At 36.2% G+C, this 57,671-nt stretch carries 57 protein-coding genes; 25 read left to right on the forward strand and 32 right to left on the reverse strand.

Going from position 1 to position 57,671, the window contains the following annotated elements; translation table 11 throughout:
- The 5 genes from LB452_RS02710 to LB452_RS02730 form a co-directional block, all read left to right on the forward strand.
- On the forward strand, positions 1-185 hold a 185-nt coding region (locus LB452_RS02710), incomplete at its 5' end, for a hypothetical protein (protein WP_224460187.1).
- Between the two features lie 129 nt (positions 186-314).
- Positions 315-695 (forward strand): hypothetical protein, encoded by a 381-nt coding sequence (locus LB452_RS02715; protein WP_224460188.1) that lies wholly within the window; start codon positions 315-317, stop codon positions 693-695.
- Between the two features lie 164 nt (positions 696-859).
- The gene (locus LB452_RS02720; RefSeq protein WP_224460189.1) at positions 860-1,654 is read left to right on the forward strand and encodes a cation transporter; all 795 of its coding nucleotides are present in this window, start codon (positions 860-862) and stop codon (positions 1,652-1,654) included.
- A 311-nt stretch (positions 1,655-1,965) separates the two neighbouring features.
- Positions 1,966-2,658 (forward strand): TlpA family protein disulfide reductase, encoded by a 693-nt coding sequence (locus tag LB452_RS02725; RefSeq protein WP_224460190.1) that lies wholly within the window; start codon positions 1,966-1,968, stop codon positions 2,656-2,658.
- Between the two features lie 224 nt (positions 2,659-2,882).
- Positions 2,883-4,733, forward strand: coding sequence for a PLP-dependent aminotransferase family protein (locus tag LB452_RS02730; protein ID WP_224460191.1), 1,851 nt, complete (start codon positions 2,883-2,885; stop codon positions 4,731-4,733).
- A 49-nt stretch (positions 4,734-4,782) separates the two neighbouring features.
- On the opposite strand, the gene LB452_RS02735 is transcribed toward LB452_RS02730, so the two are convergent.
- Positions 4,783-5,535 carry a carboxypeptidase-like regulatory domain-containing protein gene (locus LB452_RS02735; RefSeq protein WP_224460192.1) on the reverse strand — a complete coding sequence of 251 codons (753 nt, stop codon included), beginning with the start codon at positions 5,533-5,535 and terminating at the stop codon, positions 4,783-4,785.
- A 208-nt stretch (positions 5,536-5,743) separates the two neighbouring features.
- Between LB452_RS02735 and LB452_RS02740 the strand changes: the two genes are divergently transcribed.
- Positions 5,744-6,931, forward strand: coding sequence for an endonuclease/exonuclease/phosphatase family protein (locus LB452_RS02740; protein ID WP_224460193.1), 1,188 nt, complete (start codon positions 5,744-5,746; stop codon positions 6,929-6,931).
- Positions 6,932-7,356: 425 nt separating this feature from the next.
- Positions 7,357-9,093: a T9SS type A sorting domain-containing protein gene (locus tag LB452_RS02745; protein ID WP_224460194.1), complete on the forward strand. Its 1,737-nt coding sequence runs from the start codon at positions 7,357-7,359 to the stop codon at positions 9,091-9,093.
- Positions 9,094-9,244: 151 nt separating this feature from the next.
- Here LB452_RS02745 and LB452_RS02750 read toward each other — a convergent pair whose 3' ends face one another.
- Complete coding sequence (locus LB452_RS02750) at positions 9,245-10,144, reverse strand: zinc-dependent metalloprotease (RefSeq protein ID WP_224460195.1); 900 nt, start codon at positions 10,142-10,144, stop codon at positions 9,245-9,247.
- 184 nt (positions 10,145-10,328) lie between these two features.
- On the opposite strand from LB452_RS02750, the gene LB452_RS02755 reads away from it, so the two are divergent.
- The 4 genes from LB452_RS02755 (at position 10,329) to LB452_RS02770 (ending at position 13,702) form a co-directional block, all read left to right on the forward strand.
- On the forward strand, positions 10,329-10,754 hold the full coding sequence (locus LB452_RS02755; RefSeq protein WP_224460196.1) for a hypothetical protein: 426 nt from the start codon (positions 10,329-10,331) through the stop codon (positions 10,752-10,754).
- A 61-nt stretch (positions 10,755-10,815) separates the two neighbouring features.
- Positions 10,816-11,217: a DUF2059 domain-containing protein gene (locus tag LB452_RS02760; protein WP_224460197.1), complete on the forward strand. Its 402-nt coding sequence runs from the start codon at positions 10,816-10,818 to the stop codon at positions 11,215-11,217.
- 191 nt (positions 11,218-11,408) lie between these two features.
- A complete protein-coding gene (locus LB452_RS02765; protein ID WP_224460198.1) occupies positions 11,409-11,621 on the forward strand; it encodes a hypothetical protein in 213 nt (70 codons plus the stop codon).
- Between the two features lie 251 nt (positions 11,622-11,872).
- Positions 11,873-13,702, forward strand: coding sequence for a DUF885 domain-containing protein (locus LB452_RS02770; protein ID WP_224460199.1), 1,830 nt, complete (start codon positions 11,873-11,875; stop codon positions 13,700-13,702).
- 56 nt (positions 13,703-13,758) lie between these two features.
- On the opposite strand, the gene LB452_RS02775 is transcribed toward LB452_RS02770, so the two are convergent.
- Positions 13,759-14,985, reverse strand: coding sequence for a metallophosphoesterase (locus LB452_RS02775; RefSeq protein WP_224460200.1), 1,227 nt, complete (start codon positions 14,983-14,985; stop codon positions 13,759-13,761).
- A 501-nt stretch (positions 14,986-15,486) separates the two neighbouring features.
- Between LB452_RS02775 and polA the strand changes: the two genes are divergently transcribed.
- A complete protein-coding gene (polA, locus tag LB452_RS02780; RefSeq protein ID WP_224460201.1) occupies positions 15,487-18,306 on the forward strand; it encodes a DNA polymerase I in 2,820 nt (939 codons plus the stop codon).
- Positions 18,307-18,460: 154 nt separating this feature from the next.
- On the opposite strand, the gene LB452_RS02785 is transcribed toward polA, so the two are convergent.
- Complete coding sequence (locus tag LB452_RS02785; protein ID WP_224460202.1) at positions 18,461-21,454, reverse strand: leucine--tRNA ligase; 2,994 nt, start codon at positions 21,452-21,454, stop codon at positions 18,461-18,463.
- A 338-nt stretch (positions 21,455-21,792) separates the two neighbouring features.
- Between LB452_RS02785 and LB452_RS02790 the strand changes: the two genes are divergently transcribed.
- The gene (locus tag LB452_RS02790) at positions 21,793-22,953 is read left to right on the forward strand and encodes a serine hydrolase domain-containing protein (protein WP_224460203.1); all 1,161 of its coding nucleotides are present in this window, start codon (positions 21,793-21,795) and stop codon (positions 22,951-22,953) included.
- Positions 22,954-22,981: 28 nt separating this feature from the next.
- Here LB452_RS02790 and LB452_RS02795 read toward each other — a convergent pair whose 3' ends face one another.
- Positions 22,982-23,551, reverse strand: a complete 570-nt coding sequence (locus LB452_RS02795; protein WP_224460204.1) for a hypothetical protein — start codon at positions 23,549-23,551, stop codon at positions 22,982-22,984.
- Positions 23,552-23,950: 399 nt separating this feature from the next.
- Here LB452_RS02795 and LB452_RS02800 point away from each other — a divergent pair, with 399 nt between their 5' ends.
- From LB452_RS02800 to truB, 4 genes are read left to right on the forward strand one after another with little or no spacing between them, the layout of a single operon-like run.
- Positions 23,951-24,829, forward strand: a complete 879-nt coding sequence (locus LB452_RS02800) for a cell division protein FtsX (protein ID WP_224460205.1) — start codon at positions 23,951-23,953, stop codon at positions 24,827-24,829.
- A 4-nt stretch (positions 24,830-24,833) separates the two neighbouring features.
- Positions 24,834-25,097 (forward strand): DUF3098 domain-containing protein, encoded by a 264-nt coding sequence (locus LB452_RS02805; protein WP_224460206.1) that lies wholly within the window; start codon positions 24,834-24,836, stop codon positions 25,095-25,097.
- On the forward strand, positions 25,097-25,894 hold the full coding sequence (locus LB452_RS02810) for an undecaprenyl-diphosphate phosphatase (protein WP_224460207.1): 798 nt from the start codon (positions 25,097-25,099) through the stop codon (positions 25,892-25,894). The genes LB452_RS02805 and LB452_RS02810 overlap by 1 nt, the downstream gene beginning before the upstream one ends.
- Positions 25,887-26,585: a tRNA pseudouridine(55) synthase TruB gene (gene truB / locus LB452_RS02815; protein ID WP_224460208.1), complete on the forward strand. Its 699-nt coding sequence runs from the start codon at positions 25,887-25,889 to the stop codon at positions 26,583-26,585. The genes LB452_RS02810 and truB overlap by 8 nt, the downstream gene beginning before the upstream one ends.
- On the opposite strand, the gene LB452_RS02820 is transcribed toward truB, so the two are convergent.
- A complete protein-coding gene (locus LB452_RS02820; protein WP_224460209.1) occupies positions 26,582-27,199 on the reverse strand; it encodes a thioredoxin family protein in 618 nt (205 codons plus the stop codon). The two genes, truB and LB452_RS02820, sit on opposite strands and share 4 nt — an antisense overlap.
- A gap of 43 nt (positions 27,200-27,242) precedes the next feature.
- Here LB452_RS02820 and LB452_RS02825 point away from each other — a divergent pair, with 43 nt between their 5' ends.
- The gene (locus LB452_RS02825) at positions 27,243-27,809 is read left to right on the forward strand and encodes a DNA-3-methyladenine glycosylase I (RefSeq protein ID WP_224460210.1); all 567 of its coding nucleotides are present in this window, start codon (positions 27,243-27,245) and stop codon (positions 27,807-27,809) included.
- Between the two features lie 38 nt (positions 27,810-27,847).
- Here LB452_RS02825 and LB452_RS02830 read toward each other — a convergent pair whose 3' ends face one another.
- The gene (locus LB452_RS02830; protein WP_224460211.1) at positions 27,848-28,207 is read right to left on the reverse strand and encodes a toxin-antitoxin system YwqK family antitoxin; all 360 of its coding nucleotides are present in this window, start codon (positions 28,205-28,207) and stop codon (positions 27,848-27,850) included.
- A gap of 221 nt (positions 28,208-28,428) precedes the next feature.
- Between LB452_RS02830 and aspS the strand changes: the two genes are divergently transcribed.
- From aspS to LB452_RS02850, 4 genes are all read left to right on the forward strand, one after another.
- Positions 28,429-30,177, forward strand: a complete 1,749-nt coding sequence (aspS, locus tag LB452_RS02835) for an aspartate--tRNA ligase (protein WP_224460212.1) — start codon at positions 28,429-28,431, stop codon at positions 30,175-30,177.
- A gap of 72 nt (positions 30,178-30,249) precedes the next feature.
- On the forward strand, positions 30,250-32,046 hold the full coding sequence (locus LB452_RS02840) for a chloride channel protein (protein WP_322965896.1): 1,797 nt from the start codon (positions 30,250-30,252) through the stop codon (positions 32,044-32,046).
- 9 nt (positions 32,047-32,055) lie between these two features.
- Complete coding sequence (locus tag LB452_RS02845; RefSeq protein ID WP_224460213.1) at positions 32,056-32,337, forward strand: cation diffusion facilitator family transporter; 282 nt, start codon at positions 32,056-32,058, stop codon at positions 32,335-32,337.
- Between the two features lie 113 nt (positions 32,338-32,450).
- Entirely contained in the window at positions 32,451-32,642 is a 192-nt protein-coding gene (locus LB452_RS02850) for a cold-shock protein (RefSeq protein ID WP_262901867.1), read from the forward strand.
- Positions 32,643-33,061: 419 nt separating this feature from the next.
- Here LB452_RS02850 and rpmF read toward each other — a convergent pair whose 3' ends face one another.
- The 3 genes from rpmF to pdxA all read right to left on the reverse strand — a co-directional run bounded on the left by rpmF (position 33,062) and on the right by pdxA (position 34,913).
- On the reverse strand, positions 33,062-33,265 hold the full coding sequence (gene rpmF, locus LB452_RS02855; protein WP_093365270.1) for a 50S ribosomal protein L32: 204 nt from the start codon (positions 33,263-33,265) through the stop codon (positions 33,062-33,064).
- A gap of 15 nt (positions 33,266-33,280) precedes the next feature.
- Positions 33,281-33,817, reverse strand: a complete 537-nt coding sequence (locus LB452_RS02860; protein WP_224460214.1) for a YceD family protein — start codon at positions 33,815-33,817, stop codon at positions 33,281-33,283.
- 70 nt (positions 33,818-33,887) lie between these two features.
- Positions 33,888-34,913 carry a 4-hydroxythreonine-4-phosphate dehydrogenase PdxA gene (pdxA, locus tag LB452_RS02865; RefSeq protein WP_224460215.1) on the reverse strand — a complete coding sequence of 342 codons (1,026 nt, stop codon included), beginning with the start codon at positions 34,911-34,913 and terminating at the stop codon, positions 33,888-33,890.
- A gap of 51 nt (positions 34,914-34,964) precedes the next feature.
- Between pdxA and LB452_RS02870 the strand changes: the two genes are divergently transcribed.
- Complete coding sequence (locus tag LB452_RS02870; protein ID WP_224460216.1) at positions 34,965-35,558, forward strand: riboflavin synthase; 594 nt, start codon at positions 34,965-34,967, stop codon at positions 35,556-35,558.
- Position 35,559: 1 nt separating this feature from the next.
- Here LB452_RS02870 and LB452_RS02875 read toward each other — a convergent pair whose 3' ends face one another.
- From LB452_RS02875 to LB452_RS02890, 4 genes are read right to left on the reverse strand one after another with little or no spacing between them, the layout of a single operon-like run.
- Positions 35,560-36,981: a TolC family protein gene (locus LB452_RS02875; protein ID WP_224460217.1), complete on the reverse strand. Its 1,422-nt coding sequence runs from the start codon at positions 36,979-36,981 to the stop codon at positions 35,560-35,562.
- Complete coding sequence (locus tag LB452_RS02880) at positions 36,978-38,348, reverse strand: HlyD family secretion protein (RefSeq protein ID WP_224460218.1); 1,371 nt, start codon at positions 38,346-38,348, stop codon at positions 36,978-36,980. Before LB452_RS02880 ends, LB452_RS02875 begins: the two co-directional genes overlap by 4 nt.
- Position 38,349: 1 nt before the next feature.
- Positions 38,350-40,011 carry a peptidase domain-containing ABC transporter gene (locus LB452_RS02885; RefSeq protein ID WP_224460219.1) on the reverse strand — a complete coding sequence of 554 codons (1,662 nt, stop codon included), beginning with the start codon at positions 40,009-40,011 and terminating at the stop codon, positions 38,350-38,352.
- Positions 40,012-40,014: 3 nt separating this feature from the next.
- A complete protein-coding gene (locus LB452_RS02890) occupies positions 40,015-40,689 on the reverse strand; it encodes a TetR/AcrR family transcriptional regulator (RefSeq protein ID WP_224460220.1) in 675 nt (224 codons plus the stop codon).
- A gap of 280 nt (positions 40,690-40,969) precedes the next feature.
- Here LB452_RS02890 and LB452_RS02895 point away from each other — a divergent pair, with 280 nt between their 5' ends.
- Positions 40,970-41,767, forward strand: a complete 798-nt coding sequence (locus LB452_RS02895) for a DUF3667 domain-containing protein (RefSeq protein ID WP_224460221.1) — start codon at positions 40,970-40,972, stop codon at positions 41,765-41,767.
- Between the two features lie 11 nt (positions 41,768-41,778).
- On the opposite strand, the gene LB452_RS02900 is transcribed toward LB452_RS02895, so the two are convergent.
- The 5 genes from LB452_RS02900 to LB452_RS02920 all read right to left on the reverse strand — a co-directional run bounded on the left by LB452_RS02900 (position 41,779) and on the right by LB452_RS02920 (position 44,988).
- Positions 41,779-42,399 (reverse strand): low molecular weight phosphatase family protein, encoded by a 621-nt coding sequence (locus tag LB452_RS02900; RefSeq protein WP_224460222.1) that lies wholly within the window; start codon positions 42,397-42,399, stop codon positions 41,779-41,781.
- Between the two features lie 35 nt (positions 42,400-42,434).
- Positions 42,435-43,445 carry an ACR3 family arsenite efflux transporter gene (gene arsB / locus LB452_RS02905; protein ID WP_224460223.1) on the reverse strand — a complete coding sequence of 337 codons (1,011 nt, stop codon included), beginning with the start codon at positions 43,443-43,445 and terminating at the stop codon, positions 42,435-42,437.
- Positions 43,446-43,475: 30 nt separating this feature from the next.
- The gene (locus LB452_RS02910) at positions 43,476-43,928 is read right to left on the reverse strand and encodes a DUF6428 family protein (protein WP_224460224.1); all 453 of its coding nucleotides are present in this window, start codon (positions 43,926-43,928) and stop codon (positions 43,476-43,478) included.
- A gap of 250 nt (positions 43,929-44,178) precedes the next feature.
- Positions 44,179-44,556, reverse strand: coding sequence for a GxxExxY protein (locus tag LB452_RS02915; RefSeq protein WP_224460225.1), 378 nt, complete (start codon positions 44,554-44,556; stop codon positions 44,179-44,181).
- Between the two features lie 102 nt (positions 44,557-44,658).
- Positions 44,659-44,988: an ArsR/SmtB family transcription factor gene (locus LB452_RS02920; RefSeq protein ID WP_224460226.1), complete on the reverse strand. Its 330-nt coding sequence runs from the start codon at positions 44,986-44,988 to the stop codon at positions 44,659-44,661.
- Between the two features lie 131 nt (positions 44,989-45,119).
- Between LB452_RS02920 and LB452_RS02925 the strand changes: the two genes are divergently transcribed.
- A complete protein-coding gene (locus tag LB452_RS02925) occupies positions 45,120-47,552 on the forward strand; it encodes a DUF5916 domain-containing protein (RefSeq protein ID WP_224460227.1) in 2,433 nt (810 codons plus the stop codon).
- Here LB452_RS02925 and LB452_RS02930 read toward each other — a convergent pair.
- The 13 genes from LB452_RS02930 to LB452_RS02990 all read right to left on the reverse strand — a co-directional run bounded on the left by LB452_RS02930 (position 47,549) and on the right by LB452_RS02990 (position 57,625).
- On the reverse strand, positions 47,549-48,607 hold the full coding sequence (locus LB452_RS02930; protein ID WP_224460228.1) for an ArsO family NAD(P)H-dependent flavin-containing monooxygenase: 1,059 nt from the start codon (positions 48,605-48,607) through the stop codon (positions 47,549-47,551). The two genes, LB452_RS02925 and LB452_RS02930, sit on opposite strands and share 4 nt — an antisense overlap.
- A 47-nt stretch (positions 48,608-48,654) precedes the next feature.
- Positions 48,655-49,104 carry a copper resistance protein NlpE gene (locus tag LB452_RS02935; protein ID WP_224460229.1) on the reverse strand — a complete coding sequence of 150 codons (450 nt, stop codon included), beginning with the start codon at positions 49,102-49,104 and terminating at the stop codon, positions 48,655-48,657.
- Positions 49,105-49,171: 67 nt separating this feature from the next.
- Entirely contained in the window at positions 49,172-50,074 is a 903-nt protein-coding gene (locus tag LB452_RS02940; RefSeq protein WP_224460230.1) for a DMT family transporter, read from the reverse strand.
- Positions 50,067-50,420 (reverse strand): arsenate reductase family protein, encoded by a 354-nt coding sequence (locus LB452_RS02945; protein ID WP_224460231.1) that lies wholly within the window; start codon positions 50,418-50,420, stop codon positions 50,067-50,069. The genes LB452_RS02940 and LB452_RS02945 overlap by 8 nt, the downstream gene beginning before the upstream one ends.
- On the reverse strand, positions 50,417-50,656 hold the full coding sequence (locus LB452_RS02950; protein WP_407692602.1) for a hypothetical protein: 240 nt from the start codon (positions 50,654-50,656) through the stop codon (positions 50,417-50,419). Before LB452_RS02950 ends, LB452_RS02945 begins: the two co-directional genes overlap by 4 nt.
- Before the next feature lie 12 nt (positions 50,657-50,668).
- Positions 50,669-51,208: a DUF420 domain-containing protein gene (locus tag LB452_RS02955; protein WP_224460233.1), complete on the reverse strand. Its 540-nt coding sequence runs from the start codon at positions 51,206-51,208 to the stop codon at positions 50,669-50,671.
- A complete protein-coding gene (locus tag LB452_RS02960; RefSeq protein ID WP_224460234.1) occupies positions 51,205-51,879 on the reverse strand; it encodes an SCO family protein in 675 nt (224 codons plus the stop codon). Before LB452_RS02960 ends, LB452_RS02955 begins: the two co-directional genes overlap by 4 nt.
- Entirely contained in the window at positions 51,879-52,517 is a 639-nt protein-coding gene (locus tag LB452_RS02965) for a hypothetical protein (protein WP_224460235.1), read from the reverse strand. The genes LB452_RS02960 and LB452_RS02965 overlap by 1 nt, the downstream gene beginning before the upstream one ends.
- A gap of 76 nt (positions 52,518-52,593) precedes the next feature.
- Positions 52,594-52,959 carry a cytochrome C oxidase subunit IV family protein gene (locus LB452_RS02970; RefSeq protein ID WP_224455325.1) on the reverse strand — a complete coding sequence of 122 codons (366 nt, stop codon included), beginning with the start codon at positions 52,957-52,959 and terminating at the stop codon, positions 52,594-52,596.
- Positions 52,960-52,984: 25 nt separating this feature from the next.
- The gene (locus LB452_RS02975) at positions 52,985-53,971 is read right to left on the reverse strand and encodes a cytochrome c oxidase subunit 3 (RefSeq protein ID WP_224460236.1); all 987 of its coding nucleotides are present in this window, start codon (positions 53,969-53,971) and stop codon (positions 52,985-52,987) included.
- A gap of 44 nt (positions 53,972-54,015) precedes the next feature.
- A complete protein-coding gene (locus LB452_RS02980) occupies positions 54,016-54,582 on the reverse strand; it encodes a cytochrome c oxidase subunit 3 (protein WP_224460237.1) in 567 nt (188 codons plus the stop codon).
- Positions 54,573-55,475: a heme o synthase gene (cyoE, locus tag LB452_RS02985; RefSeq protein ID WP_224460238.1), complete on the reverse strand. Its 903-nt coding sequence runs from the start codon at positions 55,473-55,475 to the stop codon at positions 54,573-54,575. The genes LB452_RS02980 and cyoE overlap by 10 nt, the downstream gene beginning before the upstream one ends.
- Before the next feature lie 80 nt (positions 55,476-55,555).
- Positions 55,556-57,625 (reverse strand): gliding motility protein RemB, encoded by a 2,070-nt coding sequence (locus tag LB452_RS02990; protein ID WP_224460239.1) that lies wholly within the window; start codon positions 57,623-57,625, stop codon positions 55,556-55,558.
- Positions 57,626-57,671 lie beyond the last annotated feature (46 nt).

Consider the following 57,671-nt stretch of genomic DNA (forward strand, 5'->3'; position numbering starts at 1 on the left):
TTTTACCCGTATCAAACTCTTTTAAAATCTTAGCAATCTGCTGTGGTGAAAATTTACTTCGTCTCATAATACTGTCTAATTTAATTAAAATAATTCTTATTTTAAACAGTTCGGTTTTGGGGGAAGCTTACAGGCACAACTATCGCAAAGTGGAAAGCGACAAAAAAGCAAATTCTTCTTTATGATTTAAAAGGTTATCCCGGAGACTCTGAATTAACCTATGAATATAAACTAAAAGTAATGACCGACTCGAGTTAAAAGTTTACGGAGACACAATAATTGAATTTAAAAATATCGTAAAAGCCCAAAATGCGATGGATTTTTTGCAAAAATCAATAAATTTAAAAATTGATTTGCCAAATGCAGACAAGGAGTTGATAGAGATTGGAAATAGTCCATTTATCTTTACAATTTATGCGGGGTATGATAACGGAAGATTAAAATTTTTGACTGATAATTATGACAATCTGAGCAATTTGGAAAAGGAGATTACTGACTTTAAAGAAGAGTTTGGTCCACGACCATTTTCAAAAGCAAATTTTATTTTAATTGCTGACAAAAATATTCCTAACAAAAAATTAGATTCTTTGAAACAAATTTTAAATCAAACTCTAATAAAAAGAATTTTTCGAGCATATAAAAATGATACGATCAAATACAAGAATAATTTGATTTGGTATGGTCTTGTAGATTAAAAACTATTGCCAACATCTTATAGCCAATAGCTTTTGTAGGTTAGACCAAAAGTTCTCGTAAATTTAGAGGATCAAAAGATAAACTGAAAATCAAGCTAGTATTTGGACGCTACTGGTCATACTAGAGAACCGTAATGCATTAAGTCGAAAACCAAAAAACCGGAGTGAATAAAACGATATTTGAGATAACTAAAATGGATTGTCCTTCGGAAGAAAATCTCATCCGAATGAAACTGGACGGAATTTCGAGTATTGCGAATTTGGATTTTGATATTCCAAACCGAAAATTGACCGTTTTTCATAGTGGACAGGTTGACCAGATCGAAAAGTCAATACTAGAACTGAATTTAGGCGGAAAGAAAATGTCGACCGAACAAACAGACCAAACGGAGTTTAAAGAAAATGCAAACCAGAAAAAGCTTCTTTGGACAGTACTCATTATAAATTTTGCCTTTTTCCTAATCGAAATGACTACTGGGCTAATATCAAAATCAATGGGATTGGCAGCCGACAGTTTGGATATGTTGGCTGACAGTTTCGTTTATGGAATTAGTTTGTTTGCAGTTGGCGAGACTTTAATAAGAAAAAAACAGATCGCCAAACTTGCAGGATATTTCCAAATTATACTTGCGATTATTGGATTTGTAGAAGTATTGAGAAGATTTTTCGGAGCAGAAGAAATGCCTGACTTTTTAACAATGATAATCGTTTCAATTTTCGCACTTATTGCTAACGGAATTTGTCTGTACTTACTTCAAAAGTCAAAGAGTAAAGAAGAAGCTCATATGAAGGCAAGTATGATTTTTACTTCAAATGACGTCGTAATAAATTTAGGAGTAATAACAGCAGGTATTCTAGTCAACTGGCTAAACTCAAATAAACCTGACTTGATCATCGGAACAATCGTCTTCGCGTTAGTAATTCAAGGAGCGATCAGGATTTTAAAACTAGGAAAATGAAAAAGCACTGGTTACAACACTAAATTCAATAGCGGGTGAAATGATACGTTTAAGTTCTGTGTATTTGATGAACTTTGATATTAGTTCATAGGTTTTCAACTTGAAATCTGCTCTTGATCATATATTGAACCGCTATACCAAATTCAAAAAATTAATATATTTCCAACCAAAAAATTGAAGTTTAGACTAATAGACGACAAAGCAAAAACGCTGAATCGAATTTGAAATGAAGATAAACCTAACGTTTACAAGCTAATTTACTTACTCGAGAACCGTTTGCTACATTATTGAAAAAAACTTAAAAAAATAAGATGAAAAAAATAATATTAATTGTAATTATCACCCTCATTTCTAATTTGATATCAGCACAAACTATTATTAAATACAAAATGCCTGATGGACAGGTTTTTAGTGAACAAGTTTATGAGACTCTTAAGCAAAATTTCGAGAAGCAAAATTTAGAAGTAAAAATTATTGATAGCATTTTAGCCGATAACACGTTAACCCGTATAATTGACATTAAAAGTAAAGGTTATTATGAAGCAAAATTAAAAGGTGAAAAGTTTGACCCCTTTGCTAAATTTAAGGAAAATATCGGGAAAGAATTTAAGATATCTGAATTCTATAATGAAAACGGCGTGAAATTTTCTGAAGCTAAACTAATAGGAAAACCAACAATAATTAATTTTTGGTTTACAGCTTGCAAACCTTGCATTGCCGAATTACCATATTTACAAAAATTAAAAAATACGTTTGGAGATAAACTGAATTATTTAGCGATTACATTCGATGACAGAAGCAAAGTAAACAGTTTTCTTAAAAATTACGATTTTGATTTTCTACACATTACGAATTCTCTCGAACAAATTGAAGATTTAAAAATTAGTGGATATCCGATGACTTTCATTTTGGATAAGAAGGGAAAAATATTTAATATATATGGTGGTCTTAGTGATTTTGAGTACAAGGAAATTAATGAAACTATCTTAAACCAATTGCTGTAGACAACATCCAACGTTGTAAAAACGATTGTCCTGATTTTCAAAAAGACTCAAAATGTATTTTCGTTTAGTTCTTGCTTAATTTTTGTTTTAACCTGATATTTCTAAAAGTAGAAACTCTACTTATTATAAAAATATCTCATCAAAAGCCTTACACAAAACATCTTGTTAAGACGTCTAGCTTTAGGCCATTAAATCTTTATTTTCGCCATCTTAAAGTAACAGAAATGAAAAATAATAAAGTGCTGAATTACGTTGAAGATGTATTGGAGAATACACCATTGGATTGGTTAAAATTAACAACCCACCGGCTGGACATTTATGATGAGAGTTTAGCTAAAACTCAATTTATTGAAAGATTTGCAGAGCTCTACAAAGCCAACAATTCTTCATTATCTGCACTTAGTGAATTACCCACCGCTTTTGATTATATAAGATTAGGACATCCACTTTCTTCTGTTTTGGAATGGGCTATTGCAAATTTGCATCACCTCCAACCCGAACAAGTCATCAGTTTTTCTTCTCAAACCATGCCGGTTTTAGCAGTTTTAAGAAAGAATTTATTTGATCAGAAGAATACTCAAATCGCTTACACTGGAGAACTTCCTGATCATTTTGATTTTGACGCGCTAAAACAGGTTTACGGATACAACTTCGAATTAAAACAAGTTAGTAGTGCGGATCAAATTCCGGACTTCGACGGAAGTACTATATTTATTTCAGAAGAAGATAAGATCGGTGAAACTATATTGAACTCATCTATTGACTTTTCTATCACTATGCATCCCGATTTAGGAAGCATCATTGTAGTCAACAGTGAGCATAGCGACAGCTATATTTCAGAAATTCTACATGTCCGTCGTAGAGAATCCATCGCGATGACCCCAGCAGATTCATTTTCTGCTTTGCAGCGATTGATTGGAAAATTACCATCCGTTCATGTCCATAGAGATGTAGAGAAAAATAAAGCAAGTGTGGTTGAATCTGTTCAAAAAATAACAGCAACCCAATCAAATGTTTTACTCGGTTCCTGTGGACTATCAGTACAATATGCTATAATGATGGGACTTATTGACAATGCTATGCAAAAGCATCCAGGAAAAGCGATAAAAATTATAGTTCCGCCAAATTGTTACGGAGGCACAAACGATCAGGCCAGACGTGTTGTTGCAGCGATTGATAATGTAGATATTTTAGATTTACCTGTAGATCGAGATAACGACATGGTGCAAAGTACAGATCAAGTCCTGGATGAAGTAGCTCGGGAAGATGCTGTTCCTCTTATTATTGCTGAAATCCCAACCAACCCAAGAGTAGAAGTTCCAAACCTTGAAAAACTAAGAGACGCTCTTAATAAAACTCGCAAAACACCAGCTGGTGAGTTAGCTATTGATCCGATTTTTATTTTAGATCAAACCTTTTGTCCAAACGTACAATTCTTAAGTAAAGAAGGAATTTTCTCATCGATCCGAACTATTTCCTATGTGAGTGGTTCCAAATTTCCAAGTGGTGGAAAATGTACCGCAGGATACTGCGTTGCAAACGAAAAAGCTAAAAATCTGATGCCGGCGATTGAGAAGCATTTTAAAGTTTGTGATAATGAAGCTACGGATTTGCAAGTGGAAATACTTGCAGAGCAATTGCCATCCATGAATCAACGAATTATCGATGCTTATAAAAATACTCGTGAATTTGTTGATTATATAGAAAAGACACTCCCTGAAGCAAAAATCAATTTTGTACCTGAAGACGTTGTTCAGCAAGGATTTACGCCTTCTGTTTTTTCACTGGACCTTCCAACCAAAGGAAATACGGCTGAAGAAAAAGAAACTTACAAAAGAGCTTTAAATCAGAAGTTAATCAATATGATGATAACTAGAATACCAGATGAAAGCAAACATTGTGTAAGTTACGGCCAGCTCAAGGGATGTTACTGGACCATACCCGCTACCTCTACACAAGGCACCACCAAAGAAAAAGACAAAGATTATATTGCCAGAGTTTCTGTATCTCCAAATCTAGATCTTGAGTTACATAAAAAGGTGTTTTCTGACTTTGTCGAGGAAATCAAGTCGTAATTTGATATAAGGCAATTAAATTCATGAGGTTACACTATGAGCTTAATGCTTACTTTTCAGCTTTTTGATTGTATTTAAATTGTAGAGCGAGGTCCTGAATAAAAAACTGAAGTTGGGGATTATTATGGGTTTGGATAGCTTTTTTAATCTCAGCATTTTCGACCAGAAAATAGATAAATCTGTTGAATTCTTCTTTTGAAATATTTAATTCAGTTTTAATAAAATCAGATTGATTATCAATGATAAAATCAAAGTAATCTTCATCCTGATCAAATTTCACCAGCTTTTTTAGCCTATCGGTTCTCTCCGATATCTTATTAAGAATCGGGTCCAGTGGTAAGGATCCACCCAAGATTGCCAAAAGGTGAATGGGCTTGAAATCTCCGGCTGTTTGAAGCCTTCTTTCATTGGGTGTAAGTTCCACCGCTTTATGATCTACGATCCGTAAACTTACTGCGTTGATGTTTGGAAATGCATTTACGGTCACCTCATCCAGAGTATTCACCTTATCTGAAACTTGAATGAGTAAAACTTCCAAATCAAGGATTTCATCAGTCAATTTTTCATTAAAACTACTGAAAGCTATATGATTGAAATTTAAGGTATCACCAGCGGATCCTTTAATTTTGAATGTGCCATCAGAATTGGTCTTTGAAAATTCTCCAGTTGATATATTTTTAATAACAGCGTCTTCAACAGGTAAATGTTCGTTTTGAATTATGCCTACCACTTGCAATTGCTTTTGGTTTTGTGAAATTAATACCACAGGAAACAAGAAAATAATTAAGCCTAAAAGCTTCATATGATTTCAAATATTCATTGAATTTAGACTTAGTGACTTTAAATAAAGTGAGGTTTAACTTTTTTATATTATCACTTCAAAAGCACTCAATTTTAAAATTTGAATTGATTTTATTTCTGATAACTATCATGATTTCGATAATAAAAGGTGATTCGGGAAAATTCATTTATTTAATTTATCGTAATCTTGGGTTTTCAAATTTAGATTTATGCGCCACAATTTCTTACTCTTTGTATTAATGTGTATTTCGCTTTTAAATATTCAATGTAAAAAAGCATCAACTGAAGATGAGACTCTTCAAATAAAGTTTGCAACCTTCAATGTCAGCATGGAGTCAGAGAATTATCTGGGAAGGGATGCTAAAAAGGTTTCTGCTCAAGTCTTGATAGACAGTCTCGCCACAGGTGAGTGCAAACACATCATGAATATTGCAAGCGTCATACAAGAAGTAAGGCCAGATGTCATTCTACTCAACGAATTTGATTATATCGAAAACCCAGAAGATGGGGTTGAACAATTTAGCGAGGCTTATTTAAAAGTGGATCAAAAAGGTACCAAAGCCATCGACTATCCTTACTATTACTACTCAACTTCCAATACTGGTATTGAAACTCCTTTTGACCTTAATGGCGATGGTAAATTTGAAGGCAACAGAAATGATGCTTTTGGGTACGGAAGATATCCTGGCCATTATGGTATGGTGTTGCTTTCGAAATATCCTATTGACACAGCAAATATCAGAACTTTTCAAAACTTCAAATGGAAAGACATGCCTGGTTTTCTGGAAACCAAAACCGAAAATGGTGAAGGTTTTTATAGCCAGGAGGCCTGGGAAGAATTTAGGTTATCCTCAAAGTCTCATTGGGATGTGCCTATTCAGTTAGGCGATAAAACCGTACACGTTTTAGCAAGTCATCCTACTCCTCCAGGCTTCGATGGAGAAGAAGACAGAAATGGGAAGCGAAATCATGATGAAATCAGATTTTGGAGAGATTATGTAGATGAACATGAAGGCTCATACATCTATGGCGATGAAGGTAAAAAAGGCAGTCTTGGTGATGTCTCTTTTGTAATCATGGGCGATTTGAATGCTTCCCCTGCTGAAGGAAGTGCCATCAATGGTGGCATAAAAAGTTTATTGAATCATCCAAGAGTGAACAACAAATTTACTCCCTCCAGCAACGGCGGAGAAGCCCATAGCCCCAATAATGAATTTGGCAAGTACCACACTGCCATTTGGAGGATGAGAGCAGATTATGTTCTGCCTTCATCAGATCTTGAAGTTTTAAATTATGGAATTTTTTGGCCTATTGAAGACGAACCCTTGTATAAATTAATGGAAGACCGAAAAGCCAGCTCAGACCATAGATTAGTTTGGGTTGAAATTGAAATCTAACATGAGGCTCTTTATGAATAACTCAAATTTAAAACTTACGGCATTTTGCTTCTAATATTATCTGCATATGAGGATGTCAAAATAACCGTGAAGTGATTCTTCATATCACTTCAAACAGTTAACAGATAAAAGTTAAATATGTTAAGCTTTGTCTAATTTAATTTTTCAACTCTCCTATTAAATTTTAAAGTCTTTAACCTGCTTCAAAGCTATAGAATTTTTGTATTCTCTTAGACGCATTTATAGTAAATTGATAACTATCTATTTATGAATTAAATGAAATAACTTATCCATCAAATTAAACAAGAAACTTGTGAAAGATTTCTTTGTGATAAATTCAATTTAATAATATCAAATTTACAAAAATTAAATGTTTCATAATTTATTGCTACATTTAAATGATATTAACTTATAAATTATGCGTCATGAAATTAAAACTACTTTTAATTAGCTTTTTATTATTTTCAGTAGTCGCTAATAGCCAGCTGCTACAAAAGAATTTAGAATTTTCACAAGCTCATCTGATCAATGCAAACCTAGCTCAGATTGAAGATGGAACCAATGATGTTGTAATTGCGAGCAATTTATTAAGTACAGCTTCACCAGAACCTGTGCTAAAACGCTTGCAGGATGACGGAACTGTTGTATGGGCAAAAACCTACGACGACCCAACCTTATTAAACGCTAGAATATTTGACATTACCAATTATTTTGACCTAATTTTTATGACTGGCTCTGTTGACGTAGGTGGAACAAAAAAGATTTTTGTCGCCAAAATAGAAGCTGCAACGGGTGATCTTTTGGATGACAGATATTATGATATCGTCAATGCTAATTTTAATTCTACAGGGTTAAAAGTTATTGTATCCGATTCTGATGCCACAGGAGATGGAAATACTAATCCAGGTCTTTTGATAACTGGTTTTTTTGGAAATTGCTTAAATGCTGACCCTAGTTGTAACCTTAATATTGGTTTTGCTTTAAGGACAAATTTAAATTTGGATCAGATATGGGTTACTGAAGTTGACTCCTCGGCTTCAGGTTCACTTGATTATGATTTTGTCAACGGAGCAGTTGAAACCAGTGACGGTTTTGTCCTCACTGGAAGTGCAACTGGACAAGGCAACACAAGTATACAAGCTGGAGTTTTAGCTCACAAAATAGATTTTGAAGGAACTCAAGTCTGGGACAGTAGTTACATTTTTGGCAATTCCAGAGATGTCAGTGTTGATGCGTATTACGACTCAAGTACAGATGAAATTTTTATGCTAAGCAATTACTCCAACCAACATAGTTTTGGAGTCACAGTTCTAGATAATGCAAACGGCGCTATCAATGCTTCAAAATCATGGTACGCAAATGAGGACAATTTCGAACTGGATTTCTATGGATTTTCACTGAGAGAGTCTTTAGCCTCAGCAAACAATTTGATTATCTACGGATATCGAAGAAGCTATTTCGATGGTACAAGTACAAATCAAACCAATATTATAGTACAAGAATTTGAAAAATCTAATGGAAATCAAGTAGGCACAAGTTATCAATATTTAACACCTTACCAGGAACCAACAGGAGACCCATATAATCTTTGGGACTCTCAATTGCCTTTAATTTATTATCCAGATATTGCTTTATATGATACTAGTGTTACAAGCCCCATTCATTATGCTGTAGGATACAGGAATGGAGATCCATCTACTGGCGGATTTTCAAATATCGAGTTTATGAATGTAGATGCTCTGAAGATAAATGCTTGTGATAATATGAGCTTAGATTTCACAACAAATGCCTTAGGAACAGTAAATACAATAACGAATGTTTCGTCTGCTGTAGTTTCTATTGTTGAAGGTGCAATGGCTATCAGCGGAACTGCTATTACTTTATTAGAAGATTCTTGCAGCAATCCTTTATCACTTGAAAGTCAAAAACAATTCAATATAAAACTCTATCCGAATCCAGCTTCAGACTACGTTTTCTTAAGTGAAGATGTTAATATCCGAAAGATTCGCATTATGGATATTACGGGTAAAAAGGTGTTTGAAACTAATTCTTATCTAAAAGATGAAGGAATCTTTGTAGGTAACTTAAATAAAGGTATTTATTTTATTAGTGTGGAAACACTTGATAATGTTTCAGGCAATTTGAAACTGATTAAAAACTAATAGTGCTTATCTAGTATTAGTATACGAAGCTGATTTTAAATTTTGCTTTAAAAGAATAAGAAAGTTGATGAATGATTTCAATGTTTCTGTTAGCAAAAAACACCTCCAAAATTTGGAGGTGTTTTGTAGCTAAAAAAAATAAACCCCATTTTTAATAGAGAAAGTTTAAGGCTGTGATGTCGTTGGAATTAAATTCACCATCTTCATTATTGCTAAAACAAGCCAGCATAATGGAAGTGGAATCGTAACCGCTGGGAGTTCCAGGGATATAATTAGCGCCAACACCAGCAGTTCCTTCATTGGTGTTTTGACCACAACTTTGTCTACTGAAATAATCTGTGTGTCTAAAACCAACGGAATGTCCAATTTCATGAGTAATCACATGCTCAATCACATTGGTATTGTAATTACTTAAACCGTAAATCTGAACAAATTTAAAAGGTCGTCCGTTACTAGGAAATCCAGCTGAACCTCCAGCACCACTAGGATTATTAACAGTATTATTGTAAACTACCATATCTTTATTTTGATAGCTAGTTCCAAATGTCAAATTGAAATTGATATTAAGATTTAACCGGTTATAATTATTGACAGCCCACTGTAATGCAGTTCTTTCCGAAGAGGTCAAAGCTTGACTTCCCCCTGTATAACCAATAACATTAATCGTTCTTGGACTTACCAGGGCGTTGGTACTGTATTGCTTTTGGTGTATACTCTCGTATCCATCGAAGTTCATTTTCTCCAAATCCTCTGGGAACATGACGATGTCTCCTTCTACACGGATCACTTCTCTTTTCTCCCCGCCAGGAAGCACCATTTCTTCAAGCTGTGCTCCCAAAGGACTTAAATGGTTCTTGGAAATTAAATCCAATGTTTTCTGATCAAGATTGGAAGGTATTTCAGAAGTATTGACTCCTAAAATGATACGGTCCGAAGTGTCTATTTCATTGGTATCCGCAACCTCTTCTGTCACAGTGTTCTCATTCTCACATGAAGTAATAAATAATAATCCCAAAAATGCTGGAACAATAAAATGTTTAGTAATTGTCATAAAATTTAGATTAAAGGTTAGTAATACTTGCGCAAGTATTATTTAATATTGCTCTAATTTCATTTTAAATGTTTAAACAGTAAGGTTAAGCTTAATAAATTTAGTTTTATTTAACAATAATTAAAACTTCTTCAAATTGTTCTTATTATTAAATTCCATTGAGATAAAACTTACCTAAACAATTATGAAAAAATCAGTCAAAATCTTATCAGTACTCCTGTTTTTAGTTTTAGCTACAGAAGCTTCATCACAAATCACAGCCTCATTCTACGCCAATAGCAACTCCTCAAAATTTGCGCTAGGCTACAATATCAATGAACGCTTCTGGACGGACCTTCGGGTGTATTCCGATACTAGTTTGGATAACGTCACACCAGAAATAGTCATCAATCACAACATCGTAAAAAAAAATAATTATGATATTTACTTTGGCGCAGGCGCTATTCTGAACAACATTAATGCGGTTATCATTCCAGTAGGTATTGGCATTAAACCCATCGAAAGTCTCAGGAATCTATCCTTTAATATTGAATTTAACCCGATCTATGAATTTGACCTTGAAGATGTGTTTATAAGAGGATTTATAGGCATTCGTTATATCTTAAATTAGGATCTGATAGTTCCATTTTGATATATTTACCGTTCAAAAACTAACTTAAAAACTATTAACTATGAAAAAAACACTTTTAGTACTACTGATCTGTCTTGGAAATTACAGTATCAGTTTAGCACAGGATGAGGCATTTATGGAAGATGCTTTGAAACTTACAAGATTGTCTAACGATGCTGTTGAAGCCTCTTTCGGGCAATTATACGCCATGATTCCAGCAGAAAAACTGGAAGACTTTAAAGAAGAATTAAAACCTGTTCTGGATAATTATTATACCAAAATGGCAAAAGTATCCATGGAATATTACAGCCATGAAGACGTAAAGCAACTCTTAGACTTTTACGAATCCGATCTTGGTCAAAAAATGCTTGACGCCCAGGCCAAACTGACAGTGAGAAGTATGGAAATGGCTCAACCACTTAGTATGGAGCTGATGCCAATCGTTCAAAAGTATAGCAACTAATTCAATTTAAAGTAAATTTATTAAACACCAGATTCTTAATCTGGTGTTTTTTATTTAAAAAAATGCCGATTGTTACTTAATCCAAGTTTATTGAAACTTTCCATCGTTAAAAGAACTTATTTAATCAATTTCAACTTCAGTTTACAGCCAGTTCAAAGAAAACGATATGAAGCTCAGTCTTTCGGGACTTCTTGATATGGTCTTCAGGTGCTTTTGAATCTGGTATCAATCGATTTGCCATCAAGCCTTCCGTCAGCTATTTTATTTCAGAACGCACTTCCATCGATATCAATTTTAGTTCTCCAAGGCTCAATGATTTAGACCTGAATGCTGTCAATTCTTATTACAATTCGTATGCTTTTATCCCTAAGTTGAGAACTAGCTTTTTCAACAAAAAAAGTTAGAGTATTTTTTAAATCGGTTATCGACTCGGAGCTATTAAATGTGATGCAGACTATAGCGTACAGAGAATTGCAAGTCATAGAGATTTTAGTGGAAGAATTTCCGTGATCAATTAGCTATAAAAATTCATGTATATAAATTCACTTCTATTCTAAATTTGACTTGAGGCCGTTTAAAGTAAAGATGCCTTTTTTTGACGCTATTTAAAACCTTAAAAATATTAACTTTAAGATCTAATTTTAAATCTAAACGCATGTCAACAAAACCACTTTTACCAATAGTACTGATGGCATTCCTGTTTTTAGGAATTTCCTGTCAGGAACCCGCCGAAAAAGAAGATGTCAATGAAAAATTGACCTCCTGGCTGGATGAAAAACACGAAGAATCCCTTCAGAAAAGCCCTTTAAGATTAACATCTCTAGGAAGAAAAGACCGCTATGACGAAATCGATGACATGAGTCTTCAAGCTTTGGAAGATGAAACTCAGTGGATGCAGGAAAGTGTAGAGGAGCTTAAGGCTGAATTCAACTACGACGAGTTGGATGAGCAAGGTCAATTATCTTACGATTTGTGGGTGTATCAAAATGAGATGAAGCAAAAAGAGGTGAAATATGCTCCAATGGAGTATGTATTTGACCAAATGACTTCTATCCACACTCGCCTTCCTAATATGCTGATTAACTTTCATAAGGTAGATAGTCTTCAGGATATGGAAGCTTATATCAGTCGTGTGGAGAAAATGGGAAGAGCTTCAGAACAACTACTGGACAGAGCCGAATCCCAGGCCGAGAATAATATCCTACCTCCACGATTTGCTTTAGAAATTGTTCAAAAACAATCCAGGTCTCTTCTAAAAGGACAACCCTTTGAGGATACCGAGGAAGCTTCAGCCATCTTTCAGGACGTGACCAAAAAAATAAATGCATTAGTTGAAGCTGAATTAATTTCAGAAGAAAAGGCTGAAGAACTCAAAGAGTCTTCAAGACAAACCTTACTTAAAGTCTTTAAACCTGCTTATGAAAATCTAATCGCCTGGACCGAAAAAGAACTTCCAAACACAGAGGAAACACCAACAGGTGTCAGTCGTCATGAAAACGGTGCAGAGTACTATGATTATAAATTGAGTGCTTCCACCACTACCAACCTCACGGCCGATGAAATTCATAATATTGGTCTCCAAGAAGTAAAACGCATCCAGGAAGAGATGAAAGCAATCAAGGAAGAAGTGGGTTTTGAGGGCGACCTGCAGGCGTTTTTCAAATTTATAAACGAAGATAAACAGTTTTACTTCCCCAATACAGATGAAGGCCGGCAAGCTTATCTCGATCTAGCAACCAAATACATCGACGAAATCACCGAAAAACTTCCAGACTATTTTGGGATTTTACCAAAAGCTGATTTAGAGGTAAAGCGTGTGGAAGCTTTTAGAGAACAAGATGGTGCCCCACAGCATTATATGGCAGGAACTCCGGATGGATCCAGGTCTGGGACCTATTATGTCCATCTTTCCGACATGACGTCCATGCCAAAATCAACTTTGGAAGGTGTAGCTTACCACGAGGGAAATCCAGGCCATCACATGCAGATTTCTATAGCTCAGGAGCTAGAAGATATTCCAAAATTCAGAACACAGGGCGGCTATAATGCTTATGTAGAAGGCTGGGCTCTATATTCTGAAAAGCTCGCCAAAGAAATGGGGCAATACGAAAATCCTTATTACGATTTCGGCCGCTTGGTCAACGAAATCTGGAGAGCGATTCGTCTGGTTGTTGATACAGGATTACACTCCAAAGGCTGGACCGAAGCAGATGCTATAAAATATTTTAGTGAAAATTCATCCGTTTCAGATGGTGCTATTCAGGCAGAGGTCAGACGCTACATGGTTATTCCAGGTCAGGCTACCGGTTACAAAATTGGTATGCTCAAGATTGGCGAGCTAAGACTAAAGGCAGAGCAGGAACTCGGTGATGATTTCAATGTCAAAGAATTCCACGATTTAATTCTTGGTAGCGGAGCTTTACCATTAAATTATCTGGAACAACAAGTGGATTCCTGGATAGAGCAAAATAAAGGAAACGCTTAAAATCTTATTTTGAAAATTGAAAAAGTAAAAGTGCAACTCAATGAGTTGCACTTTTTTTATACTTCAGAAGCAGATTTACGTTTTAGCTTGATCACGGTAATTTCTGGCCATATACCTACCCTACCGGGATACGCTAAATACCCAAATCCACGATTCACGTTGATAAACCGCTTGGCGTTTTCATAAAGACCAGCCCATTGGTCATAGCGATATTGCACCGGGCTCCATTTGAACCAGCCGGGAATTTCGATCCCAAACTGCATTCCGTGAGTGTGTCCGCTTAAAGTTAGTTGTACATCTTTTTCATGATTTTTGATTACCTCATCCCAATGCGAAGGATCGTGACTCATCAATATTTTAAAGTCTTTCGCATCCACACCTTCTGCAGCTTTATCAAAATCTCCAGCTTTTTTAAAACCTCCTTTACCCCAATTTTCGACACCGATTAATTTGAGTTTGCTTTGTCCACGCCTTATTTCTCGATTTTCGTTTCTTAGCAAATCCCAACCCATTTCAGCGTGAGTTTGAACTAGTGCTTCAAAATTCTTTTGCTTTTTATCTTGACTTTCAAAATTGTGATAATCCCCATAATCATGGTTCCCAAGAATGGAAAATACCCCGTCTTTAGACTTCAACTTCTTAAAAACCGAAGTCCAAGGCGTCATTTCATCAGCCAAATTATTTACCAGATCTCCTGTAAACAGGATCACATCCGACTCCTGCTCATTAACCAGATCAATAGCGTATTCTATTTTTTTAGCATTATCGAAACTCCCGCTATGAATATCGCTTAGTTGAGTAATTTGGTAACCTTCAAAGGCTTCGGGCAGGTTGTCAAACTCCAATTCGTAAGACAAAACTTTAAAATTGTATTTACCCTTATACATACCGTAGAGTAGAGATAGGAAAGGAATCGCCCCCAAACCAAGCGCGATGGTACTGATGAATTTCCGCCGTGAAGGTATATTTTCAACAGAAGAGGTAGAGAATTTTCTATAAACAAAAACAGAAAGCCTGACAATATCTTCGCCAAACATCCATAGAATCACACTAAGCTTTAAAGCAATAATACTCAGGAAAGCCCCTATCATATAGGCTCGAAAACCCGTCAACGATCCATGCGGAGTCGGTTGATAAAAGGAATAAAACAGCAATCCCAAAACAACTACCGTTATTCCCACATATACAGAAAGGCTCCACCAAAATTTAAAAAGCGTCCTGAACGCTTGGAAAGCATAGACTTCCAATGCCAATAAAATGGCAATTGTAATAATCCACCGCATCTTTTTTTGTGCAAATATATCCCTGACAAAAGCTTAAGCACCTGATTTGTGTAAAGTTTTAGAAGATTTTATTCTGATTTTAATCCTGCAAGATTACAGGTGTAGAAGACCACTAAAACTTAGTCTAAACTTAAGGCAGATGTCTGCCTCCGTGTCCCAATGAAGGAAACGATGAAGATTCGTGATTTGTATAAAAAACTAATTATTATGACCCAAACACAATCGAAATATTAATTCAAAAACAAGATGTCAGGGCTAACGCCCCTTTGTTAATTTTGATCATACGTGCTGATAAGATTAAAGGGCTCCGCCCCTAATTTTTAAAGACTCAGTACAATAAAATTGAGCTAATGAGCCACTGTGCAGAAGCAATAAATCTTTATGATTAAAAGCATCGCATAATCAAAGGGGTAGAGTCCCGAAATCTTTGCAAACAAACCTCAACTTCCATTTGGGCTAAGCCATAATTTCAGTTAAATTTACATTCAACAAAACAGAATTATGGCTTCCAAAAAACGACTTTTCCTAGTAGACGCATACGCAATGATATTCCGTGGGTATTACGCCCTAATCAAGAATCCAAGAATCAATTCTAAAGGTCAGGACACTTCAGCTATTATGGGATTTATGAATTCGCTTTTTGATGTCATCAAGCGAGAAAACCCAGATCATCTCGCCGTGTGTTTCGACAAAGACGGCAGTAAGGAGCGAAAAGAAATTTACGAGGACTACAAAGCCAACCGTGACGAAACGCCAACAGTCATCAAAGACTCTATACCCATTATACAAGATATTCTCCATGCCATGGAAATTCCTGTTATTGAGATTTCAGGAATGGAGGCTGATGATATCATTGGCACTTTAGCCAAACAAGCCGAAAAGGAAGGCTACGAAGTCCACATGGTCACGCCAGACAAAGATTTTGCTCAATTGGTCAGCGAAAATATCTTTATGCAACGCCCAGCCAGAATGGGTAATGGCGTTGAAAAATGGGGCATTCCCGAAGTTCAAAAGAAATTTGGTGTAGAACGTCCAGAACAAGTCATCGATTTTTTGGGCATGATGGGCGATGCATCTGATAATATTCCTGGACTTCCAGGGGTTGGTGAAAAAACAGCCAAGAAATTTCTTGCCCAATTTGGATCTATGGAAGCCTTACTGGACAATACTGATCAACTGAAAGGAAAGATGAAGGAGAAAGTGGAAGAAAATGCAGAGCTTGGCCGATTATCCAAAAAACTGGCGACCATTTTCACCGATTGTGATGTGACCTTCGATGAATCTAAATATGAAGTTTCCCCTCCAGATGTAGAAAAAGTATTGGAAATATTCAAAGATTTAGAGTTCAGACGTCTGACCGAGCAGTTTGTCAAAATGTACAACAAAGGTGAAGAAGCTACAGATGATAGTTCTACTTCAAGCACTTCCAAAACTGCGGGTGCTGGTCAGTTTTCCTTATTTGGAAACGACACCGATGCCTCCAATGTTGATCCATCGGATTTTGATGGTTACAAGACTTTAGAAAACACAGATCACCATTATCAATATGTAAAAGGAAACATGTCTGTGAAGTTGTTCATGGACAAACTCATGAAACAGACTTCGGTGTGTTTTGACACCGAAACCACAAGCCTGAAAACCCTGGATGCCGAATTGGTTGGCATTGCCTTTTCATGGGAAGCCCATAGAGGCTACTACGTCGCTTTTCCTGAAGATCAGGATGAAGCGCAGGAATTAATTGAGGTCCTTAGACCATTTTTTGAATCGGAAGAGATTGAAAAAATCGGTCAAAATTTAAAGTACGACATCAAGGTTTTAGCCAACTACAGCCTCAAAGTCAAAGGGCCTTTGTTTGATACCATGCTGGCACACTATATCATCAATCCAGATATGCGTCATAACATGAATGTCCTGGCGGAGACTTACCTCAACTATTCCCCTCAACCTATCGAAGACTTGATTGGTAAAGGGAAAAATCAAAAGTCGATGCGCATGGTGGATTTGGAAGACCAAACTCAATATGCGGTAGAAGATGCCGATATCACTTTTCAGCTGAAAACTTTTTTTGATAAAGAGTTGAAAGAAGCCTCTAACCAGCCCTTGTTCAAAGACATGGAAATTCCTTTACTTCGTGTATTGGCTGCCATGGAAATTGAAGGGATCAATCTGGATAAATCCGCTTTAGAAAACATTTCAGAAAAGCTGAATAAGGATATTGAACGCTTGGAAAAATCAGTCTATGAGGAAGCTGGAGAAGAATTCAACATCGGTTCGCCAAAACAACTGGGTGAGATTCTTTTTGGGAAATTAGAAATTGCCAAGAAACCGAAAAAAACTAAGTCAGGTCAATATTCAACGGCGGAAGATGTACTGTCTGAATATTCTAAAGATCATAAAATCGTGAGAGAAGTTTTGGAGTGGAGACAGCTTTCTAAACTGAAAAGCACTTACGTCGATGCTCTACCAAAACAAATTCACCCCAGAACCAAACGCGTACACACGGAGTTTATGCAAACGGTAGCGGCAACAGGAAGATTAAGCTCCAACAATCCCAACCTACAAAACATTCCTATCCGAACAGAACGCGGCCGTGAAGTGAGAAAAGCCTTTGTCCCAAGAGATGATAATCATGTCTTGCTCGCTGCCGATTATTCTCAGATAGAATTGCGAATCATTGCCGCGTTGAGTCAAGAAGAGAACATGATGGAAGCCTTTAAAAACGGTAAAGACATTCACGCTTCCACTGCTGCCAAAGTTTTCAATGTCAACATTGAAGACGTCACCCGCGAGCAACGAAGCAATGCGAAAACCGTTAACTTCGGAATCATCTACGGCGTATCTGCCTTTGGCTTGAGCAATCAAACGGATTTAACCCGAGGAGAGTCCAAAGAACTGATTGAAACTTACTACAAGACTTATCCAAAACTCAGAAGTTATATGGATGAGCAGGTGGAATTTGCCCGAGAACATGGCTATGTCAAAACCGTGATGGGCAGACGTCGTTATTTGAAAGATATCAATGCCAAAAATAATGTGGTGCGGAGTGCCGCAGAACGAAATGCTGTGAATGCGCCCATTCAGGGAAGTGCAGCTGATATCATCAAAGTCGCCATGATCAACATTTATGAAGCCATGGAAGAAAAGAACTTCAAGTCCAAAATGCTACTTCAGGTGCATGATGAATTGATCTTCGATGCGCATAAAGATGAACTCGAAGAGCTCAAGGCTTTGGTCAAAGATAAAATGGAAAACGCTTTTAAACTGGATGTTCCTCTGGATGTCGATATGGGAACCGGACAAAATTGGTTGGAAGCGCATTAAAAAATACCCCGAGGCAAAGTCATCGGGGTATCTGTATTCGATCTTATTGATCCTGCTTTGTCAACCTGAACTCGGTTCAGGTTCTAAGTCAAGTGATTGATTAATTAGATGCTGAAACAAGTTCAGCATGATAATTTTTTATAAACCAGGTTAACTATCCCACAATGTTTACAATCTTTCCTGGCACAATAATCACCTTTTTAGGGGTTCTTCCGTCCAGTTGTTTTTGGGTGCGTTCATCTTTCATAACGATATATTCGATCTCGTCTTTGCTCAAATCCAGAGATAAATCCATAGTAAACCGCATCTTTCCGTTGAAGGAAATCGGATAGGTTTTGGAATCTTCCTTTAGGTATTTTTCCTCAAATTTAGGATAAAGAACTTCTGAAATACTTCCTGAATGGCCTAAACCTTCCCATAGTTCTTCGGCAATATGTGGCGCATAAGGGGAAATTAAAACGGCAAGTGGCTCAAGAATTTCTCTCGAGTTACACTTCTGCTGAGTCAATTCGTTCACACAAATCATAAAGGTAGACACCGAAGTATTGAAACTAAAGTCTTCAATATCCTGAGTCACTTTTTTGATGGTTTTATGCAGCGTTTTCAACGATTCCGTTGAAGCGGGCTCATCTGAAATCTGAAAGTCAGACTCCCCTCCTTGGGAGGGGCTGGGGGAGGCTTGGGAATAAAGTTTCCAAAGCTTTTTCAAGAAGTTATGCACACCCGAAAGTCCAGCGGTATTCCAGGGCTTGGCCTGCTCCAGCGGACCTAAAAACATTTCGTAAAGCCGTAAACTATCCGCCCCATATTCTTCACAGACATCGTCTGGATTGACCACGTTGAATTTGGATTTAGACATTTTTTCAACTTCACGACCTACAATAAATTCCCCCTCTTCTTCAGTAATAAAGTGAGCCTCTTTAAATTCAGGTTTTATGTTTTTTAGACCTTCAATGTCTAATTGATTGGAAGTATTAACTACAGAAACATCAACATGCAGAGGTGAAAAATGTGAAATCTGAGTTTTAGATGAAATCAATTGATCCCCGTCCAATATTTTGTAAACTTGATCTGCTACTGTTTCATTATAATCGATTAGATTTATTCCAGCTTTAATACTGTTATCAATGATTGATTTTGAAACAAAAACTGTTTTAGGATTATCTTCTCCAGTATTTAAGTTCCATCTATAGACAAAAGCACTTTCTCCCAGAATCATCCCCTGGTTAATCAGCTTTTTAAAAGGTTCATCCACCGGTAAAACCCCTCTGTCGTTGAGAAATTTGGTCCAGAAGCGAGAATAAAGCAAGTGACCTGTGGCATGTTCACTTCCTCCTATGTATAGATCCACATTGTTCCAGTACTTCAAAGCTTCATTTGAAGCAATAAGTTGGTCACGGTTGTTTTGCTCTTCCATATAACGGAACAAATACCAAGAGCTTCCTGCCCAGCCTGGCATAGTATTTAATTCTAAAGGAAAAATAGTGTTGTGATCTATCTTTTCATTGGACACCACCTTGTTAGATTCTGTATCCCAGGCCCAATCCCTAGCTCTACCTAAAGGTGGCGCACCATCTTCAGTTGGCAGGTATTTTTCCACTTCAGGTAATTCTAAGGGCAGATGTTGTTCATCAATCATTTTAGGAAGTCCGTTCACATAATACACAGGAAAGGGTTCTCCCCAGTAACGTTGTCTGGAAAACACAGCATCTCTTAATCGGTAATTGACTTTTTTCTCGCCTTGTCCAAGTTTCTGCAAAGCTTCGATTGCTTTAGGAATAGCTTCCAAAACACCTAATCCGTTTAAAAAATCGGAGTTAGCGATTTTAGTCGCATTGGTTTTATCGGCGTAAGCTTCTTCAGAAATATCAACGTCTTCAAAGACATTAGGAATTGGAATGTTGAAGTGCTTCGCAAAATCATGATCCCGTTGATCTCCACATGGCACGGCCATCACAGCTCCTGTACCGTAGCCTGCCAACACATAGTCCCCAATCCAAATTGGTAGTGGCTCTTTAGTCAATGGATGCTCAGCATAAGCTCCTGTAAAAACCCCGGATATGCTTTTCACATCAGCCATTCGTTCGCGCTCGCTGCGCTTTGCTGAAGCTTTGATATAAGCTTCAACTTCTTCTTTTTGTTCTGAGGTTGTAATCTTAGAAACCAGATCATGCTCTGGTGCGAGGGTTACAAAGGAAACACCGTAAATGGTGTCGGGTCTTGTGGTAAACGCTTCAATTAAAAATTTTGAATTTTGAATTTTGAATTTTAATTGAGCTCCTACCGATTTTCCGATCCAGTTTTTCTGAGTTTCTTTGAGGCTTTCGCTCCAATCTAAATTATCGAGTCCTGAAAGCAAACGTTCAGCAAAGGCAGAAATACGCATGCTCCATTGCTTCATTTTTTTTCGGGACACAGGGTGACCTCCACGTTCTGAAACACCATTAACAATCTCGTCATTCGCTAGAACTGTTCCAAGCGCCGGACACCAATTGACTTCGGTTTCAGCGAGGTAAGTGAGTCGGTAGTTGAGTATAATTTTTTCTTTTTGATCTTCAGAAAAGCTTGACCATTCGCTGGCAGAAAATTCAGGGGTGTTTTGATCGCAAACCGCGTTGACTTTTGAATTGCCTTCTGTTTCAAAAAGGCTAATCAATTCTGAAATAGCTTTGGATTTCTGTACTTCAGCATCATACCAGCTTTCAAACAATTGAATAAAAATCCATTGCGTCCATTTGTAATACTTGGGGTCACTGGTGCGCACTTCACGGCTCCAATCGAAAGAAAATCCGATTTTGTCGAGTTGCTCACGGTAGCGTTTGATGTTGGTTTCGGTGGTTTTAGCCGGATGTTGACCGGTTTGGATTGCATATTGCTCGGCTGGCAAGCCGAAGGAATCATAGCCTTGCGGATGCAAGACATTGAAGCCTTTATGACGCTTGAATCTGGCGTAAATATCGCTGGCAATATAGCCAAGTGGATGCCCAACGTGTAGTCCAGCACCGGAAGGATAAGGAAACATGTCTAGTACATAAAATGGTGGCTTCGGCTCTCCTTCAAAATCTTGTGGTTGCTTAGCTCTAAAGGTCTGATGCTCTGCCCAATATTTTTGCCACTTCTGCTCTATTGCTTTAAAATCGTACGCCATAACTAATCTGCTTATTTACAAGTCGCAAAACTAATATATATGACATTAACTCCTAGCCGGGAAAGGAATTAAAATTGGTGATGTTGTGACTAGTGACTAGTGATTGGTGAAATTGAATTAGTCTTTGAGTTGTTGAGTTTATGAGACGTGAGTCTTAGGTCTTGGGTCAAATGTACTTCCCTAAATAACGTTGACCGTTATAATTCATGATTCGATATTGGATATTGAGTATTCAGTGTTTTAATGTGGTGAAATACAATTTCATTTTGATTAGAATTCAAGGTAGATGTAGCGGTATTTGATATTAATTTATATTTTTAGCATCAAATCTATGTGAAATGAAATTTATCCTCAATTTCTTTAAAGTCGTTGTTGTGTTTTTAGTTTTACTCGTTGCTGTCCTTTATATCACAGACACAGATTACCTGATTAAAGCGGTTCGCACCATCTACTTGCAAGGGCATACAACAGCCTTTCTGGAGGATTATAAGCGTTTTGATAATCAGGTGATTGAAACGGGAACAGCTCAAGCCTGGCCAAAACATAAAGAGTATAACTCGGTAACCGAAACCGAAACACTTCAAAAAGCCAATCAGGATTGGGGAACTGTAGCTTATGTCATCATTAAAAACGATAGCATTTACTTTGAAAACTATTATGATGGATACGACGCCAACTCAAAATCTAATTCGTTTTCCATGGCAAAAAGTTATGTATCTGGCTTATTAGGAAAAGCTATAATGGAAGGTCACATCAAAAGTTTAGATCAGCCTGTTTGCGATTTCTTACCTGAATTTTGTGAGGGTAAAGCTGCAAAAATGACGGTTGGTGATCTATTGAGTATGGCTTCGGGCACCAATTGGGACGAAGCTTATTATTCGCCTTTGTCCATCACCACACGTGCCTACTTTGATGATGATTTACGTAAAGTTATCAACGGATTAGAGGTAGTGAACACTCCGGGGCAAGCTTTCAAATACGCCAGTGGTGACACCCAAATGCTGGCCATGGTACTTGAAAAAGCTACAGGTAAAAAAATGTACGATTATCTTGCTGAAAGTTTTTGGAAACCTTTGGGATCTCAAAATTCAGCTTTATGGCAAGTGGATAGTGAAGAAGAAGATCTTGTGAAAGCGTATTGCTGTATAGCTAGTAATGCTAAAGATTTTGCGCGTCTTGGTAAGTTGTATAAAGACCACGGAAAATGGAATGGACAACAACTTCTGGATTCTGCTTTTGTTGCAAAATCCATAACTCCTCGTTTTCCTTCTAGTCCGGAATACGGTTATGGATGGTGGTTGAAAAACCAAGACGAGAAAGACTTTTTTATGATGCGTGGTCATCTTGGTCAATACGTCATCGTTCAACCCGATGACAACATAATTATAGTTCGGTTAGGACATCAAAAATCTCCTGATGCTGGTATTGGGGTTTATACAGAAGACATTTCGTTATATATCGACGAAGCCTATAAAATGATGAATCAGGAGAAAGGGTAGTGGAAAAATTCAATTTCAAAATTGAAATTTAGAATCTATAGCCAATGTAGATATCACCCGTAGCTAAAAATTCATTTGGGCTTTCTCCAAGTAAATTTCTTCCTACACCCAATTTGAGTTGAAACACGAATCCGGTTGAATTTACCCACTTAGATCCAACAGCAAAACCCGGAGCTATTTCGAAAAAAGTATCGTCATTTCTGACGAAGTTGCCCTGCTGATTATAATTAAAACTGTCGTCTTCTCCAATGTGGAAATAAGAAAAAGCTTCTACAAAAAAACCACGGCCTTTAAATTCGGGGTTTTTCCCGAAATAAAAGCGGTAATAAGGAATAAGGCCAAATTTTTCGTAGTCGATATCATCGTCGAAGTTTACCATAAGAGAAACCCCATAACCCGAGGTTTGCGAGTTGACATATTCATAACTTACGTCCAAAAACCCACTAGCAAGAAGCTTAATTGCCCCCAACCTGAGTTCGTGTACTTTTTCGTAGTTATCTTTTGAAATGGAATCTGCAATTTCAGACATTTCTTTTTTCTGTGCAAAAGAAAAGAAGACAGTAAAAACTACTAAAACAAGAGTGATTATCGATTTCATAAATTTGATTTTGATTAGTTACTGCTAATATATAGTAAAGAGAATTTGATATTAAGATATTTTCTATCTAAAAATTTAGTTTTTAGGGAAATTGAATATTAAATACCAAAAAGAAATACGTAATTTATTCGAAATCGTTGATAATGCTCAATTTTTTAAAAACGTAACCTGACTTTTCGACAAGCCCTGCGCTCCCGATAGAAGTGAAAACCCCGCAAAGGCAGAGCGCTCCAGGTCGATCTTGAAGCGCTTGACCAGAGGAAAAGCCGCTGCATGATTTAGACCTGCAAACAAGGCCTGCGGAGTTGTAGCGGATAGCGGAGAATAGCGCCCATAAAATTAATTTGGTGCACAGTCGTTATAATGCTATAGTTTTATATTTTTACCAAAATTTATTGAGTGGCTTCTTCTTTTGAAAAATACCAAAAACGACGATTGATTACCTCCTATTTCTCGGTGGTCATCAGCATTGCTTTGGTGCTGTTTTTGGTGGGTTTGCTTGCCTTGTTGGTGCTAAATACCAAGAAAGTGGCCGACCATTTTAAAGAACAAATCGCCTTATCGATCTACCTCAAGGACACCGCGAAAGAGGTGGAAATTGATCAGTTACAGAAGTCTTTGGCGCTGGCAGAATACACCAAAAGCATAGATTTTGTATCCAAAGAAGAGGCGGCAAAAGCGTATAGCAAGGAAATAGGTGAGGATTTTATGGAGTTTTTGGGATATAATCCTTTGCAAAATTCTGTAGATGTGTATTTTAATGCCGATTATGTTTCTGAAACTAAAATTGCTGAGATTTCCAGAGACTTAAGCGAAAAGGAATTTGTAGATGAAATCATTTACGACAAACCCCTGATTGCCTTACTTAACGACAACATTAAGCGATTGAGCTTTTGGATCCTTGCGGTGAGTGGATTGCTAACGTTCATCGCTGTGCTACTTATCAACAGCTCAATACGACTTTCGGTTTACGCAAAACGGTTTACCATCAAAACCATGCAAATGGTTGGGGCAACCAAGCGTTTTATCCGTAAACCATTCATATTAAAAAGCGTGAAATTGGGAATTATTGGATCGACCATTTCTTTGATTGGGATGGGCGTGGTCTTATATTACTTGGACCAAAGTTTTCCTGAGCTTAACCTCATCAGTGATGAAATCTTACTGGCTGCTATTTTTGCTGGTGTGCTTGTTCTGGGAATTTTGATTTCCTGGCTAAGTACGTTTTTTGCCACACAGCGCTTTTTGAATTTAAAAACCGACGAATTGTACTACTAATCATATGGGAGAAAGTAAACGAAAGAAAGAGGCCAAAGCCAACGAAAAATTTATTTTTGAAAGAGATAATTACAAGTTCATGATCATTGGTCTGGCTGTAATTGCCTTTGGATTTATCTTTATGGCCGGAGGCGGCAGCGACGATCCGGATGTGTTTAACCCAGAAATATTTAGCTGGAGACGTATTAGGCTTGCCCCTACTGTGGTGTTGATTGGTTTTGCGATCGAGATTTATGCCATTTTACTCAAGCCTAAGTCTGCTAAGTAATGGATGTATGGGATGCGAGTATCCTTGGAATTATCCAGGGCTTGACTGAATTTTTACCTGTTTCGTCCAGCGGCCACCTAGAATTGGGAAAGGCTATTCTCGGAGATGACAGTTTACCTAAAGAGTCTTTGTTACTGACCGTCATTCTTCATTTTGCAACGGCTTTGAGCACGATTGTAATTTTCAGAAAAGACATTGCTGAAATTTTGAAAGGCTTATTTTCCTTTAAGTGGAATGAGGAAACCAAATTTTCACTTAAAATCGTCATTTCGATGATTCCTGCTGCTTTGGTAGGCTACTTTTTTGAATCTGAAATGGAAATCCTATTTGGTGAAAACTTGATTTTGGTTGGCTTTATGCTTATTGTCACCGCACTTTTACTTTGGCTAACAGACAAATCTAAAGCTACTCAAAAACCTGTTTCTTATACTAATTCTTTTGTGATTGGTGTTGCCCAGGCTATTGCCATCTTACCAGGTATTTCCAGAAGTGGAGCTACCATTGCAACTTCTGTTATTTTAGGAAATGACAAATCCAAAGCGGCTCGCTTTTCCTTCTTAATGGTCGTGCCTTTAATCTTTGGAAAAATAGCTAAAGACATTGCTAGCGGTGAGATCTCAACTGACAATGCCAATCTGCTCATCTATATTGTAGGCTTTATCGCTGCATTTGTTTCAGGATTATTTGCTTGTACGTGGATGATCTCGATTGTCAAGCGAAGTAAACTAAAATATTTTGCGATTTACTGTTTTATTGTTGGGGTCGGATCTATCATTTTTACTCAAATAAATGGATAAATTGACTCTCGAAAATATCAAAGACGGTCAGGTTTTATTGTTTGACAAGCCTCTGCACTGGACTTCGTTTCAGGTCGTGAACAAAGTGAGATGGCTCATCAAGCAAAAATTTGGATTGAAGAAAATAAAAGTTGGTCACGCCGGCACTCTGGATCCTTTGGCAACCGGACTTGTCATTTTATGCACAGGGATGGCCACTAAAACCATTGAATCATTGATGGGACAAACCAAGGTATATACGGGAGAATTAACCCTTGGCGCTACCACGCCTTCGTATGATCTGGAGACTGAAATCGACAAAATCTACGAGACTACTCATATCACTGAAGATCTGATTGAAGAAGCTTTGAAAGCTTTTCAAGGAGACATTATGCAGAAGCCTCCTGTATTTTCAGCCTTAAAAAAAGAAGGCAAGCGACTTTATGAATTTGCCAGAAAAGGGGAAGAAGTAGAAATCCCGAAACGGCAAGTGCACATTGATCATTTTAAAATCACAGAAAACAATTTACCAAAACTCAACTTTGAAGTCCAATGTAGCAAAGGCACTTACATTCGAAGTTTAGCTTTTGACTTTGGTAAAGCTTTAGATTCTGGTGCTTATTTGTCTGAACTTCGACGCACTCAAATTGGGGATTACACTGTTGAAGATGCCCTTTCTATTGAAGACTTTGAGAAGATGTTGAATGATTAATTTGATTGGACCAGGCAGTTGACCAAATCCTCCGCAATATTTTTGCCTTTGTCCTGGTTGTACCATTTCTGAAGGGTGATTTTGAATTCATCTCTCAATTTTCCAAATTCTGCTTTTTCTTTAGCAACCAAATCTGCAGCTTCTTTTGGCCGTGGACCCCAGGTAAATAAAATTCGGTTTTCATCGAGATTGAAAGAAACCATTTTAGGAATGGACTTCCCGCCATTGGTCAAAAATTCATTCATCAACTCCTCATTTTCGTCTCTTAAGATCAATTTGAAATCGATAAGCGGATTGATATCAGCTATCTTTTTCATAATGGGAATCACCGGAGCTGCGTCTCCACACCATCCTTCGGTAATCACCAGCCAGGTCTGTTTTTGACTAACTTCTTTTACCTTTTGAATTTGGTCCCCTGTCAATTCTGAAGTTTTCTCCCAGCGTTTCATTCGGTTAAAACCGAGCTTGGAGTAATTCAAATAAGCTTCATTTTGTGTATACCCTGTTGATTTTCCTTCTTTCAAGAGATTTTCCACAAGGTCTTTATATTCTGAATAAGAAAGCGTTTTATCTAAATGCTTTCTTATGATTTCAATTTTATGTTGTTGAGACATATTCAGTATTTTTAAGGTTTAGTCGAAATTAATTTGAACTACAATGACAAAAGTAAAGTGCGACTGGTGCAATAACTCTGAAATCTATGTGAAATATCACGATAAAGAATGGGGCGAGCCTGTTTACGAAGATCAAAAGTTTTTTGAAATGTTGGTACTGGAAAGTTTCCAGGCGGGACTAAATTGGTTAACGATTTTGAAAAAAAGAGAACACTTTAGAGAAGCCTTTGATGATTTTGATAATAAGCTAATCGCTCTGTATTCTGATGCTAAAGTCAAGGAATTACTCAACAATGAAGGCATCATCAGGCATAGAGGCAAAATTGAAGCAACGATCAATAATGCAAAGGCCTTTATGTCAACTCAAAAGGAGTTTGATTCCTTTTCAAATTACATTTGGAGCTACGTGGATCACCAACCTATTCTGAATCATTTTTCAACTTTAAATGAAGTTCCAGCTCAAACCGATTTAAGTCAAAAGATTTCGAAAGACTTGAGAAAACGAGGCTTCAAATTTCTAGGACCTACAACAGTTTATGCTTTTATGCAAGCCACAGGTATAGTAAACGATCATCTGACCTATTGTTTTAAACATAAAAAAAATGCCTAATTGCTTAGGCACTTTATATAGTTTGGAGTGAATACTATTTAGTTACTCACCACTTCAGTTTTTCCGTTATTGGTTATTTTAACTTCGGCAATTCTACTGTTGTTATAGTTTACTTCAGTTTTCTCACCATTATTCCAGAATGTCCATTTTCCAACTTTCATTCCTTTGTTATAATTAGCTTCTGTAATTGTATTACCATCTCTATCAAAAGATTTCCATTCACCGTGAAGTTTATCATTTTTGATAAATCCCATTTGGTGTACTTCACCACTTTCGTAATATATAGTCACTTTTTCTAAATCTCCTTCTTTCTCTGTTTTCACCAGGTTATTTTCAGTCTGAGCAAAAAGTGAAAAACTCATTAAAAATACCATTAAAAGGGTGCTAAATGCTTTCATATCTTTTTTATTTAATTCAAATATACAGATAATTTACGTTTAAAATACATTGAGTTAACATTAAATTTACATTGAGTCGCTAAACACCCGTGTATCATGACTTTTACTTAAACAAATTAAGTGATATTATTAATATGACTTTAATCAAAAATTTCTTTTACATCTCATCGATAAGACCGTTAACTTCTTATTTTTGCAAATTGTTTCATAAATCAGTTGACATGTATAGAGATCACAATAACAGCGAGTTAAATATCTCATCTTTAAATAAGAGGGTGACTTTGTCTGGCTGGGTACAAAAAATAAGAGATAAAGGATTTATCATTTGGGTAGATCTGAGAGACCGTTATGGCATAACTCAACTTGTATTTGACTCTGAACGTACATCCAAAGAAATTATGGAACAGGCCAGAGAATTGGGACGAGAATTTGTGATCCAAGTTGAAGGACAAGTATTGGAGCGAGAATCCAAAAATGATAAGATTGCAACAGGTGAAATAGAGGTTCTGGTGGAGAAACTCACCGTTTTAAACACCTCTGAAACCCCTCCTTTTACCATCGAAGACAAAACTGACGGTGGTGAAGACTTAAGGATGAAATATCGCTACTTAGATATCAGGAGAAACCCAGTGAAAGATAAGCTGATCTTCAGAAGTAAAGTTTCGATGGCAGTAAGAAACTATCTTTCTCAGCAAGATTTTGTGGAAGTAGAAACTCCTTACCTCATCAAATCCACTCCGGAAGGTGCTAGAGATTTTGTTGTACCAAGCCGAATGAATGCTGGACAGTTTTATGCTTTACCACAATCTCCACAGACATTTAAGCAACTCTTGATGGTTGGCGGATTAGATAAGTATTTTCAAATCGTAAAATGTTTTAGAGATGAAGATTTGAGAGCAGACAGACAGCCAGAATTTACTCAGATTGACTGCGAAATGACTTTTGTAGAACAAGAAGATATTTTAAATACTTTCGAAGGCTTGACTAAGCATTTGCTCAAAGAAATCAACGGAGTGGAAGTTGAAGAATTCCCTCGTATGACTTACGATGAAGCCATGCAAACCTACGGAAATGACAAACCAGACATCCGTTTTGAGATGAAGTTTGGCGAATTAAATGCCGTCGCTCAACATAAAGAATTTAAAATTTTTAACGAAGCAGAGTTGGTCGTAGGTATCGCCATTCCTGGAGCAGCCTCTTATTCCAGAAAAGAAATCGATAAACTCATAGATTGGGTTAAACGACCACAAGTCGGTGCTAAGGGCATGGTTTACGTGAAATATAATCAAGATGGAAGTCTAAAATCTTCGGTGGATAAGTTTTATGACGAAGCTGACCTTGAAGCCTGGGCAGAACAAACCAATGCAAAGCCAGGAGATCTAATATGTGTTTTATCTGGTGACGCCAATAAAACAAGAGCTCAACTAAGTGCCTTGAGAATGGAAATGGGTAATCGCCTTGGATTGAGAAACCCAGGTGTGTTCGCACCTTTATGGGTCATAGATTTCCCTCTATTGGAATGGGATGAAGAGACTCAACGTTATCACGCGATGCACCATCCGTTCACCTCTCCGAAAGTTGGGCAGATTCCATTATTAGCGACAGACCCAGGAGCTGTAAAGGCAAATGCCTATGATTTGGTCTTAAATGGAAATGAAATTGGCGGTGGTTCCATTAGAATTCATGATCAAAAAACACAATCCTTGATGTTTGACTATCTTGGGTTTACAAAAGAAGAAGCAGAAGCTCAGTTTGGGTTCTTGATGAAAGCCTTTACCTTTGGTGCTCCTCCTCACGGCGGTATTGCCTTTGGCTTGGACAGACTCGTTGCCATTCTTGGAGGTCAAGAAAGCATAAGAGACTTTATAGCCTTTCCAAAGAATAATTCTGGAAGAGATATTATGATTGATGCACCAGCACCAATTGATGAAGAGCAGCTCAAAGAACTTGATTTGAAGTTGAGAAGCTAGTCATCTTTACAGAATTACCGGAAGTAAATTTTGCTTTTTTACATAAAAGTTTTCTTCATGATACTTTAAAATATGAGTCGTAAAAAGTTAAATCTTACATCTTTAGGGAATAAGACCATGAATTGGTTAAGAAATTTTCTGACCAAACAACAGATTCTTATTCTGCTTAGTGCTTTTGTGGGATTAGTATCAGGGCTCGTAGCCGTGACTCTGAAAAACTTAACCTATCTCATTCAATCTTTACTAGGGGGTGGCTACATCTCCAATTATCATAATGCGTATTATTTTGTTTTTCCGTTAATAGGTTTGACTATAGTGTATCTGTTTTCGAAATTTATTTTAAAAAAAGATATTGGTCAGGGAATATCGACAACACTATATTCCATTTCCAGGAGGAAAGGATTTATGCAAAAGTTTCAGAACTATGCCTCAATGATTGCTGCTCCAATCACTTTGGGATTTGGTGGTTCTGCAGGTCTTGAAGCACCAACAGTAGTGTCGAGTGCAGCTTTGAGTACCAGCTTTTCAAAATACCTCAACTTAACGCAAGCTTCAAGAACCTTGCTTATAGGCTGTGCAGCGGCAGGTGCCATGTCCTCTATTTTTCAAGCGCCCATAGCCGCCATCATTTTTGCCATTGAGATTTTTAGTTTAGACCTGACTTTGGTTTCCATGATTCCGTTATTAGTAGCTTCTGTATCCTCTATTTTGACCTCGTATTTTTTCTTTGGGTCAGACATTATACTCCACACTCAGCTAGAAAAAGCATTTAGTATTGGTGATGTCCCATTTTATTTGGCTTTAGGGATTTTTACGGCTCTTGCTTCTATCATATTTACTAAAGTATACATGTATACTTTTAAAAAATTCAACACTATTGATCATAAAATCAATCGCATCTTAATTGGTGGTATAGTTCTAAGCTGCATTTTATTTTTCATTCCTCAGATTTATGGTGAAGGCTATGCGACTGTGAATGAACTTTTGGCTGGAAATCATGACTTGATAACCAATAACCGATTTTTAAAAGGTTGGGACATGACATGGATGGTCATTGTCTTTTTGCTTTTGCTCGTCATATTTAAAATGATAGCTACATCCGTAACCATTGCTGCTGGTGGTATTGGTGGGATTTTCGCACCGGTTTTATTTATAGGAAGTATGATAGGACATAGTTACGCTTTAGTGATTAATGCTTTAGGAATTACTAAAGCACCTTTATCTGTAAGTCAATTTACACTAGTAGGCATGGCAGGTTTGATGGCTGGTGTTATGCATGCGCCTCTCACCGCCATTTTCCTTATTGCTGAAATCACAAGTGGATATAGCCTATTTATCCCATTGATGATTACCGCAGCCATTTCATATGTCATCACCAGTCAATTTCAACCTAACTCAGTTTATACTTTGGAATTGGCAGAACGAGGAGATTTGGTTACTCACAATAAAGACCAGGCAGTGCTTACTCTTATGGATATTGAACAAGTCGTAGAAAACAATTTTGAAATACTTACAGACAACATGAATCTTGGCCAAATCGTTAACGAAGGCGTGGTTAAATCCAATAGGAATATTTTTCCTGTGGTAGACAAAAACAATATCTTTAAGGGAATTATACTTCTTGATGATATACGTACTATCATGTTTGATAAATCTTTGTATGAAGAAATGACAGTTACTTCCCTAATGCAAAGAGCTCCCGATATCATAGATTTGAAAGAATGCAGAATGAATCATATCATGAAAAAGTTTCAGGACACAGATGCCTGGAATTTACCCGTAGTGAGAGATGGAAAGTATGTCGGTTTTATATCTAAATCCAAATTACTAACAGCCTACAGACAAAAATTAATCGAAGTGACCGTTTAGAATTAAACTATGAGAGCATTAATAAAATTGGTTTTTATATTGATAGCAGCTGGCTTTATCCTGGGTGCGTATTTTAAAATTTATGATGAAGAATTGATTGGTGAGCGAATTATAGGCATATGCGTATTAGCAAGCGCTTTTGTATTGATGCCCCTATTTTTGGCCCACCGATGGAAAGGCAAACGTCTTCAGGATTATACACTTACCAAAGAAAACATTGACAGAATGAATAAAAAGGATACTGATAAAGACCAGAGAAAGAATAATGAATCCAATAATGATAAGGACTGAAAGCATTACCTTATTGAAAATGATTTATTTAAAGTAAAATTTTTAGATAAATGTGATACAGACCATTAATTTTAATTACTTTTGTATTATATTATTAATTATTATTTATTATTATGCAAGGTAAAGTAAAATTTTTCAATGAGTCTAAAGGTTATGGATTCATTACAAACGACGAGACAGGAGAAGATATTTTTGTACACGTCACAGGACTTAATGGAGAATCTCTAAACGAAGGAGACGAAGTTGAGTACACAGAAGAAGAAGGAAGAAAAGGAATGAACGCTACAGATGTACGTTTGATCTAATCATATAAACATTTTTTTTTCAAAGCCTTAAAATGCCACTCAAACGAGTGGCATTTTTATTTAAAGAACTTACCCAAATTAAATGCTTTCAAAAACTAATTTCAAAACAATAGTTTATTGACTTACCCCCTATTTGATGCCAGTTTTGAAACCAGTAAGTTATAAATAGAAAACAGGAATCATGTAATTCATCGGTATTCAATTCGCGTAGATTGATGATTTGAACATCAGAGAAAGCATTAACTTAACTATGAACCCGTTCGAAATACTTTTTAACTGTAACTATTCATGACTATTGTGATTAAAGAAACATCACATAGATTTATAAGATAAGATTACTGGGAAAATGACTTCTAATAGAAACAAAAAAACTCCTTTAAATTAATAAAGGAGTGGTATCAATATAAAAATAAAAGAGATTACTCTACTACTTCTGCGTCTTCAGTGTTGTCAATTAAAACTTGACCCCTGTAAAACATTTTACCTTCGTGCCAGTGTGCTCTGTGAAATAAGTGAGCTTCGCCAGTGGTTGTATCTGTAGCGATTTGAGGCATCTTAGCTTTGATGTGTCCTCTTCTCTTATCTCTTCTTGTCTTCGATATTTTTCTCTTTGGATGTGCCATTGCTCAAGTATGTATTTATTCGTTTAGTAATTCCTTTAATTTATCCCATCGAGGATCTATATCCTCTTCTTTATCTTCTTTTTGATTTGATTTTGGCTTTAACTCTTCTAATTTTTCAAGAATGTCTGATTGAATCGTACCATCTTCTACACCAGGATGTATCCTTTTAGCTGGTAAGCCTAGAACAATACCTTCATAGATGTACTGCTGAACCCCCACCTCATGCTCTCCTTGCGGGAGAATTAATAATTCCTCATTATCATCGTTATATTCATCTCCAAACTTCACAACTAAAGACAAATGATTATCTATTTCTTGGTCGTAAGGTTCAAGAGTAACATCACAATTTACATTAACGTGACCTGAGAAGTCGAATTCCAACTCCAGCATATTTGCTTTTTTGGTAAATTCTAAGTCTACAGCAACGTTAGAACTATTAAACTCCTGAAAATCAAAAAGATCAAAGAACGCATTATCAATCTTAAAATCAAATCTGTGCTGCCCCTCCTTCAACCCTACAAAGGGTATAGCATAAGCTTTAAACTTCCTCATACAACATCAGTTTTGAGCTTGCAAATATATTAAAAATTAGTAATAATCCTTATAAAGATTTGATAATGATTTATAAAGGATTTTTAGTTAGCTCCAGGTATTGCATTCGATTCTTAAAAATTGAAATCGACATGAAAATAGCTTGTGTAAAAGAACTGCATTCTGCAGTGCCTTTACCGGCAATATCAAAGGCAGTTCCGTGATCTGGAGAAGTCCTGATGCGATTAAGACCTGCTGTAAAATTGACTCCGTTTCCAAAGGATAAAGTTTTAAAAGGAATCAAGCCCTGGTCGTGGTAGGCAGCGATAATGGCATCAAAATTTGCATTGTTTTTAGACCCAAAAAAACTATCTGCTGCATATGGTCCAAAAACAAACTTCCCATTTTCAACAAATTTCTTGATCGCTGGTTTTATAACTTCATCGTCTTCTTTACCTATAACTCCTCCATCGCCAGAGTGTGGATTTATTCCTAAAACCGCAATTTTTGGTTCTCGCACATTGAAGTCCTTTTTGAGAGATTCGTGAATAGCATTTACTTTTTTATCTATAAGCTCTTCTGTAATCCTTGAGGAGACATCTTTCACAGGAACGTGGTCTGTTAATAAACCTACTTTAATATTATCTGAAACCATAAACATTAAGCTGTCTCCTTTGAGCTCTTGAGCTAGAAAATCTGTATGTCCTGGAAAATTAAAATCCCCTGACTGTATGCTATTTTTATTAATAGGCGCTGTAACAAGCGTATCGATATCTTTTTTGGCTAGAGCTTGGGTCGCAGCCCTTAGAGATTTAATAGCATATCCACCAATGGCTTTGTCCTCTTCACCAAAGTTGACTTTTACGTTTTCTTTCCAAACATTCACAACATTAATTTTGCCTTCTATAGCATCTTCAGGTTTGGATATTCCGTGAAATTGTAGCTTAATTTTAAAATAATTTCCGAAAAAAGACATCATCTTAGAGTTTGCAAAAATCACAGGCGTAAAGAGCTCAAGTACACGGCTATCTTGTAAAGATTTCAGAATAATTTCTGGACCAATACCATTCATATCCCCAATACTTATTCCCACTCTTGTATTTGACTTCGTTTTCATAAAATTCCTCTATTTTTGCAGTAAACAAAGGTAACGAAATAATCTACAATTATGTTTACAGGTATTATTGAGGAAGTAGGAACGATCTCAAAAATTGAGTCATCTGGAGGGAATATTGATTTTACAATAAAGGCCAATTTAGCCAATGAGTTAAAGGTCGATCAAAGCGTTGCTCACAATGGAGTGTGCCTGACTGTTGTTGATGTTACAAATGATACTTATAAAGTGACAGCGATAGATGAAACTTTGAATAAAACCAACCTAAAGCAGCTTAAGGAAGGGCATCAGATCAATCTCGAAAGGGGTATGAAAATGAATGCTCACTTAGATGGACATATTGTTCAGGGCCATGTGGACCAGGTCGCTACCTGTGAACGTGCAGAAACTAAAGATGGAAGCTGGGAATTTACATTTTCCTATGATCCCAAACTTATGAATGTTACTATAGAGAAAGGTTCTATTACCATTAATGGGGTTAGCCTAACGGTCGTCAATTCAAAATTGAATGAATTTAGCGTTGCCATTATTCCTTACACTTATGAAAATACTAGTTTCAAAACCTTAAAAAAGGGCGATATTGTTAATCTAGAATTTGATGTTATAGGAAAATATGTGAAGCGATTGATGGAAATGCAGTCCTTATAAATTAATCGTCCAATGATACATCATTAACTAGTATATTGAAAAGATCTGCTTTGGATTTGAGCAGTTTTTCAAATACTTTGATTTCTTTTAGCCTCGAGTCAATCAATTTTACTTCTCTGGAGTTGATTAAAAACACTGAGCTTTCTCCAAAACTAAATTTGCGCTCCTCTGCTTTTAAAAGAGTTGAGGTGTCTTCTACGATAGACTGAAATGTGTTAAGCTGAGTAATGTAAGAAAGGATTTCACTTCTTGAAGCCTGAATTTTATTTTGTAGTTGAAGGGCTTCAAAATCTAGATCCAGCTGAGCTTCGTTGACTTTAATTTTAGCAAGTTTCAGGTCTCCCCTTTCTTTTCTCAAAAAAAGCGGAAGCCTAAAGAAAATCCCAGCCTTATAGTCTTCGGTATTGAAGTTTTCAAACTCCCCTACACGCTCATTAATAAAATTATACTCCAAGTCCAGTTGTGGCTTTAACATTTCTGCCTTTAAGCGCTGATTAACTTCCAGCTGGTCTATTTTGAAATCCAAAGCTCGAATCTTTGGGTGCTCCTCCAATACAAAATCTTCCAGCTGAAGCAGATTGGTACCCAGAACAGGATCCAAAGAATTTTCATCCAGGGCTTGAGGCACCACAAATGGTCCCAGTTCTAAAGGAATAAAATCTTCGAACCATAAAAAGTTAGACAAAGCCAGTCTGCTCTTGATCAACTTTAGGTTAGCCTGTTCCAGACTTAATTTTCTTTCCTGAACTGTTATTCCAGCTTCAAGAGTATCTATGGTTGGGATATCTCCGGCTAGGGCACTTTCCTTTATACCTTCAAAACGTACTTCTGCCCGGTCAACAAAATTATCAAATAATGACACTTCTCGGCTGGCCAGATACCAGTCCAGGTAGGCTAATACAGCTTCAGAAAGCAATTGATTAAGACGAATATCACGCTGAGCCTGGCTTAAATCCTGCATGATTTTAGCCTGTTTCAAATCGGCCATTCTTTCGTTGATAAATAAACCCTGCCCTACAGGAACAGAAACTCCTGCACTATAAAGACCGTCGTCAGGAACCACATTCTGAGGATTTAAAAACGAACCCTGATTTTGCTCATAACCCGCCTTTACTTCAATACCATACCAGGTTGGTATTTTGAAAGTCGAGTTCAGAATGTCGTAATACTCAGTTCCTTTAAACTCTTTATTTTTCCAATCTACAGTCACCTTAGGATCAAAAGCTCCTCGAGACTTCAGCAATTTGGCCTGAGCTGTAGAAATTTCAAAATTGGCTAACTGAGCAATAGGGTGATACTCCTTGACGTAAGCTAGAAACTCATTTAAGCTAAAGACGTTTTGCTCTTCTGCTAGCTGCACATCTTGAGCTATTCCTGGCAAAGTCCACAAAACACTAAATACTAAGATGAAGTTGCGAATCATTTAGATGTATTTTGATTCTTATCTACACTTTTATTGGAATCCTGTGGCATATAATAGTCTGGAGGGAATCCATTGATCTTTCGCCATATTTCATACCACACAGGAACGTCGTTAAGCAAAGCCATAGTTCTGGCTCCAGAACCTGCTCTTACTACATCTGGCCATTCTTTTTCCTTAGGGTCTTCTTTAATCAAGACTCTGAATTTTCCTTTTTGTGGATCCATGGTTCTTGAGACTGCTACAATTTCTCCGCCGTAGGTTCCATAAGACAGATTAGGCCATCCAGAGAAAAAAATTGCAGGCCAACCATCAAAAATAATACGAATAGGTTCACCAGGATGTAAAAGAGGCAAATCAATAGGGTCTACAAAAGTCTCTACAGCAAGATCAATATCCAAAGGCATAATACTGACGATCTGGGTCCCTTCTTTAAAGGTCTCCCCAATTCCGCTCTGGAGAACTTTATTAACAAAGCCAGACTGTGGAGCTTTTATATAACGCATCCCCGATCGTACCGTAAAGTTAGTAAATTCGGTTTCTAACTTAGTACGTTGAGCTTCGGTATCGTACTGCCCAGAGAGAGCAGAAAATTTATCACTTTCTGCCTTGGATATTTTGTCTTGATAGCCAGCTTTTATACTTGATATTTCTATTTTAGCATTGATAACTTCATTTTTGCTGGATAGAAGCTTGTTTTTTTGCGAAATTATTTTAGCCTGACTATTCTGCAACATTAAACGTTTAGCTTCAAGATCAGTCACCGCTTTAAGTCCCTCTTTTTCTAAACTTTCTGTTCGCTCAAACTGACGTTCAGCAATCAAAAGCTGAGTTTTTGCAGCCTCTACTTCAATACTATCGCTTTCTACTTTTAAGTTAGCCTGGATAAGTTTATTCTGTGCCTGTTCCAACTTTAATTTTCGCTCTTCTATCAAAGCTTCTATTTGAAAGTTTAAGGCCTTGACCTTTTCGACATAAGAGTCTAAAGAAAAATTCTTTGCTGTGATTTGGGATTGCGCTCTCTGAAGTAAATCCGGATCAAAGAATTTATCCTTTATTTCAGAGATATGAAGTATCGTATCTCCCTTCTCTACGATTTGTCCCTCTCTTACATACCACTTTACTATTTGCCCGGAAATTGCAGACTCAATGGATTGAGGCCTTTGGTTTGGCTCTAAACTTGTCACGTATCCTCTTCCTTGAACAATTTGAGTCCAAGGCAAAAAAAGTATTGCCAAAAGAACCACCCCAAAGATCGTCATGATCTTATTAAAGGTAAGGAAGCGATCCTTATGAAAGGTAAATTCCATTGATTTATACTTGGATAAATCAACCTTTTCGTTCAGTTTAAGTTTTGATATATCAAGCATATTATTCTTTTATTGTCATTTCACCATTATCCATATAAAGGAAACGATTACATTTCTCTTTCCAAATTTCTTTAGTACTTATGACTGCTAAAGCCCAAGGTCTATCTGGTTCTGTAAGAAAATCAATAATTGCTTTGGACTCTTCGTCTAGCAGATCCTCTGTGGGATCTTTTAGAACCAGCAACTTCGGCTTTGAGGCAACTGCTCTAGCAATCATTATTTTTTTATTAACCGTATAAGGGAGTTGTCTTCCTTCAGAATAAATAATTGTTTCCAAACCTTTATCCTGAGATTTGACATAATCGCTAAGCTGCAATTTTTTCACCAATAATTGCACATAATCCATAGATATATCTGGGTTATTGAGTGTTATATTTTCAAGTATGGTCCCTTCAAAAGTTCTATTGCTAGGAAAATAGTGACCTGCAAAATCTCTAAAATAAGTAAGATCAACATTTTTCAAATTGAAATCATTTACAAAAATATTACCTTCTATGTTATCAATGAGCCCCACAAGAACCCTCAGAAGTGAAGACTTACCAGAACCAGGTGTACCTTTTACTAGTATTAAGTCTTCTAGGTTTATTTTGATATTTATATTTTTAAGTATCTTCTCTTTACCCAGGGTAAGGTTGATATCTTTATATTCGAAAATAAAATCTTGCGTTTTATCGAAAGGTTTATTACCTCCCTGGCGCTCTATCGAAATATCCGTGACCCTTCCAAGTTTCTCTATACCTGCAAGTAAACCGTAGAGATCTTCGAGGCCCTTAATCAATTTTTCTACAGAGTTTATCATCAAAACAATAATGATTTCTGCAGCTACAAATTGCCCTATATTCATCTGCTGGTTTATGACTAAAAGCCCCCCTACGATGAGGAGTGCAGCGGCTACAATCACTTTAAAAGCAATCATTTTAAAAAACTGAAACCTTAACACCCGGAAATGTTTTTCTCTGGCGTTCAAATACTTAAGGCTTGTCTCATCGTTTCTTTGTGAGGCATAAGAAAAACTTTCTGACACTTTAAATCCTTCAATACTTCTAGAAACTTCTTGGATCCAGTGCGCGGTTTTATACTTAAAACTTGACTCCATCAAGGATTCTTTTACACCTTCTTTCAGGGATAATTTAAAGATTAGGTAAAAAAGCAAAATCAATAAAAACCCAAAAAAGACAAAAAATGGATGATAGAGAGAAAGCAAAATCAATCCAAAAAAGATTTGAATAAAGGCACTGGAAAATTCAATAAGCAATTTTGGCAATGATTTTTGAATGGTCATCACATCAAAAAAACGATTGGCTAATTCTGGAGGATATTCATTTTGTAAGGCAGAGTATTCCATTTTTGGAAACCTGTAAATAAGCTCAAAAGAAGATCTTGCAAAAATTCTCTGTTGTAAATCTTCACCGATTCTTAGCTGCATGTACCTTAGCACTCCGGCAAAAGCAACACTGAATAACACAACGCCTGTAAGGAGAATAACCGAGGCATTAAAGCTTCCACCCACAATTATATTTACAATTGCCTGTATACCAAGTGGCAAACCAAGCTCTACAAGACCAGCAAAAACGGCATAAAATAAGATTTTAAAAACGGACTTTCTTTCAAGACTTAAGAGTCTCCCTAGCCTAATCCATGGGGTTTTAGTATCTGTGGCCATATATTAAGACATTAATGTTTTGGTCAGTAAATCTTTATAAAATAAATATAGATTATCTTTTGAATGGCAATCGGTTAAGTTATGAAAATGTTCTGATAAGAAGTACTGATTTAGCGAACCTTCTATAATGACGGAAGCCAAACTTTTACTAAAGGAATAATCTGAATTGACCTCGACGATCATCTCAGACAATCGAGAAACTAATCTTTTGTAAATGCTGAAACAGCCAGCTTCATTTTCTTCATCCACCAGTTTGTGGTGATAAGCCTTTACGAATTCTGAATTGAGAATGTGTCTCAACTTTTGTCCTTCAATTTCAAAAGAAGTGCATTTTGTTTGCGGTGTACTAAACAAAGTTTCTACAGCTTTTAATAATTTTTCTAAGCTGCCAGACATATTATTTGTCTGTACTACCATCTGAAATTCCATAATTCCCCAATAAAGGGACGAAATGTATAAAAGAAGGCGATGTTTATTTTCAAAGTACCTGTAAATCGAGCTTTCAGTAGAACCAATTACCCTTGCTAATTTTTTGAAATTGAACTCTTCAATTCCATTAGCATCAATGAGATCGATGCTCGATTTTACAATATTGATACCCAATTGAGAACTCTCAGGATCCTTAAGATATAGAGAAGAATTAATATCAACTCTAAGATTGGATAGTATGTTATGCATAAATCAAAATTAAAATCGCAAATATAATAGTAATACTATCATTTAATACTCACTCAAAATATTAAATATTTCTTTATAATATTTAACTAAATGTTAATTTTGTTAAAGAATTTAATTCAAAATAAAAATCAGATTAAAATTAAAATCAAGGCCTAAACGCTTTCTGCACAGGACTGAAAAATGCTTAAACTGTGAGAAAAATCTGGATATTTCCGATCGGTTTTGCTCTTACTGCGGTCAAAAAAACTCTTCTAAGGCTTTAAACCTTAAAGAGCTTTTGATGGAATTCTTCTCGGGAGTGATTTCTTACGATTCACGATTTAGAAAAACCATCAGTGCATTGATTTTTAGACCTGGTAAATTAAGCAGAGAATATATCATTGGAAAGCGCGTTGGCTACGTCAATCCCTTTAGATTCTTTATAAGCACAGCTATCGTTTTCTTTCTTGTTGTAAGCTGGATCAACAAGGAAGAATTAAGTGATTATAAGACTATTTCGAAAGAAGATAGTTCAGACCTAAGTGAAAGTTTTAATTATGTATTTGATTTTGATGATGAAACTCCTGCGTCTAAGATTCAAAGTTATCTAGAAGAAAATCCAAAGTCTTCTTATGCAAAAACCATAGAAGCAACTGGAGAAGAAGATAATCTTACTAATAGATTGAAATTTGATTTTCTTAAAGGTTACTCGAGGTTACAAGATAATCCGAAAGCATATTTGAATTTTCTTCTGCCAAAATTTCCTTTTTTTCTATTCTTTTTTGTTCCGATTTTTACACTATTCAGCATTTTGTTCTATATCAGAAGAAAAATTCCTTATACGCATCACCTCATTTTCAATTACAACCAACAGACTGTTTTTTTGATATTACTTCTTCTGTACACTGTAATAAATTTTGTAGATCTATGGATATGGGTATTAATTTATATGTTCTACTTATATAAGTCAATGAGAAAATTTTATGCTCAAAACAGATTCAAAACCATTGTAAAAGAATTCATAATGATTAATTGTTATTTTTTTAGCATTCTGCTGGTGCTGATGAGTTTTTCAATTTTGAGTATTTTGTTTTATTAAAGCTTAAATAATTATTTTGAAGCTAGTTGAGAAACCATAAAAGAGACTTCTCTTCCAATTTCCATAGCACGTTCCAGGTATTTTTTATCCTGTAATTGAGTAGTATCAAACAGTTTTGGATCTTCATAAGGTGAAGCAAATCTGGATAAAGCTCCAGGGATAAACGGGCAATTTTCGTCGGCATGCGAACAGGTCATGATGGCTAAAAAATCTTGGTCTGGATTTTCAGGATTATCAAAGACTTTAGAAAAACAAGTTGTAGACCTTTGCTTTCCAAACTTTACATTATACCTGGGATTCGCTTCAGTTGTCGTTGTCCTTACCTCAAATCCCATGGTTTTCAATGCAGTTACCGAATTGGGATGTAGTGCAGTCACTTCGGTCCCACCAGAAAAGGCTTCAATCACAGACGACATTCCGTAAAATTCTGCAGCAACATTCGCCCAAATCTGCCCAAAATGACTTCTTCTAGAATTGTGCGTACAGATGTAAATCAGTTGAGCTTTGCCTGTATTTTCAATTTGAGAATCTATTGCAGAGGCAATCTTTTCTAGTATTTGTTTTCTCTCTGCTGAAATTGAATCGCGTTCAGTTTCAAGTTTTCTACAAAGTTTTTCAATTCTAGGAAACATAAATGATGGTGTTTGGTGAAGAATAAAATTAAAGCTTAGTACCTCCATTTATTCGCAATAGCGACTAAAGATAACATGATAGGGACTTCTATAAGAATCCCAACCACAGTCGCCAAGGAAGCGCCAGAGTTAAGACCAAATAATGAAATTGCCACGGCAACCGCCAATTCAAAAAAATTGCTCGCTCCAATCATAGCCGATGGTGCGCAAACATTATGTTTCAGTTTGAGATATCTGCCCAAAAACCAAGTGATGAAAAAGATAAAATAAGTCTGAATGGCAAGCGGAACGGCAATCAGTAAAATATCAAACGGGTTGTCCAGAATTCTTTGTCCTTGAAAAGCAAAAAGTAGAACCAAAGTGGTAATTAAGGCAATCATGGAAACGGGTTTCAATTTTGCCAGAAAAACAGAATTGAACCATTTTAAACCGTGTTTTTTGATTAAATACTTATTGGAAATATAACCCGCTACTAAAGGAATCACGACAAAAATAAGTACCGAATAAATCAAAGTATCGTAAGGAATCTCAATATCGGTAACGCCTAGAAGCAATCTTACTATCGGAATAAACAACACAAGCAATATCAAATCATTCAAAGACACCTGAACCAGTGTGTAATTTGCATCGCCTTTGGTCAGATAGGACCATACAAATACCATTGCCGTACAAGGGGCTGCTCCAAGAATTATTGCGCCAGCAATATATTGCTGAGCGTCCTCAGGATTGAGGTAGGCACTAAAAATCTGGTCTAGAAATAACCATGCAAAAAAGGCCATAGAAAATGGTTTGACAAGCCAGTTGATGACCAACGTCAATCCAATTCCTTTACTGTTTTTGGTGACATTTTTAAGCGATGAAAAATCGATTTGAACCATCATTGGGTAAATCATCATCCACACCAAGATGGCGACTGGAAGATTGACTTTGGCGACTTCCAACTCGCTTAAAAATTCTATGGAATCTCCTGCAAATGTTCCTATTCCTATACCTGCTATGATGGCTAAAGCCACCCACAGAGTCAAATATCTTTCAAACTTTCCCATTGGTATTTATCTTCGTTTTTAAGAAAAAAATTAACAACATCCAGACTCTGGTGTACAACAAGAACTTTGCTCTGCAGCTTGTGGTTCAGGAATACCACACTGGTCCTTGGCAAGACAATCTGTGAGTGTTGAAATCAATTGAAATTTACCATCTGTAAAATCTAAGTGGTATTTACCAATAGTGTCTCCTTGATATTCCACTTCAACTTCCAATCTGTCATCTATAAAAAGTTTCTTTTCAGAAAGTTGGATAATGTTTTTTAGCTTTCTGGGCTGTAACCTGTGGTCAACATCATCTGCATTCCAAAGCTGAAAATTCACCACTTTTTCATGTCTCAGCGTTCCTCCACAATCGATGAAGTCTTTAGAAACCTGACCAACTTCTGTCACATGAAAATGAGAAGGAACAGTCGTTCCATCGGGCAATTGAAATTGCAATGTGTCTAGAGTAGCTAAGTGTTCTTTTACTTGTTTGAGTGTCATTTTATTTTGAGTTTATAGTTGTTATTATTTTTTGAGTTCTTGCAAAGTGTGCTAAGTTTTTTACTGAGTCCGTTAAGGCCTATTTAATTGATTGATAATTTAATAAGCCCATGCTTGTTATTTAGTGTGCTTTTCCTTGGCGTTCTTCGCGATTTCTTTTCATGCTTTGCGTGAAAATTTCAAAAGTGATTATACATTGTTTTGGTTCTCGCAAAGTTCGCTAAGCTTTACGCTAAGAACGCTAAGTCGTTTATAATTGATTAACAACTCGATGAATCCCTTCTTTTAGTAATTTAGTATTGAAATTTATCAATAGTCCTAATTTTTTATCAGATAACTTTAGGTAAGTTAGCAGTTGAGCAAAATGAACAGGTGCTAAGTTTTCTAAAGATTTAATTTCTAAAATTAATTTGTTCTCGACGACCAAATCAAGCCTGTAACCAACGTCCATCTTAACCTCTTTATAAACAAATGGCATAGGTACTTGATGCTGTATATTTAAACCTAATTTTTCTAAATCATATTTTAAAGCCGCTTCATATGTAGACTCTAATAAGCCAGGCCCTAGATTTTTATGTAATTCTAAAGCAACGCCTATAACCTTAAAAGAAAGTTCATTCTCAGTCATTTTATATAGTTTTAATTTTTACAATAAAGAGGTTTCCCTTGGCGTTCTTCGCAATTTCTTTTCGATCTTTGAGTGAAATTTTAGGAGTAATGATTTAAAATACTAACAACAATCTTTTGGGTTTGGATAACGGTCAAAAAGTTCGTTGAAAATCATTTTCATTTCGTACCATTTCTCTTCATTGATACAGTAGCAAACAGAAGTCCCTTCAATATTACCTTTGATGATTTCAGCGTTCTTCAATTCTTTCAAGTGCTGGCTAATTGTAGCCTGAGCTAAACCTAGCTCTTCGACTAAATCTCCACAAATACAGGAATTGGATTTCAATAAATATTCCAAAATTGCCAGACGTGCTGGATGTCCAAAGACTTTAGCCACTTTGGAAAATTCGTTTTGCTTTTCTGTAAAAAGATCGGATCGTGTCACTCCCATATCGTAATAATTAAATATTGCAATATTACGATAAATAAATAATACTACAAAATTTTATTAATATATTCAACTTCTAATCCTAAGCTGAGTCCTAAGACTATACTTTTGCAATTTTTAAATAATTTCAGTTTATGTTTGGACGTTTAGTCTTCCTTTTTATTTATCTAATTACTACTTTTGGATTTGCTCAGGATAAAAAACAATATACTATTGTGAGACAGGATGAATCAGCAAAAATAGATGGTGACCTATCAGACAGCGTTTGGGATAATCTTGATATTGCTACCAACTTTGTTCAATTCTCTCCCAATCTTAAACTTTCTGCCACTCCAGATCGCAGAACTGAAGTAAAACTTTATTACAATGATGATGGTATTTTTTTAGCAGCAAAATTATACGATGACCCTAATAAAATAATGAGTCAATTTACCACTAGAGACGATTTTGGTCAGGCAGATTATTTTGCTCTGATTTTAAATCCTAATAATGATGCTCAAAACGATACCCAGTTTTTTGTTTTTAGTTCTGGTACTCAGGCCGATGCCATTTCATCCCCAAGCATAGGTCAAGATTTTGGCTGGAATGCCGTTTGGGATAGTAATGTACAAAAAACCGATTTTGGATGGCAACTGGAAATGAAGATTCCTTATAGAACTTTAAGATTTCCTAAAACGGCTATACAGACCTGGGGAATACAGTTTAGAAGACATTTTAGAAGAGAGCGTTCTGATTATGCCTGGAATCCAATTGATAGAACAAAAGGTTATGAAGGTCTTTATCACGGCCAATTGTTAGGTTTAAAAAATTTAAAACCACCTCTAAGGTTAAACTTATACCCATTCACAACAGGAATTGTGAACACGGTTGGTGACCAAACTTCAACTGACTTTAAGCTGGGTATGGATATGAAATATGGTATTACCGATAATTTAACGCTAGACGCCACGCTTATTCCAGACTTTAGCCAAGCTAGATTTGATGATGTGGTGTTAAACTTAGGTCCATTTGAACAAACCTTTGATGAGCAACGTCAATTTTTCACAGAAGGTGTTGACCTCTTTACAAAAGGTGACTTATTTTTTTCCAGACGAGTTGGAAGTGCTCCCACCGGGACTATAGATCCTGAGAAAAACGAAATCATAGAAAATAAACCCAGCGAGGTTGGATTAATCAATGCTATGAAAATGTCTGGCCGACTCAAAAATGGGCTTGGAGTTGGCGTATTTAATGCTGTGACAGAAACCACAAATGCAACTGTTTTGGACACTCTTCATAATACTCGCAGAGAAGTTGAAGTTGAACCACTATCTAATTATAATATCATGGTAGTAGATAAGCAATTCAACAAAAATTCATCTGTGAGTTTAATCAATACTAATGTAACTCGCTCTGGTGATTATAGAAATGCAAATGTTACTGGAGCATTGTTTGACCTTATCAATGACAGCAACTCTTACCAACTTTCAGGAGAATTCAAAATGAGTCATTTGAATCTGAACGATGATGAAAAGACAGGATTTAGCTCAAGTCTGAGAATTGGTAAAATCAGTAATAAATATCAATATTCTCTTAGTCATGATTATGCTGATAAAAAATACGACATCAATGATTTAGGCCTTATATTCCGAAATAACTACAATAATTTCACTGGTAGAGCTTCTTATCAAATTTTTGAACCTACTGAAAATTTTCAGAGTTACAGTATTCGGATTTTTTCGCGTTACAGTCAGTTAGCCTCACCTCAAACTTATACAGGTCTCTTATTATATTCAGAATTTGTAGCAACATCTCTTAAACTAGATACTTACGGGTTCGATTTGCGAATGGAACCTGGAAAACAATTTGATTATTTTGAACCTCGTGTTGATGGACGCTATTTTATAACTGAAAATCAAACAAGATTGGGGGGTTTTGTTTCTACTAATTACAACAGAACTTTTGCTATAAACGTAAGAGCAAGAACTGAAACTTTTTTTGAAGAAAATAGAGATTCTTTCTCTTATGAATTCAGAATACGACCAAGAGTAAGATTTAACGATTTCTTTTTTATGGAATATAATTTCAATTTTGAAAAGCAAATCAACGATCGTGGTTTCTCTAGTTTTTCACAAAATGAACCTATTTTCGGAGAACGTGACCGGCAAATTTTAATCAATAGCATTTCTGCTAATTATAATTTTGACCCATTTAATGGTTTGAATCTTCAGCTCCGTCACTATTGGGATACTGTACTATATGATGAGTTCATGTATAATCTCAATCCTAACGGAAGACTTTCTGAAAATGAAAATCTACCAAAATCTGCTTTAGCTTCGAGTCCAGATATCAACTTCAGTACCTGGAATCTAGATTTGAATTATTCATGGCAATTTGCACCAGGCAGTTTTTTGACGGCTTTGTACAGGAATCAGTTATTTACCAACAACTCTGAAGCACAGAATAATTTTGAAACGACTTTTACTAATTTATTCCAGCAAGACATACAGCATACGGTTTCGATTAGACTGCAATACTTTTTTGATGTAAATACGGTTAAGTCTGTATTTACTTCTGAAGATAGCTAACCTTTCAAATATTCACTGACTTCTTTGATGGTTTGTTTTGCATAACGACCAACACCAATCAAAGTAGCAGAAGCAAAGCCTGTCCAACCGCCATACCCTACAAGCCATAAACCATCAGTTTCTTTGGCTTTTGTATTATCAGTTGGTATTTTCCCTTTTTTATCTATAGATACTAAATTCTCTAAAAACCCAGTCGAATAACCAAATCCTGTGCACCAAATAATAACATCTACATCCTGATCAGAACCATCTTCCCAAATAACACCGTCCTTGATAATAGTCTGAATCTGACCTCTGGAATGCAAAACATCGCGTTCCCGAGCTTCTTTGACTGAAGGTACCATGACGATATTTCCAAGGTTATATTTTGATGCATCAAAGGTATCGCCTTTCTTCTCAGCATAGTATTTGGCTGAAGCAACATCGAATAAAACTCTGCCGTCCACATCATCGGGGAGATACTCAGGTTCCTGGCTTGTAGACCAAAACGTGTTGGCCACTTTGGAGACTTCTGCTAAGATTTGAGCGCCGGAATTACCCTCACCAACGATGACTACTTTTTTATCTTGAAAACCCTCTGGACTCCTATATTCTGATGAATGCAATTGCTGGCCTTTGAATTTTTCTCGCCCATGAACTTCAGGAATAAAAGGGTTTTTGAAGGTGCCAGTTGCAGATATAACTGTTTTCGATTTATAGTCCTTCTTGTTAGTTTTGATACTGAAAATACCATCAGATTTATTTACTGAAGTGACCATCACGGGGCGTTCTATAGGGAAGTCATAACGCTTTTCGTAGCGACAGAGGTAATCGATGGTTTCTTCACGAGTAGGAAATTCACCTTTGGAGGCTGGCATTTGCCAACCTGGAAGTGAACTGTGTTCTGGTGGAGAAAATAAAGTGAGCGACTCCCAGGTACGTTTCCAGGATGCTCCGCAAGAATCCTGATCGTCCAAAATAAGGTAGTCTATTTCTTTTCGTCTTAAAAAAAAGGCACAGGCCAAAGCGCTTTGTCCCCCACCTATAATGATGAGGTCATATATTTTATCGTCCATGCCTTAAGTTTGATCTTTAATTCTTATTTGCTTTACTGAAGGAAAATTTAATCTAAATCTTTGTTTAATTTATAGTGATCTTCTAGTTGGCCACGGATCATATGATCTTCCATATCTAAAACCATCAGTGCATTTTCCATAACCTTATAGGTGTTTGGTTTGTCTTCGCTTTCTAAAGTAATTTCACTTCCTGAAGCATTCCAACTGAAGTTCCCTTGGGATTGAACTTCTTTTTCGTCCTTACCTAAATATGTTATGAACTTTATGTATGTATTGTCGGAGTTAATCAGGATTTTGGTCTGTATACCTTCACAATCGGCACAAGGTAGAATTCCCTGGTATGTTCCTTGCCAGTCTAAAGAATTTTTACTGGTATGCTCCTCTTTGAAGGATTGACTTGGTACATAAGTCTCTGAATTTACGTTGGCTTCAGTCCTCTTATTACAAGAAGTCAAAGCAAGAGAAATCAGAATAACGAAATACGGACGTAATATCATTTTAGTAGGAATTTTGAGCTGAATATCTACAAAGATAAGGTGAACTGTAGCAAATTCCGAAGAAAAGCTAAGCCTTAGATCGCTTCCTCGCTGGATTTTTGGTCACCATAAATACACCTAGAAACACAAGGATGACGGATATAATTTTTAGAAGTGTTAATTGGTCTGCACCAGAAAAAATAGCAAATGCAATGGCAATAACTGGCTGTAGATAGGTAAACACGCCGATGGTTGAAGCGGATAAATGTTTTAAAGCAAACATGTTGAGAAGATAGGTCGTAAAGGTTGTGCCAACAATTACAAATCCGATGCGCCATAGAGCTGAAAACGGCATACTGACCCAGTCTACTTCCCGAAATTCAGACCAGCCAATAGGTAGATTGATAATGATAGCTGTTAAAAATAGCCAACGCATCAAGGTAATGGGGTGGTAAGTTTTGGTAAGTGGCTTGGCAACAATTAAAAACATACCAAAGGACAGGGCGTTGACGAATAACAGGACGTTTCCAAGTGGAATATTGGGTGCACCTACCTGTTGCTGAACACCAAATAAAATAAGACTAAGTCCTCCCAAAAGTCCCAGAATTGCTCCTGAGCCTTTGAGAATTGTAATTTTTTCTCGAATTAAAACCGCTGAAAGTATAAAGACTAAAATTGGTGTTATAGTAACGATGACTGAGCTATTGATGGGAGTGGAAAGACTCAAACCCTTGAACGAAAGCATCATATTGATGACCATACCAAACATAGCGCTTAGCAAAAGTCTCGGCCAATGTTCTCTTTTTATCTTTTCGTTTTTTATAAAGAGGCTCACAACCCAAAATATAATTCCAGCACCGAGTACGCGTATAAAAACAAAGCCATAAGGCTGGACGTAATCTGGCATTAAACCCTTGGCTAAGGTATGATTGATTCCAAAAAATGTTGTGGCAACTAGTGCGGCTAACAAAGCTTGTACGCGCTTAGTCATTGAATAGAGACTTCAGGGCGTCTACAGTATGCTTGTCATTACCTATAAATATTTTGTCATCAATAATAAAAATAGGTCTTTTTAGAAATGTGTAATGTGATAGAATGTATTCTTTGATTTCTTCTTCGGAAAGGTTCTCGTCTTTTAAACCTGCTTCTGTATATTTTTTAGCTCTTTTGTTAAGTAAGATCTCATAAGACCTTGTGTTTTTGTAAAGAAATTCTAAATCTGATTCCGATATGTGTTCCTTCTTGATATCTTGGATAATAACATCATCTGGTAAAGAAAGCTTACCTAAAATACGTTTGCAAGTATCACAGGTTGAAAGATGAAAAACTTTTTTCATTGTGTGTTTTGTTGAGATTTCTTTTTCTTAAAGGATCTGTACACCACATATAGAACTCCTCCTACGAGAATGTATGGAAATGCCATAAGATAAACGATACCGTCATTGATGGCCTCTGCCTGTCCTGTATCTTGTTCAGATTCTAATACTGCTCTGCACATAGAGCACTGGGAAACAGAATCCCAAATTGTTACAAGTATTAATACCAGTGCTAAAAAATATTTATTCATCTTCATCATCTTTCAAATTTAGTAATAAGGTAGCATAAATAGATAAACTAGAACTCCTGTTATGGCAACATATAGCCATATGGGAAATGTCCACCTGGCGATTTTTTTATGTTTAGTGTATTCTCCAGTCAAACCTCTATACATTGTAAATAAAACAAGAGGTATAATGATGGCAGAAAGCGCAATGTGTGTGATTAAGATAAAAAAGTAAATATATCTCAAGATTCCTTCTCCACCATAAGGAACAGGTTCATTACTGATTTTTGAAATAACATAGCTCACCAAAAATAAGGCGGATAATCCAAAAGCCGTTATCATCACATTTCTATGAGCTATTTTTCTCTCTTGCTTGATAAAAGTATATCCAAGAAGTAATAAAATTGCTGTCATGCCATTGATAAGCGCATGGAAAAATGGAAAAGAACCCACTTCTAAACCTAATAGATCATATCGGGTAGGAAGATTCATTAATATAACAACAACGATTGGCACAATAACGGAGAGCCCTATGATGATAGGAACAATAGTTTTGTCAGATTTACTTAAAGTCGCTTTCATTTTAAAAGTATTTCAATGTCTTCTATCAATATATCGATTTGTTGTATCTCATGACTTTGAGCGTCAGATTGATTTCTCGGTACCGAACCCTGGTAAAAAATAATTGGATTTCCGGCCTCGTCTTTTCTGCTCCGGATGTAACCTTCTTGGTCAATTAAAGCGAAAAACCCAGAATGCTCAAAACCACCTTCTGCATTTTCATCTTGACGGGCATAAATATTGAAACCTTGATTTGCTAACTCATAGATTTCATCTTGGTCACCCGTAAGGAAATTCCAGTGAGGCAACTTGACCCCTAGTTCATCAGCATGTTCTTTCAAAACCTCGGGAGTATCATGTTTGGGATTGATAGTGAATGATGCAATTCCAAAATTCATATTTCCATAAAATTCATCTTGAACTTCCAGAAGATTCTCATTCATAATAGGGCAGATCGTTGGACAAGTCGCGAAAAAAAATTCTACAACGTATACTTTACCAAGGTAATCTTCATTGGTAATAGTGTCTTTGTTTTGGTTAACAAATTCAAATTCTGGAACTTTTTTGCGCTCACCATCAATTTCAATATACGCTAAGCTGTCTGTGGAATTTCTGGACAACATCTCACTGACTACCCAGATTCCAAAAACTAGAATTACTAGAGATATTCCTACGTAAGAATATTTTTTCATTATTTTTTTTCTCTTTGAGCGTTATTCTTTTTCAAAGCAAATCTATATTCTGCTAAGATAATCTTTACATCATCATTCATTTTATCGCTTACTTCTTTCAAATTACTAAGATCGTAAGCATATTTCGTTCCTTCATCTTCATCATCGCTACGACCTCTTAATTTCATTTGCTTGTCGATAATAAAAGCATATTCACTAGAAAGTTTATCATCCAATTTTAAATCTGAATCCAGACTCTCAAATAATCTCGTTATCTCTTTATCTGCAAGCTCAAGAAAAAACCATTCGGAAGCATCAGATGTTTTGTTGATTTCATTTCTGAAATCTTGAATACGTTTTTCTGAATTTAATTCAGTAACACTAACAACTTGAAAATTATCAAACTTATGATAGCGGTCATAAATCTTCTCTTTCATATTGAAAGCATGAACTTTTTTAACATCAAAGTCTTTTCCGAAGAAAGTGAGGATAGTGATTTTGTTATCGAAAGTAATCTGCTCAGTCTCGAATTCTTTTAATTCTGAAAGATCTTCATTGAGAACAGGAAGTCTGCCAAATGAATTTATTCCGCTAGAGAAAAACAAATAGGCAACAAGCGGTAGTACAAATAAAACAATAAGGACGATGTACTTTTTCATTCTTTAAAATATATGCAAAATTAAAAAAGGCGGTTCTCTAAAAACCGCCTTTTGAAGTATTTTTAACCTTTGAACTTTAGAAATCCCAAGTGATGTAACCACTTTCATAGATCTCCTGGATATATGTGCCTTCTATGAGGAGGATAGCAATTAAATAGGATATAAGGAAGACGCCAGTCCAAACTACTACTCTTCGCAGACTTGCTGCTTCATGCTCCATGTGCATAAAAGCCCAAACTATGTAATAGGCTTTAATAATTGTAAGTACTATAAAAATCCAATTTAGAAGTGATAATGAAACCAAATCTGTATGAACCAAAAAATCTGGTTTGAAGATACCAAGTACTACCTCTACTATCGTTAAAATAGATAGAATGATAAATACTTGCCAAATTCTCTTTTTCGCTCCTGAGTGTTCGCCGTGAGTTGTATCGTGTGCCATTGTAATATAATTCTTTATAAAATTGTTATACTAAGTAGAAAAAGGTAAAAACAAATACCCAGACTAAATCGACAAAGTGCCAGTATAATCCGACCTTTTCCACCATTTCATAACTTCCTCTTTTCTCATATGTTCCTACCAAAACATTGAAGAATATAATAATAAGTATGATAACTCCTGAAAGTACGTGAAAACCGTGAAATCCAGTAATAAAGAAGAAAAAGCCTCCAAACAAAGGAGCACCATATTCATTTTGAGATAAATTGGCACCTTGTATAACTCCAATACCCGATGTATTTAATTTAAGCAAGGATTCCTCTCTGTTTAAAATTTCTTTCTCACCCTCGTCAGTGATTTCCATAGTTCTAACACGAAGATCTGGATTTGCAGCAAAGCCATTTTTTACATCTTCTATGGATAAAGGATTGTAAGAGGCTTCAGAATTGTACCATATTCCATTTTTAGCTTCATGCTGAGTTCTATCTTTTGGTGATGCACTTGAGAATTCTTCAAGAGCTACCCGATTACCTTCAGAATCGGCAAACTGTATAATTTTACCACTTCTGGTCTCTACAGCTCCATATTCACCTGATATAAAATTAGACCATTCCCAGGCTTGAGAACCTATAAATATAATACCTCCAAGTATAGTCAAAGCCATATAAGTAACGACCTTGTTTTTTTGCATTTGGTGACCGGCATCTACAGCAAGAACCATTGTTACTGATGAAAAAATCAAGATAAACGTCATCAAAGCGACATAATACATCGGGGCATCTACACCGTGTAAAAATGGAAAGTGATTAAACACTTCATCCGCAATAGGCCATTCATTTATAAATTTAAATCTTGTAAACCCATAAGCAGCCAAAAAACCTGAAAATGTGAGAGCATCCGATGAGATAAAGAACCACATCATCAATTTTCCATAACTCGCTTTTAGTGGTTTTTCATCACCTCCTCCCCAAGTTTTTCCCTCGGTACCTGTTTTCGCAACGGTAGTAGCTTCCATAAAAATCAAATATTAATGTTCTGCAAAAATAGACAATTTTATTATTATCTAAAGAAATATAAAAACAAAAAGAGGTAAAGCCAGAGCCCGTCCACGAAGTGCCAGAAGGTAACTCCCAAACGCAATCCCAACATATTTCCTTTTGAATATTTCTTTTTAAAATGATTATAAATTACAACTAAAAGTACAATGAGACCAGCAGCAACGTGAACTACGTGTGCTAGAACCAATAGATAAACAAAAGACATAGTAATACTACTTGCACTTCCAGTAAAGTAGTAACCAGCTTCTACAATTTCATCAAACCCGATGAATTGCATCACTACAAACAAAACCCCTAAAATGAAAGTGGATACGATAGCAATATTAGCTTTATCTGTATCACCTTCAGCTGTAAATTTTTTGGTCAAATGAAATGTAATACTGCTTATGAAAATGACCAGTGTACTCCAGATAAAAACATCTGGCAACTGGTAATCTGTAAGCCAATCCGGACGGTTTTTACTTACTACATAGGCACTCGTAAGACCCGCAAACATCATCCCCATACTTATGATGCCAAACCACATCATCATCATTCTCGCCCGTTTGTGTTTCTCGTCTAAAGCCATAATCTGATATATTTATCTAAAACGTAAATAATTTGTATTAAAGTTATGTAGGACACACTTGCCAACATAAGTTGCCTTGCCTGTTTTGTTTCTCTGTTTTTGAAAAGTTGAATTGCATAAAACAACATCACCAGACCTAGAGCAAAAATTAAAACTGCTGAAATCACAGACAATTTCAAATCACCCGTTACTCCAAGTACTGGAACTACAGAAACAAGAAGTGTCCAAACAGTGTATAAAATAATTTGCATAGCGGTTCCTTTGTCTCTTTTGCCAGTAGGTAACATAAAAAAACCACCTTCCTTATAATCATCATAAAGCCACCACCCTAGTGACCAAAAGTGAGGGAATTGCCAAAAAAACTGTATCATGAAAAGCGTCCCTGCCTCTATCCCAAAAGAACCTGTTGCAGCTACCCAACCCAGCATAAAAGGAATTGCTCCTGGGAATGCTCCAACGAATACAGAAAGTGGAGTCATCGTTTTTAAAGGCGTATAAATGCTTACATAGAGAAAAATAGAAATGGCCCCAAACATGGCAGTAATAGGATTGATTACAAAAAGTAATAGTAATCCAATGATGGTAAGAATGGTAGCTATGGCAAATGCGGTATTCACCGACATTGTACCGGAAGGAATAGGACGGTTTTTGGTCCTCTTCATTTTAGCGTCAAGATCCTTCTCTATGATCTGGTTGAAGGCATTGGATGCACCAACCATTGCATAGCCACCAATTGCCAACAAGATTAAATTCCAAAAATTGAATTCATCTGCGCCAAGTAAATAACCTGCTATGGAGGAAAAAACTACACTTACAGCTAATCTAAATTTTGTTAGCTCTTTGAAGTCTTTTACCCATAAAAATATATGTGAATATGCTAAGGAAGTTGACAATACTTGAAATTTCTGCAAAGATACGGCTAAAAAGTTTTTTTTAAGAAGCAGACGTTCGTTAATATTTACTAAGTATTGGCTTAATAATCATAATACCAATTAAAAATATCTGTCCTGAATCCAAGATTAACCCAAGTTGTATTTCTATCAAAATTTAGAGCAGTATTTTCTGAAACATTAAGTTTTCGGTGAATTAAATTGAGGTAAACCTTTAAGTTGGTTGTTGGATTGACAATAAATCCAGCCTCCAGTTCGCCGTAATAAGAATTGCCTCTGTTTCCCTGACCAATATTTATTCCTTCATCTGCAATTCTTAACCTTTCATCTCCCAGTAAATTAGTTCCATAAAAAGGATCGCTATTTTCATTGGTTTCGAATCCACGTTCACCAAAAATGAATTTCGCATGTCCGTAAAATCTATCTTTTTTATATCGGGTAATGAATAAAAACTCCCTGAAATTTGCTCCCCACAAATGCGCCATAGACTGGTTATCATTGGTATAATGTAGGTTAAGCGTATTGTGGGAATAAGTGTAAGGCCTTACCTGGTTATACTCTAGTTGTAAAAAAAGATTGTTCACCTTGAAGGCATCAGCATATTTTACACCCATTTGAAAGCCAAATTTATTTTTCCAGCTCTTATTACCTGCAGTTACATCGTCAACCGAAAACTCATCTATGAGGAGCTGACCATAACTATTGATTTGGTCAGTCCATTTATATTTATAACTAAGTCCAATAAGGGATTTACCAGACCTGGAGCCTGAAGAGTATTCAACCATATTGTAAAACAAGATTGGATTTACAAAATTCCAGTCAAATCCACGATTTGGTTCACTTTCAAATAATACAGACTCAAATAAACCAATGTTAAGTCGTTTGTTGACATTGTAGCTCAAGTAGTGAGTTGCCATGTATTTGGTCAAGAAAGCTCCACCATCTGTAAGTGTATTCGGATTTTTCAAAGATGACCAGGTATTGGTATACTTAAATTTCCAGAAACTTGTATTGACTTTTACATAAGCATTGGGTGAGGCATTATCACTCATAAAAAGAGATCTGTAACCGTCACCAATAAAATTATTACCCCTACCAAATTGTATATCTAAAAAATCTGTAGCATTGTAAGACAGATAACCTTCGACAACAGGATAGTCAAACCCATCTCGATAGGGCTCTCCAATTCCTCGGGTCGGAATGCTGACCTGGCCTGAGTTTCTTCTCCCTAAATCTTCCGCTAAATCATTGAAATAACCAGCAAATTTCCCCTGACTTTCATAAATCACCGTGAAGAAATTCAGTCGGTCTCCTAAACCCCCTTGAAAAATACCAGCTCTGGTATTATTGTAGGTTGTAAAAGACTCTTCGAAGTCTCTACCTACCTGAAGGTCAGCAGCTATATCAAACGTAAACCAATAATCTTCACCTTGTATTTGAACAGTATTTTCATTGAAAAACTTTCGTCCGAACCAAGACTCCTTTTTATAAAATAAGGCTTTGTTTTCTTTTTCTAAGTCATAATAAGGCTGAACTTCTGCATACTTATAAGGCTTCGAAGCTGTGTGAGCATTTGTTCCAATCTTATCCATCTTAGTCGTAAATCTGTTATACAACTCGTGAGATAAAGGAATGTTGAGACCGCTTTTGTACTGGGGATAGTTAAAGTTTTTTGTTTTTATATCATCAAATTCATTCTGGTAACTTTCCAGTGGCTTTTCTTTCTGAATTGACTCTTCTTGAATTGAAGATCGAGAAAGTGGGATTTGAAGTGGCATTCTAAATTGAACATAAGTTGGTACTCCATTGTAGGTTGCAGGCCTAATTTTTGGAAAACTGCTGAAGACCCTCTCGAGTTCCTCATTCAACTCTTGATATTCTGAATTCACATACAATACCTGAAATACCCCATCTTTGTCTACTTCAAAAATTACGGTCGCTACTCCTTCGTAATTTTCTGATGAAATAATTTCAGGCTCATTATAATTTGAATAAATAAAGGACTTGAGTTGATTCTTAAAACACTTTTCCTGTTTTGATTTTGAAACATTTTCACAAGAGGAAAAAGTAGGATAACTTTCAGTTTTAGAAATAAAGTTTTGACTGAAACCCGAAACAAAAGCAAGGAATAAAACTAAAGGAAGGCTTTTCATAATTTACTAGTTGGAAAGACTCTACAAATATGATTTAAAAATAGGA

Source organism: Psychroflexus longus, assembly GCF_020164595.1.
Taxonomy (GTDB): Bacteria; Bacteroidota; Bacteroidia; order Flavobacteriales; family Flavobacteriaceae; genus Psychroflexus; species Psychroflexus longus.

What these genes read in the sequence shown, in the direction of transcription:
- LB452_RS02715 (WP_224460188.1), top strand. Translation starts at nt 315, where the DNA reads ATGGATTTTTTGCAAAAATCAATAAATTTAAAAATTGATTTGCCAAAT.
- LB452_RS02725 (WP_224460190.1), top strand. Translation starts at nt 1,966, where the DNA reads ATGAAAAAAATAATATTAATTGTAATTATCACCCTCATTTCTAATTTG.
- LB452_RS02730 (WP_224460191.1), top strand. Translation starts at nt 2,883, where the DNA reads ATGAAAAATAATAAAGTGCTGAATTACGTTGAAGATGTATTGGAGAAT.
- LB452_RS02735 (WP_224460192.1), bottom strand. Translation starts at nt 5,535, where the DNA reads ATGAAGCTTTTAGGCTTAATTATTTTCTTGTTTCCTGTGGTATTAATT.
- LB452_RS02740 (WP_224460193.1), top strand. Translation starts at nt 5,744, where the DNA reads ATGCGCCACAATTTCTTACTCTTTGTATTAATGTGTATTTCGCTTTTA.
- LB452_RS02745 (WP_224460194.1), top strand. Translation starts at nt 7,357, where the DNA reads ATGAAATTAAAACTACTTTTAATTAGCTTTTTATTATTTTCAGTAGTC.
- LB452_RS02750 (WP_224460195.1), bottom strand. Translation starts at nt 10,144, where the DNA reads ATGACAATTACTAAACATTTTATTGTTCCAGCATTTTTGGGATTATTA.
- LB452_RS02755 (WP_224460196.1), top strand. Translation starts at nt 10,329, where the DNA reads ATGAAAAAATCAGTCAAAATCTTATCAGTACTCCTGTTTTTAGTTTTA.
- LB452_RS02760 (WP_224460197.1), top strand. Translation starts at nt 10,816, where the DNA reads ATGAAAAAAACACTTTTAGTACTACTGATCTGTCTTGGAAATTACAGT.
- LB452_RS02770 (WP_224460199.1), top strand. Translation starts at nt 11,873, where the DNA reads ATGTCAACAAAACCACTTTTACCAATAGTACTGATGGCATTCCTGTTT.
- LB452_RS02775 (WP_224460200.1), bottom strand. Translation starts at nt 14,985, where the DNA reads ATGCGGTGGATTATTACAATTGCCATTTTATTGGCATTGGAAGTCTAT.
- polA (WP_224460201.1), top strand. Translation starts at nt 15,487, where the DNA reads ATGGCTTCCAAAAAACGACTTTTCCTAGTAGACGCATACGCAATGATA.
- LB452_RS02785 (WP_224460202.1), bottom strand. Translation starts at nt 21,454, where the DNA reads ATGGCGTACGATTTTAAAGCAATAGAGCAGAAGTGGCAAAAATATTGG.
- LB452_RS02790 (WP_224460203.1), top strand. Translation starts at nt 21,793, where the DNA reads ATGAAATTTATCCTCAATTTCTTTAAAGTCGTTGTTGTGTTTTTAGTT.
- LB452_RS02795 (WP_224460204.1), bottom strand. Translation starts at nt 23,551, where the DNA reads ATGAAATCGATAATCACTCTTGTTTTAGTAGTTTTTACTGTCTTCTTT.
- LB452_RS02805 (WP_224460206.1), top strand. Translation starts at nt 24,834, where the DNA reads ATGGGAGAAAGTAAACGAAAGAAAGAGGCCAAAGCCAACGAAAAATTT.
- LB452_RS02810 (WP_224460207.1), top strand. Translation starts at nt 25,097, where the DNA reads ATGGATGTATGGGATGCGAGTATCCTTGGAATTATCCAGGGCTTGACT.
- truB (WP_224460208.1), top strand. Translation starts at nt 25,887, where the DNA reads ATGGATAAATTGACTCTCGAAAATATCAAAGACGGTCAGGTTTTATTG.
- LB452_RS02820 (WP_224460209.1), bottom strand. Translation starts at nt 27,199, where the DNA reads ATGTCTCAACAACATAAAATTGAAATCATAAGAAAGCATTTAGATAAA.
- LB452_RS02825 (WP_224460210.1), top strand. Translation starts at nt 27,243, where the DNA reads ATGACAAAAGTAAAGTGCGACTGGTGCAATAACTCTGAAATCTATGTG.
- LB452_RS02830 (WP_224460211.1), bottom strand. Translation starts at nt 28,207, where the DNA reads ATGAAAGCATTTAGCACCCTTTTAATGGTATTTTTAATGAGTTTTTCA.
- aspS (WP_224460212.1), top strand. Translation starts at nt 28,429, where the DNA reads ATGTATAGAGATCACAATAACAGCGAGTTAAATATCTCATCTTTAAAT.
- LB452_RS02840 (WP_322965896.1), top strand. Translation starts at nt 30,250, where the DNA reads ATGAGTCGTAAAAAGTTAAATCTTACATCTTTAGGGAATAAGACCATG.
- LB452_RS02845 (WP_224460213.1), top strand. Translation starts at nt 32,056, where the DNA reads ATGAGAGCATTAATAAAATTGGTTTTTATATTGATAGCAGCTGGCTTT.
- LB452_RS02850 (WP_262901867.1), top strand. Translation starts at nt 32,451, where the DNA reads ATGCAAGGTAAAGTAAAATTTTTCAATGAGTCTAAAGGTTATGGATTC.
- rpmF (WP_093365270.1), bottom strand. Translation starts at nt 33,265, where the DNA reads ATGGCACATCCAAAGAGAAAAATATCGAAGACAAGAAGAGATAAGAGA.
- LB452_RS02860 (WP_224460214.1), bottom strand. Translation starts at nt 33,817, where the DNA reads ATGAGGAAGTTTAAAGCTTATGCTATACCCTTTGTAGGGTTGAAGGAG.
- pdxA (WP_224460215.1), bottom strand. Translation starts at nt 34,913, where the DNA reads ATGAAAACGAAGTCAAATACAAGAGTGGGAATAAGTATTGGGGATATG.
- LB452_RS02870 (WP_224460216.1), top strand. Translation starts at nt 34,965, where the DNA reads ATGTTTACAGGTATTATTGAGGAAGTAGGAACGATCTCAAAAATTGAG.
- LB452_RS02875 (WP_224460217.1), bottom strand. Translation starts at nt 36,981, where the DNA reads ATGATTCGCAACTTCATCTTAGTATTTAGTGTTTTGTGGACTTTGCCA.
- LB452_RS02880 (WP_224460218.1), bottom strand. Translation starts at nt 38,348, where the DNA reads ATGCTTGATATATCAAAACTTAAACTGAACGAAAAGGTTGATTTATCC.
- LB452_RS02885 (WP_224460219.1), bottom strand. Translation starts at nt 40,011, where the DNA reads ATGGCCACAGATACTAAAACCCCATGGATTAGGCTAGGGAGACTCTTA.
- LB452_RS02890 (WP_224460220.1), bottom strand. Translation starts at nt 40,689, where the DNA reads ATGCATAACATACTATCCAATCTTAGAGTTGATATTAATTCTTCTCTA.
- LB452_RS02895 (WP_224460221.1), top strand. Translation starts at nt 40,970, where the DNA reads ATGGAATTCTTCTCGGGAGTGATTTCTTACGATTCACGATTTAGAAAA.
- LB452_RS02900 (WP_224460222.1), bottom strand. Translation starts at nt 42,399, where the DNA reads ATGTTTCCTAGAATTGAAAAACTTTGTAGAAAACTTGAAACTGAACGC.
- arsB (WP_224460223.1), bottom strand. Translation starts at nt 43,445, where the DNA reads ATGGGAAAGTTTGAAAGATATTTGACTCTGTGGGTGGCTTTAGCCATC.
- LB452_RS02910 (WP_224460224.1), bottom strand. Translation starts at nt 43,928, where the DNA reads ATGACACTCAAACAAGTAAAAGAACACTTAGCTACTCTAGACACATTG.
- LB452_RS02915 (WP_224460225.1), bottom strand. Translation starts at nt 44,556, where the DNA reads ATGACTGAGAATGAACTTTCTTTTAAGGTTATAGGCGTTGCTTTAGAA.
- LB452_RS02920 (WP_224460226.1), bottom strand. Translation starts at nt 44,988, where the DNA reads ATGGGAGTGACACGATCCGATCTTTTTACAGAAAAGCAAAACGAATTT.
- LB452_RS02925 (WP_224460227.1), top strand. Translation starts at nt 45,120, where the DNA reads ATGTTTGGACGTTTAGTCTTCCTTTTTATTTATCTAATTACTACTTTT.
- LB452_RS02930 (WP_224460228.1), bottom strand. Translation starts at nt 48,607, where the DNA reads ATGGACGATAAAATATATGACCTCATCATTATAGGTGGGGGACAAAGC.
- LB452_RS02935 (WP_224460229.1), bottom strand. Translation starts at nt 49,104, where the DNA reads ATGATATTACGTCCGTATTTCGTTATTCTGATTTCTCTTGCTTTGACT.
- LB452_RS02940 (WP_224460230.1), bottom strand. Translation starts at nt 50,074, where the DNA reads ATGACTAAGCGCGTACAAGCTTTGTTAGCCGCACTAGTTGCCACAACA.
- LB452_RS02945 (WP_224460231.1), bottom strand. Translation starts at nt 50,420, where the DNA reads ATGAAAAAAGTTTTTCATCTTTCAACCTGTGATACTTGCAAACGTATT.
- LB452_RS02950 (WP_407692602.1), bottom strand. Translation starts at nt 50,656, where the DNA reads ATGAAGATGAATAAATATTTTTTAGCACTGGTATTAATACTTGTAACA.
- LB452_RS02955 (WP_224460233.1), bottom strand. Translation starts at nt 51,208, where the DNA reads ATGAAAGCGACTTTAAGTAAATCTGACAAAACTATTGTTCCTATCATC.
- LB452_RS02960 (WP_224460234.1), bottom strand. Translation starts at nt 51,879, where the DNA reads ATGAAAAAATATTCTTACGTAGGAATATCTCTAGTAATTCTAGTTTTT.
- LB452_RS02965 (WP_224460235.1), bottom strand. Translation starts at nt 52,517, where the DNA reads ATGAAAAAGTACATCGTCCTTATTGTTTTATTTGTACTACCGCTTGTT.
- LB452_RS02970 (WP_224455325.1), bottom strand. Translation starts at nt 52,959, where the DNA reads ATGGCACACGATACAACTCACGGCGAACACTCAGGAGCGAAAAAGAGA.
- LB452_RS02975 (WP_224460236.1), bottom strand. Translation starts at nt 53,971, where the DNA reads ATGGAAGCTACTACCGTTGCGAAAACAGGTACCGAGGGAAAAACTTGG.
- LB452_RS02980 (WP_224460237.1), bottom strand. Translation starts at nt 54,582, where the DNA reads ATGGCTTTAGACGAGAAACACAAACGGGCGAGAATGATGATGATGTGG.
- LB452_RS02990 (WP_224460239.1), bottom strand. Translation starts at nt 57,625, where the DNA reads ATGAAAAGCCTTCCTTTAGTTTTATTCCTTGCTTTTGTTTCGGGTTTC.